The organism is Microbacterium sp. zg.B48, assembly GCF_024623505.1.
Taxonomy (GTDB): domain Bacteria; phylum Actinomycetota; class Actinomycetes; order Actinomycetales; family Microbacteriaceae; genus Microbacterium.
In genome coordinates, this window is the sequence record NZ_JANJFE010000019.1 from 1 (window position 1) to 57,671 (window position 57,671).

49 protein-coding genes, 3 tRNA genes and 1 pseudogene (1 of these 53 running past the window's edge) are annotated in these 57,671 nt (G+C 70.5%); 27 read left to right on the forward strand and 26 right to left on the reverse strand.

Annotation, left to right across the window (positions count from 1 at the left end; all coding sequences use genetic code 11):
* Positions 1-18: 18 nt before the first annotated feature.
* From NQ152_RS15375 to NQ152_RS15385, 3 genes are all read right to left on the reverse strand, one after another.
* A complete protein-coding gene (locus tag NQ152_RS15375; protein WP_374113602.1) occupies positions 19-870 on the reverse strand; it encodes an energy-coupling factor transporter transmembrane component T in 852 nt (283 codons plus the stop codon).
* Positions 867-2,684 carry an energy-coupling factor transporter ATPase gene (locus tag NQ152_RS15380; RefSeq protein WP_306816048.1) on the reverse strand — a complete coding sequence of 606 codons (1,818 nt, stop codon included), beginning with the start codon at positions 2,682-2,684 and terminating at the stop codon, positions 867-869. The genes NQ152_RS15375 and NQ152_RS15380 overlap by 4 nt, the downstream gene beginning before the upstream one ends.
* A gap of 167 nt (positions 2,685-2,851) precedes the next feature.
* Positions 2,852-3,403, reverse strand: a complete 552-nt coding sequence (locus NQ152_RS15385; protein WP_257524613.1) for an ECF transporter S component — start codon at positions 3,401-3,403, stop codon at positions 2,852-2,854.
* 126 nt (positions 3,404-3,529) lie between these two features.
* On the opposite strand from NQ152_RS15385, the gene NQ152_RS15390 reads away from it, so the two are divergent.
* A complete protein-coding gene (locus tag NQ152_RS15390) occupies positions 3,530-7,180 on the forward strand; it encodes a S8 family serine peptidase (protein ID WP_257524614.1) in 3,651 nt (1,216 codons plus the stop codon).
* A gap of 31 nt (positions 7,181-7,211) precedes the next feature.
* Here the strand turns inward: NQ152_RS15390 and NQ152_RS15395 are convergent, their stop codons facing one another.
* Complete coding sequence (locus tag NQ152_RS15395) at positions 7,212-7,568, reverse strand: GNAT family N-acetyltransferase (protein WP_257500845.1); 357 nt, start codon at positions 7,566-7,568, stop codon at positions 7,212-7,214.
* Between the two features lie 100 nt (positions 7,569-7,668).
* Between NQ152_RS15395 and NQ152_RS15400 the strand changes: the two genes are divergently transcribed.
* The 9 genes from NQ152_RS15400 to NQ152_RS15440 all read left to right on the forward strand — a co-directional run bounded on the left by NQ152_RS15400 (position 7,669) and on the right by NQ152_RS15440 (position 23,065).
* Complete coding sequence (locus NQ152_RS15400; protein WP_257524615.1) at positions 7,669-10,182, forward strand: RNA helicase; 2,514 nt, start codon at positions 7,669-7,671, stop codon at positions 10,180-10,182.
* A 75-nt stretch (positions 10,183-10,257) separates the two neighbouring features.
* Complete coding sequence (gene recQ, locus NQ152_RS15405; protein ID WP_257524616.1) at positions 10,258-12,282, forward strand: DNA helicase RecQ; 2,025 nt, start codon at positions 10,258-10,260, stop codon at positions 12,280-12,282.
* A 67-nt stretch (positions 12,283-12,349) separates the two neighbouring features.
* On the forward strand, positions 12,350-14,023 hold the full coding sequence (locus tag NQ152_RS15410) for a formate--tetrahydrofolate ligase (protein ID WP_257524617.1): 1,674 nt from the start codon (positions 12,350-12,352) through the stop codon (positions 14,021-14,023).
* A gap of 185 nt (positions 14,024-14,208) precedes the next feature.
* Positions 14,209-16,314 (forward strand): acyl-CoA dehydrogenase, encoded by a 2,106-nt coding sequence (locus NQ152_RS15415; protein WP_257500837.1) that lies wholly within the window; start codon positions 14,209-14,211, stop codon positions 16,312-16,314.
* A 41-nt stretch (positions 16,315-16,355) separates the two neighbouring features.
* On the forward strand, positions 16,356-16,946 hold the full coding sequence (locus tag NQ152_RS15420) for a DNA-3-methyladenine glycosylase I (RefSeq protein WP_257500836.1): 591 nt from the start codon (positions 16,356-16,358) through the stop codon (positions 16,944-16,946).
* Positions 16,947-17,012: 66 nt separating this feature from the next.
* Entirely contained in the window at positions 17,013-17,936 is a 924-nt protein-coding gene (locus NQ152_RS15425) for an LLM class flavin-dependent oxidoreductase (protein WP_308209164.1), read from the forward strand.
* Between the two features lie 298 nt (positions 17,937-18,234).
* Positions 18,235-18,705, forward strand: a complete 471-nt coding sequence (locus NQ152_RS15430) for a DUF6220 domain-containing protein (RefSeq protein ID WP_257500835.1) — start codon at positions 18,235-18,237, stop codon at positions 18,703-18,705.
* Positions 18,702-20,606, forward strand: coding sequence for a multicopper oxidase family protein (locus tag NQ152_RS15435; RefSeq protein ID WP_257524618.1), 1,905 nt, complete (start codon positions 18,702-18,704; stop codon positions 20,604-20,606). Before NQ152_RS15430 ends, NQ152_RS15435 begins: the two co-directional genes overlap by 4 nt.
* Before the next feature lie 104 nt (positions 20,607-20,710).
* Positions 20,711-23,065 carry an excinuclease ABC subunit UvrA gene (locus tag NQ152_RS15440; RefSeq protein WP_257524619.1) on the forward strand — a complete coding sequence of 785 codons (2,355 nt, stop codon included), beginning with the start codon at positions 20,711-20,713 and terminating at the stop codon, positions 23,063-23,065.
* Positions 23,066-23,104: 39 nt separating this feature from the next.
* Here the strand turns inward: NQ152_RS15440 and NQ152_RS15445 are convergent, their stop codons facing one another.
* The 3 genes from NQ152_RS15445 to NQ152_RS15455 form a co-directional block, all read right to left on the reverse strand.
* The gene (locus tag NQ152_RS15445) at positions 23,105-23,578 is read right to left on the reverse strand and encodes a recombinase family protein (RefSeq protein WP_374113606.1); all 474 of its coding nucleotides are present in this window, start codon (positions 23,576-23,578) and stop codon (positions 23,105-23,107) included.
* A 73-nt stretch (positions 23,579-23,651) separates the two neighbouring features.
* The gene (locus NQ152_RS15450; protein ID WP_257524620.1) at positions 23,652-25,385 is read right to left on the reverse strand and encodes a sodium:proton antiporter; all 1,734 of its coding nucleotides are present in this window, start codon (positions 25,383-25,385) and stop codon (positions 23,652-23,654) included.
* Positions 25,386-25,390: 5 nt separating this feature from the next.
* Positions 25,391-26,395 carry a malate dehydrogenase gene (locus NQ152_RS15455; protein WP_257524621.1) on the reverse strand — a complete coding sequence of 335 codons (1,005 nt, stop codon included), beginning with the start codon at positions 26,393-26,395 and terminating at the stop codon, positions 25,391-25,393.
* 96 nt (positions 26,396-26,491) lie between these two features.
* Here NQ152_RS15455 and NQ152_RS15460 point away from each other — a divergent pair, with 96 nt between their 5' ends.
* Together NQ152_RS15460 and pip are read left to right on the forward strand one after the other, a co-directional pair.
* Positions 26,492-27,364, forward strand: coding sequence for a neutral zinc metallopeptidase (locus NQ152_RS15460; protein WP_257524622.1), 873 nt, complete (start codon positions 26,492-26,494; stop codon positions 27,362-27,364).
* 56 nt (positions 27,365-27,420) lie between these two features.
* On the forward strand, positions 27,421-28,338 hold the full coding sequence (gene pip / locus NQ152_RS15465) for a prolyl aminopeptidase (RefSeq protein WP_374113607.1): 918 nt from the start codon (positions 27,421-27,423) through the stop codon (positions 28,336-28,338).
* A 41-nt stretch (positions 28,339-28,379) separates the two neighbouring features.
* Here the strand turns inward: pip and NQ152_RS15470 are convergent, their stop codons facing one another.
* From NQ152_RS15470 to NQ152_RS15500, 7 genes are all read right to left on the reverse strand, one after another.
* The gene (locus NQ152_RS15470) at positions 28,380-30,017 is read right to left on the reverse strand and encodes a GMC family oxidoreductase (protein ID WP_257524624.1); all 1,638 of its coding nucleotides are present in this window, start codon (positions 30,015-30,017) and stop codon (positions 28,380-28,382) included.
* Positions 30,014-31,822 carry an aldehyde dehydrogenase family protein gene (locus NQ152_RS15475; RefSeq protein WP_257524625.1) on the reverse strand — a complete coding sequence of 603 codons (1,809 nt, stop codon included), beginning with the start codon at positions 31,820-31,822 and terminating at the stop codon, positions 30,014-30,016. Before NQ152_RS15475 ends, NQ152_RS15470 begins: the two co-directional genes overlap by 4 nt.
* A 70-nt stretch (positions 31,823-31,892) precedes the next feature.
* Entirely contained in the window at positions 31,893-33,356 is a 1,464-nt protein-coding gene (locus NQ152_RS15480; protein WP_257524626.1) for an MFS transporter, read from the reverse strand.
* Positions 33,357-33,420: 64 nt separating this feature from the next.
* Positions 33,421-34,710, reverse strand: a complete 1,290-nt coding sequence (locus NQ152_RS15485; RefSeq protein ID WP_257524627.1) for a kynureninase — start codon at positions 34,708-34,710, stop codon at positions 33,421-33,423.
* Positions 34,697-35,674 (reverse strand): hypothetical protein, encoded by a 978-nt coding sequence (locus tag NQ152_RS15490; RefSeq protein WP_257524628.1) that lies wholly within the window; start codon positions 35,672-35,674, stop codon positions 34,697-34,699. Before NQ152_RS15490 ends, NQ152_RS15485 begins: the two co-directional genes overlap by 14 nt.
* Positions 35,675-35,712: 38 nt before the next feature.
* Positions 35,713-36,573: a tryptophan 2,3-dioxygenase gene (gene kynA / locus NQ152_RS15495; protein WP_257524629.1), complete on the reverse strand. Its 861-nt coding sequence runs from the start codon at positions 36,571-36,573 to the stop codon at positions 35,713-35,715.
* A 37-nt stretch (positions 36,574-36,610) separates the two neighbouring features.
* Positions 36,611-36,871: a glutaredoxin family protein gene (locus NQ152_RS15500; RefSeq protein WP_257500821.1), complete on the reverse strand. Its 261-nt coding sequence runs from the start codon at positions 36,869-36,871 to the stop codon at positions 36,611-36,613.
* A gap of 76 nt (positions 36,872-36,947) precedes the next feature.
* Here NQ152_RS15500 and NQ152_RS15505 point away from each other — a divergent pair, with 76 nt between their 5' ends.
* Entirely contained in the window at positions 36,948-38,090 is a 1,143-nt protein-coding gene (locus tag NQ152_RS15505) for a glycosyltransferase (RefSeq protein WP_257524630.1), read from the forward strand.
* Between the two features lie 13 nt (positions 38,091-38,103).
* Here the strand turns inward: NQ152_RS15505 and NQ152_RS15510 are convergent, their stop codons facing one another.
* Positions 38,104-39,273, reverse strand: coding sequence for a xylanase (locus NQ152_RS15510; protein ID WP_257524631.1), 1,170 nt, complete (start codon positions 39,271-39,273; stop codon positions 38,104-38,106).
* A 152-nt stretch (positions 39,274-39,425) separates the two neighbouring features.
* On the opposite strand from NQ152_RS15510, the gene NQ152_RS15515 reads away from it, so the two are divergent.
* Both NQ152_RS15515 and NQ152_RS15520 read left to right on the forward strand, forming a co-directional pair.
* On the forward strand, positions 39,426-39,941 hold the full coding sequence (locus tag NQ152_RS15515; RefSeq protein WP_257524632.1) for a glycine cleavage system protein R: 516 nt from the start codon (positions 39,426-39,428) through the stop codon (positions 39,939-39,941).
* Between the two features lie 80 nt (positions 39,942-40,021).
* Positions 40,022-41,038: a hypothetical protein gene (locus NQ152_RS15520; protein WP_257524633.1), complete on the forward strand. Its 1,017-nt coding sequence runs from the start codon at positions 40,022-40,024 to the stop codon at positions 41,036-41,038.
* Between the two features lie 49 nt (positions 41,039-41,087).
* Here the strand turns inward: NQ152_RS15520 and NQ152_RS15525 are convergent, their stop codons facing one another.
* From NQ152_RS15525 to NQ152_RS15535, 3 genes and pseudogenes are all read right to left on the reverse strand, one after another.
* The gene (locus NQ152_RS15525) at positions 41,088-42,671 is read right to left on the reverse strand and encodes an aspartate:alanine exchanger family transporter (protein WP_257500816.1); all 1,584 of its coding nucleotides are present in this window, start codon (positions 42,669-42,671) and stop codon (positions 41,088-41,090) included.
* 64 nt (positions 42,672-42,735) lie between these two features.
* Positions 42,736-42,909, reverse strand: a pseudogene (locus tag NQ152_RS15530) (WYL domain-containing protein); the annotation flags it as partial.
* Positions 42,910-43,234: 325 nt separating this feature from the next.
* A complete protein-coding gene (locus tag NQ152_RS15535; RefSeq protein ID WP_257500815.1) occupies positions 43,235-43,735 on the reverse strand; it encodes an SRPBCC domain-containing protein in 501 nt (166 codons plus the stop codon).
* Between the two features lie 66 nt (positions 43,736-43,801).
* On the opposite strand from NQ152_RS15535, the gene NQ152_RS15540 reads away from it, so the two are divergent.
* On the forward strand, positions 43,802-44,317 hold the full coding sequence (locus tag NQ152_RS15540) for a helix-turn-helix domain-containing protein (RefSeq protein ID WP_257500814.1): 516 nt from the start codon (positions 43,802-43,804) through the stop codon (positions 44,315-44,317).
* Between the two features lie 302 nt (positions 44,318-44,619).
* Here the strand turns inward: NQ152_RS15540 and NQ152_RS15545 are convergent, their stop codons facing one another.
* The 7 genes from NQ152_RS15545 to NQ152_RS15575 form a co-directional block, all read right to left on the reverse strand.
* On the reverse strand, positions 44,620-44,835 hold the full coding sequence (locus NQ152_RS15545; protein ID WP_257524634.1) for a hypothetical protein: 216 nt from the start codon (positions 44,833-44,835) through the stop codon (positions 44,620-44,622).
* Positions 44,836-45,022: 187 nt separating this feature from the next.
* Complete coding sequence (locus NQ152_RS15550) at positions 45,023-45,253, reverse strand: helix-turn-helix transcriptional regulator (RefSeq protein ID WP_257500813.1); 231 nt, start codon at positions 45,251-45,253, stop codon at positions 45,023-45,025.
* Entirely contained in the window at positions 45,253-45,585 is a 333-nt protein-coding gene (locus tag NQ152_RS15555) for a hypothetical protein (protein WP_257524635.1), read from the reverse strand. The genes NQ152_RS15550 and NQ152_RS15555 overlap by 1 nt, the downstream gene beginning before the upstream one ends.
* A 255-nt stretch (positions 45,586-45,840) precedes the next feature.
* On the reverse strand, positions 45,841-46,101 hold the full coding sequence (locus NQ152_RS15560; protein ID WP_257524636.1) for a hypothetical protein: 261 nt from the start codon (positions 46,099-46,101) through the stop codon (positions 45,841-45,843).
* A 170-nt stretch (positions 46,102-46,271) separates the two neighbouring features.
* Positions 46,272-46,344: transfer RNA gene (locus NQ152_RS15565), tRNA-Phe, on the reverse strand.
* A 70-nt stretch (positions 46,345-46,414) separates the two neighbouring features.
* Positions 46,415-46,488, reverse strand: a tRNA-Asp gene (locus NQ152_RS15570).
* 26 nt (positions 46,489-46,514) lie between these two features.
* Positions 46,515-46,587, reverse strand: a tRNA-Glu gene (locus NQ152_RS15575).
* Positions 46,588-46,895: 308 nt separating this feature from the next.
* Between NQ152_RS15575 and NQ152_RS15580 the strand changes: the two genes are divergently transcribed.
* On the forward strand, positions 46,896-48,272 hold the full coding sequence (locus NQ152_RS15580; RefSeq protein ID WP_257524637.1) for a M23 family metallopeptidase: 1,377 nt from the start codon (positions 46,896-46,898) through the stop codon (positions 48,270-48,272).
* A gap of 116 nt (positions 48,273-48,388) precedes the next feature.
* Here NQ152_RS15580 and ppa read toward each other — a convergent pair whose 3' ends face one another.
* A complete protein-coding gene (ppa, locus tag NQ152_RS15585) occupies positions 48,389-48,922 on the reverse strand; it encodes an inorganic diphosphatase (RefSeq protein ID WP_257500809.1) in 534 nt (177 codons plus the stop codon).
* A 162-nt stretch (positions 48,923-49,084) separates the two neighbouring features.
* Here ppa and tilS point away from each other — a divergent pair, with 162 nt between their 5' ends.
* The 10 genes from tilS to NQ152_RS15635 form a co-directional block, all read left to right on the forward strand.
* The gene (gene tilS / locus NQ152_RS15590; protein ID WP_257524638.1) at positions 49,085-50,080 is read left to right on the forward strand and encodes a tRNA lysidine(34) synthetase TilS; all 996 of its coding nucleotides are present in this window, start codon (positions 49,085-49,087) and stop codon (positions 50,078-50,080) included.
* 58 nt (positions 50,081-50,138) lie between these two features.
* The gene (gene hpt, locus NQ152_RS15595) at positions 50,139-50,690 is read left to right on the forward strand and encodes a hypoxanthine phosphoribosyltransferase (protein WP_257500807.1); all 552 of its coding nucleotides are present in this window, start codon (positions 50,139-50,141) and stop codon (positions 50,688-50,690) included.
* 383 nt (positions 50,691-51,073) lie between these two features.
* Positions 51,074-53,080 carry an ATP-dependent zinc metalloprotease FtsH gene (gene ftsH, locus NQ152_RS15600; protein WP_257500806.1) on the forward strand — a complete coding sequence of 669 codons (2,007 nt, stop codon included), beginning with the start codon at positions 51,074-51,076 and terminating at the stop codon, positions 53,078-53,080.
* Positions 53,081-53,090: 10 nt separating this feature from the next.
* Positions 53,091-53,681 (forward strand): GTP cyclohydrolase I, encoded by a 591-nt coding sequence (gene folE, locus NQ152_RS15605; RefSeq protein ID WP_257500805.1) that lies wholly within the window; start codon positions 53,091-53,093, stop codon positions 53,679-53,681.
* Positions 53,678-54,502, forward strand: a complete 825-nt coding sequence (gene folP, locus NQ152_RS15610) for a dihydropteroate synthase (RefSeq protein ID WP_257524639.1) — start codon at positions 53,678-53,680, stop codon at positions 54,500-54,502. Before folE ends, folP begins: the two co-directional genes overlap by 4 nt.
* Before the next feature lie 11 nt (positions 54,503-54,513).
* Positions 54,514-54,894, forward strand: coding sequence for a dihydroneopterin aldolase (folB, locus tag NQ152_RS15615; RefSeq protein WP_257524640.1), 381 nt, complete (start codon positions 54,514-54,516; stop codon positions 54,892-54,894).
* The gene (gene folK / locus NQ152_RS15620) at positions 54,891-55,424 is read left to right on the forward strand and encodes a 2-amino-4-hydroxy-6-hydroxymethyldihydropteridine diphosphokinase (RefSeq protein ID WP_257524641.1); all 534 of its coding nucleotides are present in this window, start codon (positions 54,891-54,893) and stop codon (positions 55,422-55,424) included. The genes folB and folK overlap by 4 nt, the downstream gene beginning before the upstream one ends.
* Positions 55,421-55,903 (forward strand): DUF3180 domain-containing protein, encoded by a 483-nt coding sequence (locus NQ152_RS15625; RefSeq protein WP_257524642.1) that lies wholly within the window; start codon positions 55,421-55,423, stop codon positions 55,901-55,903. The genes folK and NQ152_RS15625 overlap by 4 nt, the downstream gene beginning before the upstream one ends.
* 73 nt (positions 55,904-55,976) lie before the next feature.
* Positions 55,977-56,510 carry a PH domain-containing protein gene (locus tag NQ152_RS15630; protein ID WP_374113608.1) on the forward strand — a complete coding sequence of 178 codons (534 nt, stop codon included), beginning with the start codon at positions 55,977-55,979 and terminating at the stop codon, positions 56,508-56,510.
* Positions 56,511-56,588: 78 nt separating this feature from the next.
* Positions 56,589-57,671: the 5' portion of a PH domain-containing protein gene (locus tag NQ152_RS15635; protein WP_257500799.1), read on the forward strand. It continues 489 nt past the right edge of the window; only the first 1,083 of its 1,572 coding nucleotides appear in the window; it begins with the start codon at positions 56,589-56,591; its stop codon lies off the right edge, out of view.

The window sequence follows — 57,671 nt, forward strand, 5'->3', positions numbered from 1 at the left end:
GGGGCGGAGGGGGTGGGGCTACCGGCCGGGGGGCGGCAGGAAGATCCAGGCGATCGCCGCCGAGGCCGCCAGGAACAGCACGATGAACACGACGTCGCGCGCGCGGAACGGGACGAGGTGGCGTTCGGTGCGGTCGGGGTAGGCGCCGAAGGCTCGCGCGTCCATGGCCAGCGCCACGCGCTCGGCATGGCGGATGGCGCCGGCCAGCAGGGGCACGAGGTAGCCGCTCCAGCGCGCGATCCCGGCGAGCGGTCCTCGGCCGCGGTGCGCGCCGCGCACCCGGTGCGCCTGGCGGATGACATCCAGCTCGTGGCCGAACCGCGGCACGAAACGGAATGCGGCCAATGCCGTATACCCGATGCGGTAGGGAACCCGCAGTTGCTGGACGCAGGCACGCACGAGGTCCGGTCCGGTCGTGCTGAGCCCGGCGATCAGGGTCAGGGCGACGATCGCCGCGATGCGCAGCGCGGTGGCCATGCCGATCAGCAGCGCGCCGCCGTACAGCTTCCAGGACCCGAGCTGCCAGAGGACCACGCTGTGATCCACGTGCGCGGGGTCCGTCCACAGCGCGAAGCCGAAGCCGATCGCGACCGCGCCGAGCGGCAGGGCGAGCAGGAGCAGGACGACGAGCCGCGGGGTGAACCTCACCCCGACCAGCAGCAGCGCGTACGAGACCACGAGGAATGCCAACGGGATCGCGGCATCACGTACGAAGACGAGCAGGACCATCGCCGGTACCGGCGCCAGGAGCTTGGCCAGTGGGTTCAGCCGGTACAGGAACCGCACCGGTGCGGCGGTGACGGCATCCGCATACGGGTCGAGCGTCGCGTGCGGCGCCTGCGCCGCGACGAGGGGGCCCGTCGCCGTCACGCGATGCCCCCGGTGTCCACGCCGCCGGGCAGATCGGACAGCCGTGCGATGCCGTTGAGCTCGGGATGCCCGGTCAGGCCTTGCAGCGCGCGCCCGAGCGGCGGGAGCCGCAGTCCCGCGCGGTCGATCAGCTCGGCGTCGGCGAACACCTCGGCGGTGGGGCCGTGCGCGAGCACGCGCCCGCCGGAGAGCACGATCATGCGGTCGGCGTACTCCGCGACCAGTTGCATGTCGTGAGTGACCACGAGGATCGTCGTGCCGTCGCGGTTCAATTCCCGCAAGAGGCCGAGCAGCTCGTCGGCGCGCGCGCGGTCCTGACCGAACGTCGGCTCGTCCAGGGCGAGGACGGGAGCGCCGGCGACGAGCGCCGTGCCGACCGAGAGACGTCGCTTCTGGCCGCCGGAGAGGAGGAACGGGTGCGTCTGCGCCTTCGCGGTCAGACCGAATCGAGCCAGAAGAGCATCGGTGCGCATGCGGACCTCGTCCTCGGGCAGATGGCGCAGGCGCAGGCCGTGGGCGATCTCGTCGAACACGGTGTTCGCGATGAACTGGTGCTCGGGATTCTGGAACACGAAACCCACGCGTGCGGACAGGGTGCGGGCGTCGGCCCGGCCGATGTCGATCCCGTCGACGTGCACGGTCCCGCGCGGGGGCGGGATGACGCCGGCAAGCGCCTGGATGAGGCTGGTCTTTCCGGCGCCGTTCGCCCCGACCACCGCGACGAACTCGCCCGCAGCGATCTCCAGGTCCACCCCGGAGAGCACGTCGCTGCGACCGCGCCGGACAGTCAGCCCGCGGACGGAGATCAGCGGCGCCGCCGGCCCGGTGCGGGTGTTCGACTCCGCATCCTCGGGATGCTCGGATGCCGGAGCCGGCGCGTCGACGCGCGGGTCGGTCGCGCGCGGCTCGACCACGGTCGCGTCACGCTCGGCGACGGTCGCGCGCGGTGCGGGGTCGTCCCCGGCGGGCCGCACCGGCTCCGCCTCCAGGGCGGCGTGCAGCTCTCCCGGAGTCAGCGGCAACGGATCCAGGACGTAGCCCGCGCGACGCAGCCGCAGGGCCGCCAGCGCCGATGTGGGCAGCCACACCCCCATCCCGTGCAGTTCCTCGGCGCGCTCGCGCAGCACGGCATCGATCGTCCCGTCCGCGACGAGTCTTCCCTCCTGGTCGAGCACCACTGCGCGGTCGACGAAGCCGACCACCGCGTCGAGGTTGTGCTCAACGAGGAGGATCGCGTGGTCCCCCGCCGCGATCAGCTCGGCCAGCGCTTCGTAGACCTCTTCGATGCCCCTCGGGTCCAGGTTGGCGGTGGGTTCGTCCAGCACCAGCAGCGGCGATCCCATCGCCAGGGCGCAGGCGATGGCCAGCCGCTGGCGTCCGCCGCCGGAGAGGCGATCGGGGTTGTCCGCCCGGCGCGCCCACAGCCCCACCCGCCGCAGCGCCGCCTCGGTGCGGGCGAGCACGTCGGGCACCGGCATCCGGAGGTTCTCCGGTCCGAACGCGACCTCGTCCAGCACGGTGCCGGTCACCAGCTGCGCGTCGGGGTCCTGGAACACCATGCCGACGTGCGTGCTGAGCTCGGCAACGCTCGTGGCGGATGCCGCCAGACCGGCGACCTCCAGCGTGCCGCGTACGTCCGCGGGGAGGGCGTGCGGGATCAGGCCGTTCAGGGCCAGCGTGAGCGTGGACTTTCCGGAGCCGCTCGGCCCGAGGAGGAGCACGACCTCGCCCGGGGCGATGTCGAAGCTCACCGATGCCGGCGTGGGGGTCTGTTCTCCCACGTGGGTGATGCCGAGATCGCGCACTCTGAGCAGCGGAACGGACGGGTCTGCCCCGGCGGAACGCGCGGGAGCGGTGCTGCCGCCGGGACGTGATGCCTGCGCCGCGGCGGAAGATTCTCGCTCGGTTGCGGTCACGGGTCTTCCCAGGAGAGGTAGCTGAGTGCTTCCTAACTTAGCCGACCCTTACCAGCGCGTGACCGTCAGCGGCGAGTGGAGCGCGAGACGCCGGCGCGTCGCAGCGCCGCCCCGATCGCCAGCCCGACGGCAGTCCACAGGACGGGGCCGAGCAGGAAGAGCGCGATGTAGAGGATCTGCCCCCACAGCACGAACCGCGAGGCATCCGCCGCGAACCAGATCGGCACGGCGATGAGCACACCCACGATGACGGCGGAGAGGAAGAATCGCCAGGACTCCCACCGCCGGTACCGCCCGAGGGCGGCGATGCCCTCCTGCAGCAGGCCGATGAGCAGAGCCGTGCCCACGTAGCGCCCGATCCACAGCGGAACGACCGCACTGGCGACCAGAGCGGCGATCATGTGCGTGATGAGGGCGACCCACGGCCGGCGCAGCAGTTCCTGCGCCACCACGCCCGGCAGGACGTGGATGGCCAGGACCAGGCCGTACAGGATCGGCGCACCGGCGGAGACGAATCCGCTGATCGCACCGGCGCCCGCGGACAGCACGCCGGTGGCCACGCCGATCGCGGCGCAGGTGAGCAGGACGCTCGTCGAGATTCGGGATGCCGGGGTCACACGCTCAGCGTAGTGCGGGCCGCTCCGCTCGCTCACGTCGCCCCTTTCCCCACGCATGCCCTGGGGTTAGGTTGTCCCCAGTTGCAGCGATGCGCCGCAACTGAGCCTCAGTCGAGGGGGTTCGCCATGGTTCGGTGGGCGACGTGCGCAACGGTGTGCGTCGTGGTCGGGACCCTGCTGGCAGGCCCGCCCGCGTTCGGTGCCGCGCCGGTGGACGAACCGATCGCCCCCGTCCGGATCGATTCTCCGACCGGCTCGTACATCGTCGTCCTCGACGAGGCGCCGGTCGCCACCTACGAAGGCGGCGAGCCTGGTCTGGCGGCGACCATGCCCCGCGACGGCGAAAAGCTGGATCCGCACTCGGCCGAGGTGCGCAGGTATGCCGCGTTCCTGGCCGAGAGGCAAGCCGCCGTCGCGAGCGAGGCGGGGGTGCAGGCTGCCGCGACGTACATGATCACGCTGAACGGGTTCAGCGTGATCATGTCACCCGCCCGGGCCGCGCGGGTCGCGGTCACCGAGGGCGTCCTGGCGGTGTACCCAGACGAGATCCTGCGCCCGGACGCGACGACAGCCACCGACGCTCCGCGTCAGCCGGCACCGGACGACGACCCGGACTCGCCCGACCCGGACTCGCCCGACCCGGACTCGCCCGACCCGGACTCGCCCGACGCCGATTCGCCCGACCCCGGCGATGCGGCGGGAGCCGGCGTCGTCGTCGGCGTCATCGACACCGGGATCGCGCCGGAGAATCCCGCGTTCGCGGGCGACCGGCTGCGGAGTGGCAAAGGGGCGGAGCCCCATCTCGTCGGCGACACGGTGGTCTTCGCGAAGGCCGACGGGCGCGAGTTCCGCAGCGAACGCTCCAGCGCCGCGGGATGGACGGACTCCGACTACTCGACCAAGCTGATCGGCGCACGGCATTTCTCCGCCGGTGCGCTCGCCGCCGGATTCTCCTTCGACCACGACACCCTCTCGCCGCGTGACGTGGAGGGTCACGGCTCCCACGTCGCCGGTATCGCCGCCGGCAACGCGGCGGTGCAGGCGTCGGCGGGGGACATCGACCTGGGCGTGCTGTCGGGAATGGCCCCGGCAGCGAAGATCGCCGCCTACAAGGCCTGCTTCACGGGCGGGGATCCGCTGGCGGCAGCCGATGACGTCTGCGTCGGCAGCGATGTGGTCTCGGCCGTCGAGCAGGCGGTCGCCGACGGTGTCGATGTCATCGCCTATGCCGTCGGCGGTCGGGCCGAGCCCGGCCGGGCCGAGGCTGGCCCGGCCGAGGGCGGCCGGGCCGAGGGCGGCTGGGGCGTCGAGGACATCGCCCTCTACAACGCGGCGGTCGCCGGCGTCTTCGTCGCGGCCAGCGCGGGCAACGCCGGCCCGGGCGCAGCCACCACCGCGGGGCGCGGTGCGCCGTGGTACACCACGGTCGCGGCATCCACCACCTCGACGTTCGAGGCGACCGTGCAGCTGTCCACCGGGTTCCAGGCCCTCGGCGTGTCGATGTCCCTGCCTGCCGGTGCGGAGGTCACCGGCCTTGTCCGGTACGCGGGCGATGCCGCGCTCGCGAACGCGGCCGACGCGAACCTCTGCTATCCGGGGACGCTGGACCCGGCCGTGGTGTCCGGGGCGATCGTGATCTGCGACCGGGGCACGAACCCGCGGACGGAGAAGTCGCAGGAGGTGGCCGATGCCGGGGGCATCGGAATGATCCTCGCCAACGTGACGCCGGACTCGCTGGACAGCGAGCCGCACGCGGTGCCGACCGTGCACATCGACGCCGGCGACCGTGCCGCGCTGCGGCAGGAGCTCGCAGGCGGCACCGACATCACCGCGACGCTGATCGGCGCGAACGCGACGCAGATCGATGCCGGGACGCCGCAGATCGCGGGGTTCTCCAGCCGGGGGCCGTCGGCCACGGACCACGACGTGCTCACCCCGGATGCCGCGGCGCCCGGCGCGGGAATCCTGGGGGCGGCCGCCGACAGTGCCAACGGGGACCCCACGTGGAGCATCGCATCCGGCACCTCGATGGCGGCGGGGTACACGGCGGGGGCGGCGGCCCGGTATCTGGGCGCCTTTCCCCGCGCCACTCCCGATGAGATCAAGTCCGCGATCATGACCTCCGCCGGCGACACCGCGCATGCGGACGGATCCGCGCACACTGACCCGTTCGCGCAGGGCGCGGGGCAGGTCGACGCCATCGGTCTGCTCGATCCCGCGCTGCTCTACCGGAGTGGACCTGCCCAGTGGGCGGGCTACCTGAAGGGGCGGGGTCTGGTCCGCTCCGACCTGCCCGCGCGGGCGGGCCGGGACATCAACCTGCCGTCGATCACCCTCGGCGGCCTGGCCGGCGAGCAGACGGTCACCCGCGCACTGACCGCCACGCGTCCAGGCACCTACCGGGCCGCGGCGAGCATCCCGGGCGTCGACGTCACGGTGCAGCCTGCGGCGCTGAGCTTCGCGCGGGCGGGCGAGACGAAGGAGTTCGCCGTCACCATCGCCAATGTGCTCGCCCCCGCCGAGGTGTGGGCGACCGGGTTCCTGACGTGGAGCGGCGAGGACGGCACCTCGGTGCGCTCGCCGCTGGCCGTCCGACCGGCAGCCGTGGATGCCGAGCCCGTCGTCTCGGCGGAGGGCATCGCCGGGAGCATCGAGGTGACCGTGCAAGCGCAGGCCGACGGCGTGATCCCCCTCGACGTGGTCGGCCTCGCGCCGGTGGAGCTGCTCACGGACGGATCGGTCCCCGGTCATTCCGGGGACCAGGACTCCGGTGACGAGAACGGGAACGCGGGGTGGGTCGTCCAGGTGCCGGAGGGGTCGTCGCTCGCGCGCTTCGCGCTCCGCGGATCGGATGACAGCGACCTGCACCTGAGCGTGTACCGGCTCGTCGGCCCCGCCGACGCGCGCTATCACGAGCGCTGGACGCCGGCCGTGGGGGCAGCGGACGAGGTCACGCTCCCCCACCCGGCCGCCGGCTCCTACCTGGTCGTGGCGAACGTGCGCGAGGCTGCAGGGGCGATGACGTGGGACCTGACCGCGGCGGTCGTCCGCCCGGATGGCGCGCGCTCGCTGACCGCTGCGCAGGACGAGCTGTCCGGCTGGGCCGCTCGCACCGCCCGCTACGCACTGTCCTGGCAGGGGCTGCTCCCCGGCACCCGGTATCTCGGAGCCGTGACCTACGGCGACACCGATGCGCAGACCGTGGTCGAGATCGACGCAGGAATGCCCCCGCCGCAGACGCGCACGGCGCCCGCGATCGTGGGCAATCCCCGCGTCGGGGATACGCTCACCGTGTCGCCGGGCGCGTGGGAACCGGACGCGGTCGATCTCGCCCACCGGTGGCTGCGCAACGGGCAGCCGATCCCCGACGCGGACGGCGCCCGGTACCGGGTCACCGCGGCCGATGTCGGCGCCGCGCTGTCCGTCCAGGAGACCGCCTCCCGGCCCAGCAACGTCAATGCCGGCACGGCCGTGAGCGACGAGGTGATCGTGAAGGCCGGCTCCTCGGTCGAGGTCACCATGCGCCCGTACCGCGGCACGACCGCGGAAGGGTACGCCGTGACCGTGGACGTGACGACCGCGCTCGGCGCGCGGGCGGAGGGCTCCATGGTCGTCCGGGTCGATGCGACCGAGTACACCGGCACGCTCGCCGAGGGCCGCGTCACCTTCACCCTTCCGGCGCAGCGCACCGGCATCCACGTCGTCGTGGCCGAATACGCCGGCAATGCTCAGGTGGAGGGGGCGACCGGCGTCTCCGGGTTCGTCGTGGTGCGCTGAGCGGGGGACACCCGGAGGGCGCCCCGCCGCATCACTGCGCTGCGCCGCGCGCTTCCGGCCAGTCCACCTGCAGCCCCGGGACGTCGTTGCCTCGCAGGTAGCGCATCACGAAGGGGCAGCGCGGAACGACCGTCTCGCCGCGACCGGCGACATCGGTCATCGCCTCTCCGACCAGCAATCCCCCGAGCCCCCGCCCCTCCAGGGAGGGATCGACCTCGGTGTGCAGGAACTCCATCCGGCCGCGGGAATCGGGCGCGAACTCCGCGAATCCTCCGAGCACGTCGCCGAGCCAGATCTCGTACCGGCTGTCCTGGTCATTGCGCTGGACGCGCGGCTCCGCATCCGCGGTGGGGGTCGTCTCGGCGCCAGTGGCGGGATTCGTGGTCATGTCCGTCCCTTCGTCCTGCATCGGTGTGTCCGTGGGTGCAACGCACGGCTCGGCAGGGCATTCCGGCGGATCGCACGCCGCGGCCTGTCAGACTCGAGGGATGCCGGCTTCCCTGCGCGACAGCATCCCGGTCGGGGCCGACCCCGACGCGGTGTACGAGGCGTTCGTCGGATGGGCCGCCGCCCAGGGGCTGGCGCTGTACCCGGCGCAGGACGAGGCGGCGATCGAGATCGTCTCCGGGGCCAACGTCATCCTGTCCACGCCGACCGGCACCGGCAAGTCCCTCGTCGCGGTGGCCGCCCACGCCGCCTGCCTGGCACGCGGCGGGCGCACCTACTACACCGCGCCGATCAAGGCGCTCGTCAGTGAGAAGTTCTTCGCGCTGGTGGACATCTTCGGTGCCGAGAGCGTCGGCATGGTCACCGGGGACTCGTCGGTCAACGCCGACGCGCCCATCATCTGCTGCACGGCCGAGATCCTCGCGAACCTCGCGCTGCGCCAGGGCGCGGACGCGAACGTCGACCAGGTCGTGATGGACGAGTTCCACTACTACGGCGACCCGGACCGCGGCTGGGCGTGGCAGGTGCCCCTGCTGCTGCTTCCGCGCGCGCAGTTCGTGTTGATGTCGGCGACCCTGGGCGATGTGACCGGCATCGCCGACGACCTGACCCGACGCACGCGTCGCGAGACCGCCGTCATCACCGGCGTCGAGCGGCCGGTGCCGCTGCACTTCTCCTACGCGCGGACCCCCGTGCACGAGACGGTGGAGGAACTGCTCGAGACCGGCCAGGCTCCGATCTACATCGTCCACTTCTCGCAGGCCGCGGCGATGGAGCGCGCCCAGGCGCTCTCCAGCGTGCGCATCGTCAGCCGCGAGCAGCGGGACGCCATCGCGGAGGCGATCGGCGGCTTCCGCTTCACGACCGCCTTCGGACGCACGCTGTCCCGCTACGTCCGGGCGGGCATCGGGGTCCATCACGCGGGCATGCTGCCGCGTTACCGGCGACTGGTCGAGACGCTCGCGCAACGCGGGCTGCTGCGCGTCATCTGCGGCACCGACACCCTCGGCGTCGGCATCAACGTGCCGATCCGCACGGTGCTGATCACCGCGCTCGCGAAGTTCGACGGGCAGCGGATGCGGCAGCTCAGCGCCCGCGAGTTCCATCAGATCGCCGGCCGGGCCGGTCGCGCCGGATACGACACGGCCGGGACGGTCGTGGTGATGGCACCCGAGCACGAGATCGAGAACTCCACCGCGGTCGCCAAAGCGGGGGATGACCCGAAGAAGGTCCGCAAGATCGTGCGCAAGAAGGCGCCGCAGGGATTCGTGAACTGGGGCGAGGCCTCGTTCGAGAGACTCGTCGCCGCGGAGCCGGAGCCGCTGGAGCCGCACCTTCAGCTCACCGCCGCCATGCTCATCAACGTGATCGCGCGCGGCGGCGACGTGTTCGCCAACGTGCGCTCCCTGGTGTTCGACAATCACGAGCCCCGGGTGCGCAAGTACGAACTGGCGCGCCGCGCGCTGGGGATCTTCCGCACCCTGGTCGCCGCGCAGGTGGTCGTCGCCGACCCGGACGGCCGCATCCGACTCACCGTCGACCTGCAGCCGAACTTCGCACTCAACCAGCCGCTGTCCCCGTTCGCGCTCGCCGCCATCGGGCTGCTGGATCCGGGGGACGCGCCGGATGCCGCCGGCACCGGGCACTATGCGCTCGACGTGGTCAGCGTCATCGAGGCCACTCTGGATGACCCGCGGCCCGTCCTCTCGCAGCAGCAGTTCCTGGCGCGCGGCGAGGCGGTTGCGGCGATGAAGCGCGAGGGGATCGAGTACGACGAGCGGATGGAGCTGCTCGAGGAGATCACATATCCGAAGCCGCTCGAAGCGCTGCTCGCGCAGGCGTTCGAGGTGTTCGCCTCGAGCCAGCCCTGGGTGCGCGATTTCGAGCTGTCGCCCAAGTCGGTCGTGCGGGACATGTTCGAACGGGCACTGTCGTTCGCGGAGCTGATCCAGGTGTACTCGCTCGCCCGCAGCGAAGGGCTCGTGCTGCGCTACCTCAGCGATGCGTACCGGGCGATCCGCCAGACTGTTCCGACCGATGCGCAGACGCCGGAGCTGCTGGACATCATCGCGTGGCTCGGTGAGCTGGTCCGCCAGGTCGACTCGAGCCTGGTGGACGAGTGGGAGAGCCTGATCAACCCGGTGATGACCGACCCGACCGCGCCGGTCGTGCCGCCCGCCCCGCCGTCGGTGCTGACGAACCGCCGGGCGTTCCTCGTGCTGGTGCGCAACGAGCTGTTCCGCCGGGTGCGCCTGGCCGCCCTGCAGCGCGACGACGAGCTGGCCGAGCTGGATCCGGACGTGGACTGGTCGGCGGCCCTGGACGCGTACTTCGACGAGCACGACGAGATCCTCACCGGTGGAGCGGCGCGCGCGCCGCGACTGGTCACCGTCGATGAGACGGATGCCGCGGCATCCGGCGTCTGGAAGGTGGAGCAGACGATCGATGACCCGGCCGGGGACCACGACTGGCGCATCCGCGGCGAGGTGGACCTGGCCGCGTCCGAGGAACAGGGCGCCGCGGTCGTGCGCATCACCGAGGTGCTGCGCCTCTGACCGCGATCCCTCTGCCCGCGCCTCTGCCGGCGGAGGAGGTCGGGGCTGTCAGCTGCCCGGGCTACCCTTGAGCCGATGAGCACTCCGTCCGCCGACCCGTATGCCGATGCGGTGTGGGCGACCGACGACGAGGCGCCTCCCGAGGACTTCCCTGCCCCCGACGATTCCTGGGCCCCGCCCGCGGAGGACTCCTGGGCCCCGCCGCCGGACGACCGCCGGCTGTCCGGTGGGCGGGCCGGGGCATCCGCGCCGCCGTTGGTGCCCGCCGCCGCTCCGGCCCGCTACGCCACCGCGGCCGAAGCGCTGCACACGGTCTTCGGCTACGAGGCTTTCCGCGGCAATCAGGCTGCCGCGATCGACCAGATCGTGCAGGGTGGGGATGCTGTCGTCCTCATGCCCACGGGTGGCGGCAAGAGCCTGATCTACCAGATCCCCGCTCTCGTGCGGCCCGGCACCGGGCTCGTGGTGAGCCCGCTCATCGCCCTCATGCACGACCAGGTGGACGCGCTGGTCGCCAACGGCGTGCGCGCCGCGTACCTGAACAGCACCCAGGCGGCGCCGCAGCGCGCGGCGGTCGAGCGGGCCTACCTCGCCGGCGAGCTGGACCTGATCTACGTCGCCCCCGAGCGGCTCTCCAACGCATCGACCCGGTCGCTGCTGCAGCGCGGCACGCTCAGCGTCATCGCGATCGACGAGGCGCACTGCGTGTCGCAGTGGGGGCACGATTTCCGCCCGGACTACCTCACGCTCGGCGACCTCGGGGACCAGTTCCCCGGCGTGCCCCGCGTCGCGCTGACGGCGACCGCGACCGACGCGACACACCGCGAGATCACCCAGCGACTGCGCCTGAACGACGCGCAGCACTTCGTGGCGAGCTTCGACCGGCCCAACATCCAGTACCGCATCGACCCCAAGGTCGAGCCGCGCAAGCAGCTGCTGGCCTTCATCCGCTCCCAGCCGGAGCGCTCCGCCGGCATCGTGTACGCCCTGAGCCGCAAGAGCGTGGACCAGACCGCCGAGTACCTGCGCACGCAGGGCATCGACGCGCTGGCGTACCACGCGGGGCTGGACTCGTCGATCCGTGCCGCCCACCAGTCGCGGTTCCTGCGCGAGGACGGCGTCGTGATGGTCGCCACGATCGCCTTCGGCATGGGCATCGACAAGCCCGACGTGCGCTTCGTCGCGCACATCGATCTGCCCAAATCCGTCGAGGGCTACTACCAGGAGACCGGTCGCGCCGGTCGCGACGGCGAGCCCGCGGTCGCCTGGATGGCGTACGGCCTGGGCGACGTGGTCCAGCAGCGGCGGATGATCGACCAGTCGCCGGGGGAGCGCTCGTACAAGATGCGCCTCGGGCAGCACCTGGATGCGATGCTCGCGCTGTGCGAGACGGTGGGATGCCGTCGGCAGAACCTTCTGGGCTACTTCGGCGAGGCATCCGGGGCCTGCGGCAACTGCGACACCTGCCTGGAGGCACCAGACACGTGGGACGGGCTCGTGCCCGCGCAGAAGCTGCTGTCCACGATCGTGCGACTGCAGCGCGAACGCGGCCAGGCCTTCGGTGCGGGGCACCTCGTGGACATCCTGCGGGGGGCCGCGACCGACCGCATCCGCCAGCAGGGCCACGACGCGCTCTCCACCTACGGGCTCGGCGCCGATCTCACCGATCAGGACTGGCGCAGCGTGATCCGCCAGCTTCTGGCCGGCGGCATCCTCGTCCCGAAGGGCGAGTACGGCACCCTCGCGCTGGGCGAACCGGCCGGGTCGGTGCTGCGTGGGGAGACCCCGGTGCCGCTGCGCCGCGATGTGCTCGGCCGCACCGGCGGCGGTGCGCCGCGGGCGCGCAAGGCCGCGGCCGCGGACGCGCTGGAGGCCGGGGACCGACCGCTGTTCGAGTCGCTGCGCGAGTGGCGGGCCGGGGTCGCGAAGGAACAGGGGATGCCGGCATACACCGTCTTCGGCGACGCCACGCTGCGTGCCCTGGCCGAGCAGCGTCCGGCCACACTCTCGGATCTGGATGGCATCACCGGCATCGGCGCGAAGAAGCGCGAGGCATACGGCAGCGCGGTCCTCGCGGTGATCGCGGGCGTCGCACCGTAGGCTGACCGCGAGGACCGACGAAGGTCCGCGGTCTCGGGCCGGCACGGCCCCTGGGGGAGGTTCGACGATGAGCCTGAGCAACATCGACATCGCGCAAGCGGCGCGCATGATTCCGATCGGTGAGGTCGCCGCGCGGCTGGGCATCCCGGATGAGAGTCTGGAGCCCTACGGCCGCTACAAGGCCAAGGTGGCGCTGGAGTATCTCGCCGCGATCCGCGAGCGCCCGCAGGGCAAGCTCGTGCTGGTCACCGCGGTCTCGCCCACGCCCGCAGGCGAAGGCAAGACGACCACGACCGTCGGACTGGGCGACGCGCTGACCCGGATCGGCGAGCGCGCCATGATCTGCCTGCGCGAGCCCGCGCTCGGGCCGGTCTTCGGCATGAAAGGCGGTGCGGCGGGCGGCGGATACGCCCAGGTGGTGCCGATGGAGGACATCAATCTGCACTTCACCGGCGACTTCTCCGCGATCGCGGTGGCGACCAACCTGCTGGCGGCGATGATCGACAACCACATCCACCACGGCAACGCCCTGGACATCGACGTGCGCCGGGTCACCTGGCGGCGTGTCCTGGACATCAGCGACCGCGCGCTGCGCGACGTGGTCATCGGACTGGGCGGGCCGGGCAACGGCTACCCCCGCGAGTCCGGCTTCGACATCGTCGTGGCCTCCGAGGTGATGGCGATCTTCTGCCTCGCGACCGACCTGCGAGACCTCCGCGAACGACTCGGGGACATCGTGGTCGGCTACACGCGCGATCGTCGAGCGGTGCATGCCCGCGAACTGGGCGCGCACGGCGCGATGACCGCGGTGCTGCGCGACGCGCTCGCCCCCAATCTGGTCCAGACCCTGGAGAACACCCCCGCCTTCGTCCACGGTGGCCCGTTCGCCAACATCGCGCACGGCTGCAACTCGTACCTGGCGACCAGCTCTGCCCTGCATCTGGCCGACTACGTGGTCACCGAGGCGGGGTTCGGCGCGGACCTCGGGGCCGAGAAGTTCGTCGACATCCTGTGCCGCACGAGCGGGCTGCGCCCGGCAGCGGCCGTGATCGTCGCGACTGTCAGGGCGATGAAGTTCCACGGCGGGGTGGAGGTCGCAGATCTGGCGACCGAGGACGTCGCGGCGCTCGAGCGGGGCACCGTGAACCTCGCCCGGCACCTGCAGACCGTCCGGGAGACGTTCGGTCTGCCCGCCGTGGTGGCCATCAATCATCGCGCCGAGGACACGAATGCCGAGGTCGATGCGCTGGTGGCGGCCGTCGAACGGCTGGGGGCGGTGGCCGTCGTGGCCACGCACTTCGCCGAGGGCGGCGCGGGCGCCGAACAGCTGGCCCGGGAGGTCGTCCGCCTGTGCGCCGAACCGTCGGAGCTGGGTTTCACCTACCCCGACGACGCGTCGCTGTGGGAGAAGATGCAGGCCATCGCCACGCGGATCTACGGAGCCTCGGAGATCACCGCCAGCACCGCGGTGCGGGCGCAGATCCGGCGCCTCGAAGAGGACGGGTACGGCCGGTACCCGGTGTGCGTCGCCAAGACGCAGTACTCGTTCTCCACCGACGCGAAGCTGCGCGGCGCGCCCACCGGGCACGCGGTCGACGTGCGCGAGGTGCGGCTGGCGGCGGGCGCACGCTTCGTGGTGATGGTCTGCGGAGACATCATGACGATGCCGGGGCTGCCGACGGTCCCCGCCGCGATGACCATCGACGTCGATGAGGACGGACGGATCGTCGGACTGTTCTGACGCGGTGATACCGGCGGGACCCGCACCCGCCGCGTCGGACCCGGTGCGCCGCCGCTGTCGGGAGGGCACAATGACCCGGGTCGGCCACCGCCCCCGGGCTTGTGCAGATGGTCCAACGGAGTTTGCTGCGACTTGGAGGAGTCCTACGGTCGGGACGACTCCCGATCACACCGAAAGGTGACGCAATGGCCGACGCCGCCGTCCGTTCCCGCAAGCCCGCCACGAACATGCGCACCCCCGCGGGCGGGGCGCCCACCGCCGCGCACACGGCAGCCGAGGCATCCGAGGCCCGCATCGATGTCGCTCAGGTGACCGACATGCTCCTGGGTACGTGGGCTGAGACCCGCCGTGAGGCACGCGAGATGATCAAGGACCCGGCGTTCTGGCGCGTGGACGGGCTCACGATGGCCGAGCACCGCGAGCGGGTGCTGAGCCAGATGCACCTGCTCGTCGAGCACAAGGGCGTCCACCGCGCCTTCCCGAAGGAGTACGGCGGCGCGGAGAACAACGGCGCGAACATCGCCGGCTTCGCGGAACTGGTCGCGGCCGACCCCAGCCTGCAGATCAAGTCCGGCGTCCAGTGGGGGCTGTTCGGCTCGGCCGTGCTCCAGCTGGGCACCAAGGAGCATCACGACAAGTGGCTGCCGGGCATCATGAACATGGACATCCCCGGCGCGTTCGCGATGACCGAGACCGGTCACGGCTCGGATGTCGCATCCGTCGGCACCACCGCCACCTACGACCCGGACTCCGAGGAGTTCGTGCTCCACACCCCGTTCCGGGGCGCGTGGAAGGACTACCTCGGCAACGCGGCCCTGCACGGCGTGGCGGCCACCGTCTTCGCGCAGCTGATCACCGGCGGCGTCAATCACGGCGTGCACTGCTTCTACGTTCCGCTCCGCGACGAGAACGGCGACTTCCTGCCGGGGATCGGCGGCGAGGACGACGGGCTGAAGGGCGGGCTGAACGGGATCGACAACGGACGCCTGCACTTCGACCAGGTCCGCGTGCCCCGCACCAACCTGCTGAACAAGTACGGCGACGTGGCAGCCGACGGCACGTACACGAGCCACATCTCCAGCCCCGGTCGCCGGTTCTTCACGATGCTCGGAACCCTGGTGCAGGGTCGGGTGTCGCTGGACGGTTCGGCGGCGTGGGCCTCGGCGATCGCGCTGGACATCGCGGTCACCTACGCCAATCAGCGCCGGCAGTTCGATTCCGGAACCGGCACCGACGAGGTCGTCCTCCTGGACTACGGCAAGCACCAGCGCCGCCTGCTGCCCCGCCTGGCGACGACGTACGCGTCGATCTTCGTGCACGACGAGTTCCTGCAGAAGTTCGACTCGGTCATGGGCGGAGCGACCGACACGGACGCCGATCGCCAGGACCTCGAGACCCTGGCGGCGGCCTTGAAGCCGCTGTCAACCTGGCACGCCCTGGACACGCTGCAGGAGGCCCGCGAGGCGTGCGGCGGCGCCGGGTACCTGTTCGAGAACCGGCTCACCGGCCTGCGCGCCGACCTGGACATCTACGCCACGTTCGAGGGCGACAACAACGTGCTGCTGCAACTGGTGGGCAAGCGGCTGCTGAGCGACTTCGGCAAGCAGTTCAAGGGCAAGGACGCCAAGGCGCTCGCCGCGTATGCGGTCGGCCAGACCGCCGGCAAGCTGTTCCACGGCGCCGGTCTGCGCCAGCTGGGCCAGACCGTGAGCGACTTCGGCTCCACCGCGCGCTCCATCGAGCACGGCCTGCGCGCCGATCAGCAGCACGAGCTGCTGGCCGGTCGTGTCCAGCGCATGGTCACGGATGTCGCGACGCGCCTGCGTCCGGCATCCAGCCTGCCCCCGGCCGAAGCGGCCGCGCTGTTCAACGCGAACCAGTCCGAGCTGATCGAGGCCGCCCGCGCCCATGCCGAGCTGCTGCAGTGGGAGGCGTTCACGGATGCTGTGGACCGGGTCGACGATGAGGGCACGCGGCGGGTCCTGGTGTGGCTGCGGGACCTGTTCGGGCTCGGACTGATCGAGAAGCACCTGGCGTGGTACCTGATCAACGGGCGCCTGTCCTCGCAGCGTGCCGGTGCGGTGGCGCAGTACATCGACCGACTGTGCCTGCGGCTGCGTCCGCACGCGCAGGACCTGGTCGACGCGTTCGGATACGAGCCCGAGCACCTGCGCGCCCCGATCGCATCGGGTGCCGAGCAGGACCGCCAGGACGAGGCACGGGCGTACTACCGCGACCTCGCCGCGTCCGGCCGAGCCCCGATCTCGGAGAAGCTCGCGAACAAGAAGTAGCCGCACGCACCGTGCCGGTGACGGCGGCCTATCCTGACGGGATGAGCAGCGGCATCCCGAGCCCGGACATCCGGATCGGCCAGGACGGCGTGTCCCGCTGCGCCTGGGCCGGGGACGACGGCGAATACCGCCGGTACCACGACCAGGAGTGGGGCGTTCCGCTGCACGGCGACCGAGCGCTCTTCGAGAAGATGAGTCTGGAGGGCTTCCAGGCGGGCCTGTCGTGGATCACGATCCTGCGCAAGCGCCCCCGCTTCCGCGATGTGTTCGCCGGATTCGAGCCGGCGGCCGTCGCGGCGTTCGACGACGCCGACATCGCGCGGCTCATGGCAGACCCGGGCATCATCCGGAATCGAGCGAAGATCGAAGCGACGATCGCCAACGCCCGTCTCGTGCGGGAGATGAGCGGCGGTGAGCTGGATGCGCTGCTGTGGTCGTTCGCGCCCCCGCCCGGTCGTGCCCGGCCCCGGGCCTTCGCCGAGGTGCCGGCGGTCACGCCGGAGTCGACCGCGATGAGCAAGGCGCTGCGCGCGCGCGGCTTCCGGTTCGTCGGGCCCACGACGATGTACGCGCTGATGCAATCGGCGGGGATGGTCGATGACCACGTGGAGGGCTGCTGGCGCGCGACCTGAGCGGATCGCGGTGCATGCGCTGGAATAGGCGTCGATTGATGCCGGTTCTCCACAGCGGAGGCTGACGTGGACTACGGACACCCGCTCGAGTTCGGAGCGTTCATCACCCCGGCGGCGGCGAACCCCGAGACGCCGGTGGCCTTGGCCCGGGTCGCCGAATCCGCGGGACTGGATCTTGCGACGTTCCAGGACCACCCGTATCAGCCGGCATTCCTGGACACCTGGACGCTGCTGACGTTCGTGGCCGCGCGGACTGAGCGCATCCGGATCGCGCCGAACGTCCTGAACGTCCCGCTGCGGCTCCCGGCCGTCATCGCGCGCTCCGCGGCGAGCCTCGATCTCCTCTCGGCCGGCCGTTTCGATCTGGCGCTCGGTGCCGGCGGCTTCTGGGACGCGATCGTCGCCATGGGTGGCACGCGGCTCACCCCGGGGCAGGCAGTGACCGCTCTGGAGGAGGCGATCGACGTCATCCGGCTGCTCTGGGACACCGACCAGAAGCGGGGCGCCTTCTCGGACGGCCGGTATCACCGGGTCACCGGGGCCAAGCGCGGTCCGCGCCCCGCACACGACATCCCCATCTGGATCGGCGCGTACAAGCGGAGGATGCTGGCGCTGACGGGCCGGAAGGGGGACGGATGGGTTCCCTCCCTCGGGTATCTCAAGCCCGGCGGCCTCGGCCGCGGCAATGCGGCGATCGATGCGGCCGCAGAATCCGCGGGCCGCGACCCGCGGGCGATCCGGCGGCTGCTGAACGTCGGAACCGGACCCGCCGAGCCCGCCGCGTGGGCCGAGCAGCTCGCCGGCCTGGCGCTGGAGGACGGCATCGGCACCTTCATCGCCGCCGGGGACGATCCCCGCACGCTCCAGGTGCTCGGGCACGACGTCGCCCCCCTCGTCCGCGAGCTCGTGGCCCGCGAGCGCGCGGCGCGCGGCATCGCCGAAGCCCCGGCGCTGCCCGCGGCACACGACGGGCCGGCGATGTCTGCCTGACACCGCACGCGCAACGGTCGCTGCGCACGATTGATCCGCTGACCGGGGGTCTTGTCAAATCGGGTGATCGGCTGGCACACTGTCGCCGACAGCACGGACGCGTCGTACTCCGTCCTGCTTGACGCCTGGGGGGGCCATGGGGAATCTCTCGGGAGCACGGTCGTCGTGCTCCCGCCGCTCCGGGACGGCCGCCGCACACCGCGGCGACCGCGATGTATCAGGGGGCGGCGTGCCGCGCTCCTGAATCCGTCGGCGCGTTCGCGCCGTCGTCCTGATCACGGATCCAAGGGGGTCTCCTGTGCGCAAGGTGTTCTCGATCGTCAGCATCCTCACGGTCGCCGCCGTCGTCCTGCAGTTCTACTTCGCCGGCATGGGGGTCTTCAGCGTCCCCGACGAGGGCCTGTTCGGCATCCACGGCACCACCGGCCGCATCGTCCTGCCGGTGCTGTTCATCCTCTCGCTGCTCACGGCGGCGCTTGCCCGCGCGGGCAAGCGGACGATCTGGCTTACGGTGATCGCCATCCTGCTGCTGGCACTGCAGACCATCATCTTCATCATCACCGGGGCCATCTTCAACGTCGGTCCGGAGTCCGCGGAGATCCCGCTGGCCGCGACCCTCACGGTGAGCCTGCACGCGCTCAACGGCGTCGCGATCCTGGCCGTGACCGGCATCATCGCCCGGCGTGCGTGGGTCCTCGCGTGGCGCTCCGCACCCGCCGCGGCCACGGATGCCGACCGCCCGGACGCCGCCACCGCGAACCTGACGTGACCGCAACCGCGACCCAGCTCATCGCGCTGGCACTCGGCCTGGCCGGCGCGGTGGGCTGGGGCGCGGTTGCCACCTCCGCTGCGCCGGTGCGCCGCGTGTCGTGGTGGGGTGTGGTCGCGCTGGCCGCCGTCGCGACGCTGGCCGCTTCCGCGATGGTGGGCCTGCTGTGGGCTCGGCACTGGGAGTTCGCCGCGGACCGCGTGCTGACCTCGGCTCCGCTGTCCGTGGCCGCGCTGGTGTGGTTCGGGGTCAGCGCCGCCCAGGATCTGCGGGCCGGGCGTCCGGCTTCCACCTCGACCCGCGTGGCCGCATGGGCGGGTGTCTTCGCGGCCGCCGCCGGCGTGTTCGTCCCCTTCGTCCTCGGTGCACCCCTGTCGGTGTGGAGCGTCGCCGCGGTCCTCGTCGCGGTCGTCGGCGCCACCGCCATCGCGGCGCTCGTCCTCGCGAAGACGCGCGCCCGGCGCCCGCTCGGAACGGTCGCTGCGGTCGCGGGGGCCGTCGTCGTGATCGCGACCGGCCTGGCCCTGGCCGCGGACGCTGCGCCGGGTCCGCTCTCGGCCGCGCACGGGCATGACAGCGGGGTCGCACAGGGCATCCCCGGGGGCGGGCCGACCGTCTCGGTCATGGAACTGCGCGAAGGATCGGCCCGCGAACCCGACGTGGCCGTCACCCTGCAAGCTCAGCAGAGCCGGATCCACCTGCCGTCCGGGGCGGAGCTGACCGCCTGGACGTACGGCGATCTGGGCGGCCCCGCGCTCGAGGCCACCGTCGGCGACCTGGTCGAGGTGACGCTGGAGAACCGCGACATCGCCGAGGGCGTCACCGTCCACTGGCACGGCTACCCCGTCGCCAACGGGGAGGACGGCGTCGCCGGGGTCACGCAGGACTCCGTCGCCCCCGGGGACAGCTTCACCTACCGCTTCACGGCGACGCAGCCGGGCACCTACTGGTACCACACGCATCAGAAATCCTCGGTGGGGGTGGTGCGCGGTCTGTACGGCACGCTGGTGGTCCATCCCGCCGGAGCGGAGCGGTCCGGCGTGGACGTGACGATCCCGCTGCACACCTTCGCGGGGCGGCTGGTGATAGGACAGACCGACCAGCGGATGCTGCGCACCGTGGCGCCGGGCACCGACGTGCGGCTGCGCCTGATCAACACCGACCAGCTCACGCACGTCGTCACCGTGACGGGCACGCCGCTGCGGGTGCTGGCGATCGACGGGACGGACCTGTCCGAACCCGGGGACCTCGACGACGTCACGCTCCGGATCCCCGCCGGCGGCCGGTACGACGTGGGCTTCTCGATGCCGGACACCGGGGTGCGGGTCACGGATGCCGCTTCGCGCTCCGCCGCGGTCGCGCTGGTGTCTCGGGCGGGACAGGATCCTCCGGAGGCCGCCGCGGCCGGACCCGCCTTCGACCCGGTGGCGTACGGTCGCGGCGAGCTGCCCGCCTGGGCGGCGGAGCCGTTCGATGTGCGCCGGACCATGGTGCTGGACCGGCTGCCGCGCGTCACGATGGACGGACCGGCCTACGCGTACACCGTCGACGGGCGGGTCTACCCGCACATCGCACCGACCGTCGTGAGTGAGGGCGACACCGTCGAGGTGACCATCGTGAACCGCGGGCTCGAAGTTCATCCCATGCACCCGCATGGGCACCGCGTGCTCGTTCTGGAGGTCGATGGACGCGCGCCCGCGGCGCCGCTGTGGCTGGATTCGTTCGATGTCGGCCCCGGTCAGGTGTGGCGGGTGGCGCTGGTCGCCGACAACCCGGGCATCTGGATGGACCACTGCCACAACCTGGAGCACGCGGCGCTGGGGATGGTGACCCATCTCGCCTACCGGGGCGTCGTGTCGCCCTTCGAGCACGGCGGCACGCCCGGCAACGACGCGGAGTGAGGGACAGGATCGGCGGGCGGGCTTCGGGGAGCGAGCAGAATCGAGGAAGCGGGCTGTCCTCGGTGACCGGCAGAATGAGGCGTGCCCTGAGCGAGAGGACTCCCATGACTCCGGCAACCGCGCCCCACGTCGCCGATTCCCACGAGATGATCCGAGTGGTCGGAGCTCGGGAGAACAACCTGAAGAACGTCGACGTCGAGATTCCGAAGCGCCGCCTGACCGTGTTCACCGGGGTCAGCGGGTCGGGCAAGTCCTCGCTCGTCTTCGCCACGATCGCGAACGAGTCGCAGCGGCTCATCAACGAGACCTACCCCACGTTCGTCCAGCAGTTCATGCCGCAGCTCGGCCGGCCCGAGGTCGACGCGCTGGAGAACGTCAGCCCGGCGATCATCGTGGACCAGGAGCGGATGGGAGCGAACTCCCGCTCCACCGTCGGGACCGCCACGGATGCGCAGGCGATGCTGCGGATCCTCTTCAGCCGCCTCGGGCAGCCCCATGTCGGGTCGCCGCAGGCGTTCTCGTTCAACATCCCCTCGGTCTCCGGCGCGGGTGCGGTCACGTTCGAGAAGGGCGGCAAGAAGGTCAAGGAGCGCCGCTCGTTCGAGATCACGGGCGGGATGTGCCCGCGCTGCGAGGGACTCGGCGAGGCCAGCGACATCGACCTGGACGAGCTGTTCGACAGCTCCAGATCGCTGGCCGGGGGAGCCATCACGATCCCCGGGTACAACGTCGACGGATGGATGGTGCGCGGCTTCACCGAGTCCGGGTTCTTCGATCCGGACAAGCCGATCAAGGACTACACCGCCCAGGAGCGTGAGGACTTCCTGTACAAGGAGCCCACCAAGGTCAAGATCCAGAACATCAACATGACCTACGAGGGGCTGATCCCCAAGCTCACGAAGTCGGTGCTGCAGAAGGACCGCGACTCGCTTCAGCCGCACATCCGCGTCTTCGTCGACCGGGCCGTCAAGTTCACCGCCTGCCCGGACTGCGGAGGGTCCAGGCTGAACGAGGGCGCCCGTTCGTCCAAGATCCGTGGTGTCAACATCGCGGATGCCGCGGCCATGCAGATCACGGATCTCGCCACCTGGCTCGCCACGATCGACGACCCCGAGGTCGCCCCGCTGATGACGAGCCTCCGCGCGACGATCGACTCCTTCGTGGACATCGGTCTGGGATACCTCTCCCTGGATCGATCCTCGGGCACGCTGTCGGGCGGTGAGGCGCAGCGCACGAAGATGATCCGCCACCTCGGGTCGGCGCTGACCGACATGAGCTACGTCTTCGACGAGCCGACGGCAGGCCTTCATCCGCACGACATCCAGCGGATGAACGCACTGCTGAAGCTGCTGCGCGACAAGGGGAACACCGTTCTGGTCGTCGAGCACAAACCCGAGGTGATCGAGCTCGCCGACCACGTGGTCGATCTCGGACCGGGGGCGGGCCGCGCCGGCGGGGAGATCCAGTACACCGGGGATGTCGCGGGTCTGCGCGCATCGGGCACCATCACCGGGCGGCACCTGGACGACCGCGCCCAGCTCAAGGAGAGCACCCGCAGCCCCACGGGTTTCCTGGAGATCCGGGGTGCGAGCCAGCACAACCTCAAGGGTGTGGACGTGGACGTCCCGCTCGGCGTCCTCACCGTCGTGACCGGGGTCGCCGGCTCCGGCAAGTCCTCACTGATCCACGGCAACGTTCCCGCGTTCGACGATGTGATCGTGGTGGATCAGGCGCCCATCAAGGGCAATCGCCGCAGCAGCCCGGCGACGTACACCGGCATCTTGGATACCGTCCGCACCGCGTTCGCGAAGGCGAACGGCGTCAAGCCCGCCCTCTTCAGCGCCAACTCGGAGGGGGCATGTCCGGCGTGCCGTGGGCTCGGGGTGATCATCACGACGCTGGGCTTCACCCAGACCGTCGAGACGCTGTGCGAGTTGTGCGAGGGGTCCGGCTTCAGCGACGAGGTGCTCGAGTACCGGCTGGACGGCAAGAACATCGCGGAGGTCCTCGCCATGTCCGCGGCCGAAGCGGCAGAGTTCATGACGAAGGGACCGGCGCAGACGACGCTGGCGCGGCTCATCGACGTCGGGCTGGGCTATCTCACGCTGGGCCAAGCACTGAACACGCTCTCCGGCGGCGAGCGCCAGCGGCTCAAGCTGGCGATCAGCATGGCCAAGAAAGGCGCCGTCTACGTTCTGGACGAGCCGACCACCGGCCTGCACCTCGCGGACGTCGACAACATGCTGGCCATGCTCGATCGGCTGGTCGCCGCGGGCAACAGCGTCATCGTCATCGAGCATCACCAGGCGGTGATGGCCCACGCCGACTGGATCATCGATCTCGGGCCGGGCGCCGGCCACGACGGGGGCGAGATCGTCTTCGAGGGCACGCCGGCCGATCTCGTCGCGACCGCGGACACGCTGACCGCGCATCACCTGAAGCAGTACGTCGCCGGCTGAAGGTGCCCGCGGACACGGATCGGGATGCGTGCAGACCGGTCAGCGGCCGGCGTCGTACAGATGCCGGCCGCCGTGGCTGAGGACCTTCACGACCACGCCGCGTCGGTGCAGCTCGGCCACTGTGCGCGTCTCCTCGTCGATGTCCCGACCGAGGGCGTGCACCGTCGCGACGACGAGCACATCACCGGTCCGCAGTGTCCCGAAGAGGCGGACCAGACGCTCCTCCCACGACTCGAGCGTTTCCGGCGAGGGGTGGCGGAACCCGGCGATCGGCACGCCGAAGCGCGTGAGCTCGTCGCGCTGCTCCTTGACGCTGGGCATGTCGTCGCGGGAGATCACCAGGCCGACCAGTCGTGAGCCGGCCGGACGGGCGAGCCACCAGTCGTGATCGCGCTGCAGTTCGGTGAAGCACTTCGGGCACTGCGCGGCCTGGTGGGGCAGGTGCAACGGGCTGGTCTCCCCGTGCGGGTCGTCGGCGAGCGCCGCAGAACGCCTCACCGCGGCATCCGTCATCTCGCTCATGGTGTCCATTCTCACCCCGACGGCCTCTTCGCGGGTACTCCCGCGGCTCCGTGGCCGGTGCCGGTCAGGACCCGTCGTAGAGGCGCAGCTCCACGCTGAGCTGATCGGCATCCAACTCGGCGAGGGCGTGCCGCAGGGCGGCGGTGCTGAAGGCCCCGTCCCGTGACAGCGCGTTCAGGCGCTGCCTCATCGTCCCGATCAGGGCGAGCCGCAGCTCCAGCACGTCGCGGGTCCAGGCCGAGGTGTCGTCGTCGGGCGGCCGGGTCAAGCGTGATCCGACGCGCTGGAGGAGGTCCGGCGCGAAGGCGGATCCGTCGCGTCGCGTGAGCGCATCCGAGTCGAGAGCGGATGCCGCGGCCGCCCGCATCTCGTCAGCGAGGCGCCGCTGCTCCTCCGCAGACGGCCCGGTCCCCCCGGACCCCTCGAGCCGGAGCAGGCGGACCAGCCAGGGCAGGGTGAAGCCCTGCAGCATGAGGCCCCCGACGGCGACGAGGAACGCGACGAAGACCAGCAGCGCCCGACCGGGTGTGTCTCGGGGCAGTGTCTGCGCGGCCGCCAGCGTGACGACGCCCCGCATGCCGGCCCAGACGATGACGGTGCCGTGCTTCCAGCCCAGGGGCGATGCCTGGTAGTAGTCGACGTCCGCGAGCAGCCGCGCGATCCGATCGCGCATCCCCTGCAGCCGGCGTTCGCGCCACTCCGGGGAGGGCGTCCGGCCACGCCCACGCGGACCGGGCGGTCCGAGTGCCGCGACCCGGTCCACGCGCGTGCGGAACCGCTCGATCTGCTCGCGACTCAGGCGACGGGCGCGTCTGCCCTGCGTGGCCACCAGCACCGCGACGTAGCCGCCGCGCACGACCAGGATGATCCCCAGGGCGGTCAGCGCCAGCCACACCGCATGACCGAGGCCCTCATCAGCCTCCAGGTTCTGCTCGACGATCTCCTTGAGCTCCAGACCCATCACGAGGAAGACCGCCCCCTCGAGCATGAGCTCGACGGTGCGCCAGTTCAGTTCATCGGACAGGCGCTGTTCCGGGGTGAACCAGCGGGCCGCGCCCTGGCCCGTCACGATCCCGGCCACGACGGCGGCGACCAGCCCGGAACCGCCCAGCTGCTCGGTCGGCAGGTACGCCACGAACGGGACGACGAAGCTGAGCGCGGTGTTGGCCGCCGAATGAGCGACCCAGGTGCGCACCCGCAGCGCGAGCAGGCCGACCAGGCCGCCGAGGATCGCGGCGACCAGCACACCCCAGACGAAGGACCACAGGGCGGTGCCCACCGGCATGCTGCCGACGGCGATGGCGGCCACTGCGGTGCGCAGCAGCACCAGCGAGGTGGCGTCATTGAGCAGGCTCTCGCCTTCGAGCATCGTCACGACGCGTGGCGAGATTCCTAGTCGCTTCACGATGGAGGTGGCCACCGCGTCCGTCGGGCTCAGGATGGCACCGAAGGCGATGGCCAGGTACAGGTCGATGCCGGGGATCACGAGCGTGAAGAAGTACGCCAGCGCGCCCGTGCTGAACAGCACCAGCACGATCGACAGACCCGCGATCGGGCCGAAGTCCCGGCGGAACTCGATCGCCGGCAGGGACACTGCCGACGAGTACAGCAGCGGCGGCAGCACGCCGACCAGGATGATCTCCGGGTCGATGTCCTGCGGCGGGACGAACGGCAGCAGGGTCACGCCCAGTCCGATCGCCACCAGCGCCAGTGGGCCGGCGATTCCCACCCGCGGTGCGAGTGCGGTCGCCAGCGCGACCACGACGACCCCGATCACCGCGATGACGAGGATCTCCATGGCGGCTAGAGGATCCCGAGACCCCGGACGGCGTCGCGTTCGGCGACGAGCTCGGCGACGGAGAGGTCGATGCGCGCGCGAGCGTGATCGTCGATCGGCAGGCCTTCGATGACACGGTATCCGGTCCCGTCGGACGAGACCGGATAGGAGCACACGAGTCCCTCGGGCACGCCGTACTCGCCGTGCGAGACCACGGCGGCGGAGGTCCACGATGTGCCGGCCTGCTCATCGCGGACGTGGCCGATTGCGGCGTTCGCGGCGGATGCGACCGACGAGGATCCGCGCACTTCGATGATCTCCGCGCCGCGTCGGGCGACCCGCGGCACGAACACGTCCGCGAGCCAGCTCTCCGCCGCGGCGCGGCCGCCGAGGCGCGCGGCCAGGACATCGACCACGGGCCGGTCCGCCACCCGCGCATGCGACACATCGGGGAACTGCGTGGCGGAGTGATTGCCCCAGATGGCGAGCCGCTCGATCCGGTCGGGCGGAACATCGAGCGTCGCGCTGAGCTGCCCGAGCGCGCGGTTGTGGTCCAGCCGCGTCAGGGCGGTGAAGCGCTCACTCGGGATGTCGGGGGCGGATGCCGCCGCGATGAACGCGTTCGTGTTCGCCGGGTTGCCCACCACGACCACCCGCACGTCCTCCGCCGCGCCGGCATTGAGCGCGGCTCCCTGGGGTCCGAAGATGCTCGCGTTGGCCGCCAGCAGGTCGGCGCGCTCCATGCTGGGCCCGCGCGGGCGGGCGCCGACCAGAAGCGCGATCTGGCAGCCGTCGAAGGCGGCAGCGGGATCATCGGTCACCTCGACGTCGCGCAGCAGAGGGAACGCGCAGTCCTGCAGTTCCAGGGCGGCGCCCTCGGCGCTGCGCACACCCTGGGGGATCTCCAGCAGCCGCAGCCGCACCGGACGATCGGCTCCCAGCATCTCACCGGCGGCGATGCGGAACAGGAGCGCGTAACCGATCTGCCCGCCGGCGCCCGTGATGGTCACGGTGGTCGGTTCGGGAGACATGAGCAGAGCCTATTCCCCTCGTTCCGGCCGGTGACGAACCTGCCGCTGCCCGCGGGGCTCGTCGTGGGCGCCCACCCGGGCCGGTACGTTTGCCCCATGACCTTCAACGACAACGCGAGCGTCGGCGGCAACACCGCGCGCCGTCGCGGCGCTGGCATTGCAGTCGCCGGTGGCGGTGTCGCGGGGCTCGGGGCGATCGCCGTCCTGCTGTTCCAGCTGTTCACGGGCACCGACATCTCGGGTGTGATCGGCGGCGGCGCAGTCCCCCAGGGAACCGACAGCGGCAGCGAGATCGCGCAGTGCGAAACCGGCGCCGACGCGAACGCCCGCGATGACTGCCGGCTGGCGGCGGCTTCGCTCTCGATCAACCAGTTCTGGGCCGACACGGTCCAGGGTTACCGCGAACCCCAGCTGATCATCGTCGACGGCTCGACCGGGACCGCCTGCGGGACGGCCTCGAACGCGACCGGTCCCTTCTACTGTCCACCCGAGGAGTCGATCTACGTCGATCCGACGTTCTTCGCGCTGCTGCGCGAGCAGTTCGATGCGACCGCCGGACCTCTCGCCCAGCTCTACGTGCTCGCGCACGAGTACGGTCACCACATCCAGCAGATCACCGGCATCATGCAGCAGAACCCGGACAACGGAACCGGTGAGGACAGCAACGGGGTGCGCACCGAGCTGCAGGCCGACTGCTTCGCGGGCGCCTGGGTGGCCGGCGCGGCGAACGAACTCGACGAGAACGGCGTGCCCTACCTGCGATCTCCGACGCCGCAGCAGATCAACGACGCGCTGAACGCGGCCGAAACCGTCGGCGACGATCACATCCAGCAGCAGTCCGGCGGGGTCGTCAACCCGGAGAGCTGGACCCACGGCTCCAGCGAGCAGCGTGCGCGCTGGTTCACCACCGGGTTCGAACAGGGAGTCGGCGCGTGCGACACGTTCTCGGTACCGGGGCGCGAGCTGTGAGCGCCGCAGACGACCTCGACTGCCTCTACCCGCCGATCGAGCCGTACGAGTCCGGCATGCTCCTGGTCGGAGACGGCAACCGGGTCTACTGGGAGCAGAGCGGCAACCCCGAGGGCAAACCGGTCGTGTTCCTGCACGGTGGTCCGGGAGCGGGAACCTCGGCCTGGCACCGCCGCTTCTTCGACCCCGACAAGTACCGCATCGTGCTGTTCGACCAGCGCGGCTGCGGGCGCAGCACACCGCATGCCAGCGAACCGGACGCAGATCTCCGGCACAACACGACGTGGCATCTCGTCGCGGACATCGAGCTGCTGCGCCGCAACCTCGGCATCGAGCGGTGGCAGGTCTTCGGCGGGTCGTGGGGCAGCGCGCTCGCGCTCGCGTACGCCGAGAGCCATCCCGAGACCGTCACCGAACTGGTGCTGCGCGGGATCTTCACGCTGCGCCGCCACGAGCTGGAGTGGTTCTATGAGGGGGGAGCGTCAGCGATCCTCCCCGATCTGTGGGAGGAGTTCATCGCCTGCATCCCGGTCCTGGAGCGCTCGCGCCTGATCGAGGCGTACCATCGCCGGCTCAGCGACCCCGATCCGGCCGTGCACGTGCCCGCCGCCGTCCGCTGGTCGGGGTGGGAGGCTGCGGCCCTCACGCTGCGGCCCGATCCGGAGCTGGTGGCCCAGATGACCGAGCCCATCGCCGCGACCGCGTTCGCGCGCATCGAGAACCACTTCTTCCTGAACGGCGGATGGTTCCGCGAGCAGCAGCTGATCGACGATGCGCCCGCGCTGCGGGACATCCCGTCGGTGATCGTGCAGGGTCGGTACGACGTCTGCACGCCGATCATGACCGCCTGGGACCTGCACCGCGCCTGGCCCGAGGCCGAGCTGGTCGTGGTCGAGGACGCGGGTCACTCCGCCAGCGAACCGGGGATCGCGGCGGCGCTGGTGGCAGCGACCGACCGGTTCGCGGCATCCTGACGGCAACCCTCGCCGCAGGACGTTCGCGCGCTGCTGAGCGGTCAGCGGCCGCTGATCAGATCGGCCGCGACTTCGCCGATCACGATGGCGGGGGCGTTGGTGTGTCCGCGGATCAGCGACGGCATGATCGAGGCGTCCGCCACCCGCAGCCCCTGCACGCCGCGCACCCGCAGCTCGGGATCGACGACCGACGCGGCATCCGTCCCCATCCGCGCCGTGCCGACGGGGTGGTAGAGCGTGTGCGAGTAGTGGCGCAGGGAGACCCGCGCCCGTTCCTCGGGTGTCATGTCCTGGCCACCGGCGGGCTGGATCCAGCTGCCATCCGTCACGGCGCGCAGCGCATCGGTATCCAGCAGGCGCTCGCATTCGCCGAGTCCGGCCAGCAGCGTCGCCTGATCGACGCCGTCCGGGTCGCTCAGGTAGCGGGGATCGATCACGGGCTTGTCCGCAGGATCGGCGGACGCGAGCCGGATGGTCCCGCGGCTGCGCGGCCGCAGCAGGATGGCTCCGACCGTCAGGCCCTCGCCGGGCAGGGGAACCAGGCCTTCGCCGACGTACGGCGCGGAGGCGAAGATGATCTCGATGTCCGGCAGCGCACCGGTCATCCCGGTGCGCTCGGCGACACCGGTGCGGACGAACCCGTACGCCTCCGCCACGTTCGAGGTGAGCATCCCGCGGCGCGCGATGAGGTAGCGCACGAGCTGGCCGATCCGCTCGGCGCCGTACAGCGTGCCGCCCTTCGCACCCGGCGCGAGGCCGGCGACGAGGTGGTCCTGCAGATTCGCACCCACCTCGCGGCTGTCGACCACGACGGGGATGCCGTGCTCCGCGAGGTGCTCGGCCGGACCGACTCCCGACAGCATGAGCAGCTGCGGGGTGTTGATCGTGCCGCCGGCGAGGATCACCTCGCGGCCGGCCGGCGCGTGGCGGGTCACCCCGCCGATCTCGACGTACACGCCGGTCGCACGCGGCTGCGGACCCGGGCTGAACGTGACGCGCCGCACGAGCGCGCCGGTGACCACGCGCAGGTTGCGCCTGCGCCGCGCGGGCCGCAGGTACGCGTCGGCCGTCGAGGCGCGGGCGCCGCGGCGCTGCGAGACCATCGTCTGCGCGAACCCCTGCGCCTCCGGCAGGTTCGGCGACGTGACGGCATGCCCTGCCTCCACTGCGGCAGCCAGGAACGCCGCGGTCTGCGGGCGGGGATCGCGCTGGTGCTGAACGTGCTGCGCACCGTCCGATCCGTGCGTCGGGTCGAGGGGGTCCTGCGTGCGCTCCACGCGCAGGAAATACGGCACCAACGCAGCCCATGACCAGCGCTGCCCGGCGGCATCCGCCCAGTCGTCGTAGTCGGCGGCGAATCCGCGGATCCACATCATCGCGTTCAGCGACGATGAGCCGCCCAGCGTCTTGCCGCGCGGCCAGTAGATCGTGCGGTCGTCGAGGGCGGCCTGCGCGACGGTGTCGTAATTCCAGTCGTACGCGCCGCGGAAGAGGGTCTTGAACGCGGCGGGCACATGCAGCTGCAGTGCCTTGTCCGCTCCGCCGGCCTCCAGCAGCAGCACCGAGACGGCGGGGTCCTCGCTCAGACGCGCGGCCAGCGCTGCGCCGGCGGACCCGGCGCCCACGACGATGTAATCGGCGGCCGGTTGCCCCGCCGCGCGACGAGGTGCGGCCCTCATGCGCGGAAGGCCTGGAGAAGCGGGCTCGCCAGGCGGGCGAGGTTGCCGTCCATCCGGTACCGCGTGAAGCCCTCGCTGACGACAGCGCCGGTGCGCGCGTCGACGAACCACGGCGGCTTGGGCAGGATCGAGCCCTTAGACAGGCTCCTGGTCCTCAGGATCCGCCCGATCGAGCGGGGGAACGGGCGGAACGGCCCGCGTGTGACCGAGCGCTCCACCCGATCCAGAAGTAGCGCGTTGTGGACCACGCCGATGCCGCTTCCGACGTCCTCGAGGGTCCCGCCCGGATATCCGCCCCATGTGAGCGTCGGCGTGAGGAAGGCGAACGCCGTCCACGAGTTGATCGAGATGGCGCCGTAGCGCAGGTCGGCGATGGCGCGTTCGAAGCCGTCGCCCAAAGCGGCCTGCGTCCGCGGATCGATCAGCACGTTCGCACCGAGCGTGCCGGCAAGCCTCTGGTTGGCGTGGGCGACCGCGGTGTCCAGGAACTCCTGTCCGTTCCCCGGCAACGAGATCACGCCGAGCACGGGGGCGAAATACTCCGTCGCCTCCAGCGCGGTCGCATCCTCGCCCGGGGCGATCTCCACCAGCAGCCGGGTGCCGTCACCGTGCCGCGTCGCTCCCGGGTACTGGGATGCCGCGGCACCCAGTTTCTCGTCGCTGCGCGGATACCAGACCGAACGGGCGGGCGCGTGCGCATATGCGGTGCGCAGGGCGGCCAGGAAGGCATCGCGCTGGGGCCAGTCCGCGGCGAGCAGGACCACCTGTCCGGCGATGCAGTTGTGGCCGCTGTTCTGCAGACGCATCGTCACGATGTGCTCCGCCTGGAAGCGCAGGTCCGCCGCGCTCCATTCGCCGGGCACGACGATCACCGGGGACACGCCGCCCAGCTCCGCGGTGATCGGCTTCGTCAGCTGCGGGCGGCCGTCGCGTCGTCGTCGTGCCGCGTCCGGCCCGGTCCCCCACACGATCGCGTCGAACGTGGGCGCGGCGCCGGTGATGTGGACGTGGGCGATGCCGTCGTGGCCGGTCAGGTACGCACCCGCGGGGCCGCCGCCGCGGACGATCCGCAGGAACCCGGGTTCGATCAGCGGCGCGAGCGCGCGCTCGTACACCGGCACCAGCGCGTCCTGCGTCGGGTTCACCTTCAGCAGCACCACGCGGTTATGCGCGATCAGCTCGTACAGCACGTCCAGCACCGGGATGGAGGTGACGTTGCCGGCGCCCAGCACCAGCCCGACCCCGCCGCTGCGCTCCGGCTCCCGCTGCGCGAGACCGGCGGTCGAGCGGGCGTCGGCGACGGTGACGTCGGGCTGGAACCACACCTCGCCGGTGTAGCCGGACAGCAGCAGGGAGTCCATCGTATTCAGCGGGAAGACGTGCGCGCGGAGACGCCCGCCGGGTGCGGCATCCGTGCGGATGCGCTCGAGCGGGCTGACCCCCTGCGCCAGCGCCCGCAGCGTGTCGCGGTAGGCGTCCAGAGCGACCAGGGTCGCGTACGGACCCGAGAGCCACTCCTCACCGCGCAGCGGATGCTCCGGCCCGAGCCCCTTCGACACCGCGGCGACATCGGCCCATTCCTCCGCGGCGGCGGCGGTGGTGGCATGCAGGCGCTCGAACAGGCGGCCCCGCTGGGCGAGAGTCAGGTGCGCCCAGGTCCGCGCTCCGATGTGCACGTCTCCGATCGCCGCATCGAGCTTCTCGCGCTCGGCCGATGCCAGATCGGGGGCTGCGCCGACCGTCGCCGAGGCGGCGGTGTCCGCGGCGCCGGACACGGCCGGGGTGGGCTTGCCGGCAGGCGTCACAGCGGTCTCCTTCGACGGGATCTCCAGCCTACGTGGCGGGACGCGGTCTCAGCCCGGGCCGGCCTGGGTCTCACGGCGCGGTCTCGATGTCGGCGCGGCGCAGCCGGTAGCGGGCCAGGGTGAGCAGGCTGAGGGCGATCAGGACGGCCGGCACGATGCTGAAGCTGATCACGATGCCGGCGGTCGCGGCATCCGGCTGGGTCACCGACTGCCCGGCGGTGGACGAGACGTATCCGGTCACCGCGAGGATCACCGTGAGCGTGGTCGCACCGAGCGCGAACCCGATCGTCTCGCCGGCGGTCCACACCCCGCTGAACGCCCCGGCCCGGCCCGGACCGTTCGCCAGCTCGTCGTGGGAGATGACGTCGGGCAGCATCGCCATCGGCAGCGACTGCATGCCGGCGTAGGCGATGCCTGCCACCGCCACGGAGGCGTAGATCCAGGCGCCGGGAGCCCATAGCGCCGCCACGATGGTCACTGCCGCCACCGTGAACACGACACTGGCGATGGTGAAGGTGCGCTCCTTGCCGAGGCGCCGCGCTACCACGCCCCAGCCGGGGGCGGCGATCAGGGCCGGGGCGATCAGCGCGATGAACAGCAGCTGGACGGCATCCTCGGAGCGCATCACCCACGTCGCGACGTACTGTGCGCCGGCCAGCATCAGCCCGGTCGCGAGGGCCTGCAGGACGAACGTGGACAGCAGCGCCCGGAACGGGGCGCTGCGGCGCAGCGATCGGATGCCGGCGAGGTAGTGCTCGCGCAGCGGGACGCGCGCGGCCGGTGCGAGGGCGGCCGGGTGCACCGGCGCTCCGCCTGCGCCGACCGGGCGGCGAGCGACCGTCGTGGCCACCAGCATCCCGCCGGCGATCGCCAGGCCGGCCACGACGCCCATGACCAGGTAGCCGGTGCTCGGGTCGGCGGTCGCTCCGCGCAGAGCCGGACCCCCGGCTCCGAACAGGAGGATGGCCACGGTCAGCACCACGACCCGCCAGGTGAGCAGGCGGGTGCGCTCGTCGTATCCGGGTGTCAGCTCCGCGGGCAGGGCGATGTAGGGCACCTGGAACAGGCTGAACGCGGTCGCGGCGAGCAGGAAGGCGATAAGCACCCAGATGGCGCCGAGGACCGGGCCCAGCGACGGCGGGACGGCGAAGGTGAGCGCGAACAGCACCGCGATGGAGCACGCCCCGACGAGCATGAGCCGGCGACGCGTTCCGTGGCGGGCGAGGTCGCGGTCGGTGAGGGCTCCGATGACCGGGTCGATCACGACGTCCCAGATCTTGGCGGCCGTGATGACCGCACCGGCGGCGAGGGCGGCCACCCCGAGCGAGTCGGTCAGATAGTAGGCCAGCACCAGCCCGGGAAGGGTCGCAAATCCGCCGGTGCCGACCGACCCGGCCGCGTAGCGGGCGACGGTCCCGGCGGACAGCCTGCCCGGCAAGGTCGGGCGCGGCGTGTAGGCGCTCGCGACGGCGTTGCGGGGCGGGTCAGCGGGTGCAGAAGCCGATGCGCGGGCGTCGGGAGCGTCGGTGCTCATCGCGCCAGTGTAGAGCGACGTGTCCCGCCGGGCCGCGCAACCTGCGACGGAGCGCTCGAACCGCTCAGGAGGGGCGGACGGCGCTCTCCGCGTCGACGGCGTCGCGGACGGCCAGCATGCCCCGGAGGGTCTCGGTGAAGCTCGTGGACAGGGGGGACAGGCCGATGCGCAGCCCGCCCGGATCCCGGTAGTCGGGGATCACGTCATGCTGCCACAGCCGGGCGGTGACGGCTCGCATGGATGGATGCTGGAGCGTGATGTGCCCGCCGCGCTGTTCGGTCGCGCGGGGGGAGGCCAGCGTCACCCCGAAGGGGCCGAGCAGGTCGTCCGCGGCGCGGATGGCGAACTCGGTGAGGGCGGTGGACTTGGCGCGGATCGCGTCGATCCCGACCTCCTCGAGGATGGCCACGGTGTCCTGCAGCGCCAGCATCCCGACGATGGGCGGTGTGCCCGAGACGAACCGGCGCATGCCCTCCGCCGGGACATACTCCGGCCCCATCGCGAAGACGTCCGCGGCGCCCATCCAGCCCTGGATGGGCTGGGCCAGCGCCGCCTGGTGCCGCGCGGCGACGTACGCGAACGCCGGCGAGCCGGGTCCTCCGTTGAGGTACTTGTAGGTGCAGCCGACGGCCAGGTCGAACTCCCAGTCGTCCGCCCGCACCGGCGCGGATCCGGCGGAGTGGCACAGGTCCCAGAGGATGAGGGCACCCGCGTCGTGCGCGATGCGGGTGAGGGCTGCCGCATCGGCGAGGTACCCCGACCGGTACGCGACATGGCTGAGCACCACGACGGCGGTGCCCGGGCCGACGGCGCCGCGCACGTGCTCCGCCGTCACGCCCGAGGAGCGGTCGACATCGATCCAGCGCACTCGGCCACCGCGCTCGGCGGCGATCCCCTCGACCAGATACCGGTCGGTGGGGAAGTTGTCGGTGTCCACGACGATCTCCACCCGGGCCGGATCAGCGGTCCGCTGTGCATCGAATGCCGCCCGGATGAGCTTGTACAGGAGCACCGTGGTCGAATCGGCGACGACCGTCTGGCCGGCGGCCGCTCCGATGACCGCCCGACCCACCGCGTCGCCGATCTGGAACGGCAGCGCCATCCAGGACTCGTCCCATCCGCGGATCAGGCGCCCGCCCCACTGCTCCCGGATGAAAAGGTCCACGCGGGATGCGGTGCGCCGCAGCGGCCGGCCCAGGGAATTGCCGTCGAAGTACACCAGCGAGGTGTCCGCGCCGACGAACTCGGCGCGCACCGCTGCCAGCGGATCGGACGCATCCAGCGCGGCAGCCTCCGCGGTGAGCGGGACCGGCGTGCCGGGGTCGGGGGTGCGGGCACGATCAGCCGTGCTCATCGGCGATCAACTCCTCAGTGGGGACCACGATCGAGCCCGCCAGCCAGGCGGGGACGGCGGAGAGCGTCGCGGGCGGATCACCCGGGATGAACGTGGCGACCGCGTGCGAACGCTCACTCCCCGGCCACGGGTCCGAGAGGGCCCCCAGCAGCGCCCGGCCGCGCAGACCTGCGTCGTGCAGCGCGGCCAGCTCGCGCGGGTTCACCCCGACCGGGAGGTCGCCGTTGCCCAGGTCGGTGCCGTAGAGCACGGTGCCGCCCGCGGCGAGGAAAAGCTCCAGATTCCCCCGCGCACGATCGCGGTCCGCGGCACCGGAACGATGGATGTCCAGCGTCGAGATCCACCGCTGACCGAGAGCGGCCGCCGCCGTGACCAGGGCGGGCTCGAGCCGCTCGCTGAAGGGGGTGTGCGCGAGCGCGTCCACCCCGGCGTCGATGGCCAACCGGACCATGCCGGGGCCCTCCGCGTGAGCCACGACCGGCAGCGCCAGCGCGCGGGCCGTCGCGATGATCGTCGCCAGGGTCACGGCATCCATCACCGGGCCGGCCGCCGCGTTCAGCGAGACCTTGATGACGGATGCCCCGAACTGAGCCTGCTCGTCCACGGCGGTGGCCGCACCTCCCCCGACTCCGGGGTGGGCGGACGCATCGCGCACCTCGCGGACCGCGCCGGCGGGCGCCCAGGACCGCCCGACCGGGTATCCGCCGGGAGCGGTGAGGAAGGCACCGGCATATGCCACTCGGGGCATGAGATGCGCGGGGCGGCGGGCGAGTTGCACCGGATCGCCGCCCAGGTCGAGGACCCCCGCGATGCCGTGACGGCCGAGCCGCTGTTCGTCGATGAGATGAAGGTGGACGTGGTGGTCCATGAAGGGCGGCAGGAGGACGCCGGTCTCGCCGGTGATCGCCCGACGGCACAGGCCGACGTCCTCACCGAGGAGGCCGCGCCGTTCGTGGTTCGTCATCCGGCCGGTGCCGTTCCGAGAAGGCCGCCCGGCATCGGTCACTGCCCGATCTCGGTGCGCACGGCGAACAGCTCAGGAAAGAAGGTCAGCTCCAGCGCCTTCTGCAGGAACGGGACCCCGCTCGAGCCGCCGGTCCCCTTCTTGAAGCCGATGATCCGATCCACGGTCTTGAGGTGGCGGAACCGCCAGAGCTGGAAGTTGTCCTCCAGATCGACCAGCTCTTCGCACGTCTCGTACGCGGCCCAGTGCGCCTGCGGGTCGGCGTAGATCGACGCGAAGATCGGCACGAGCTCGGGCATGAACGTCCACGCCTGGGTGACATCGCGCTCCAGGACCGCGGCCGGGATCGGATAGCCGGACCGGGCCAGAAGGCGGAGGAACTCGTCGTACAGACTCGGCGCCTCGAGCGTCTCGCGCACCAGCTCGTGGGCGGTCGGGTCCGCGGAGAAGACGCGCAGCATCGCGGAGTTCTTGTTGCCGAGCGTGAACTCCACCGCGCGGTACTGCGCGGACTGGAACCCGCTCGCGTTGCCGAGCACGCCGCGGAACTGGGCATACTCGGCTGGGGTCAGCGTCGCCAGCACCGACCATTGCTCGGTCAGGGTCCGCTGGATGTGCTTGACACGGGCGATGCACTTCAGCGCCGGCGCGAGCCGGTCATCGCGCAGGAAACGGCATGCGCCGGACAGCTCGTGCAGCACCAGCTTGAGCCAGAGCTCGGTGGTCTGGTGCTGGATGATGAACAGCAGCTCGTCGTGGTGCTCCGGAGAGCTCAGCGGATGCTGTGCGGCCAGGAGGGTGTCCAGTTCGAGGTACCCGCCGTAGCTCATCCGGTCGGAGAAGTCGGTGACCACCGATCCTTCGATCGCGCGCGTGTTCGCTTCGACGCCTTCGCTCACACCACGAGCCTACTCAGCGCCGCCCGGCCGGGCCGTGTCAGATGATCGCGAGCTCGCGCAGCTTCGCTTCGACGTCGGCGTTGGACGGTTCGACGTGGTGCGAGGCGTCCGGGTAGACCACGACCGGGATGCTGGTGCGACCCGAGATCTCGCGCGCGACGTCGGCGGCCGGGGGGTCGGCGACCAGGTCGACATACGTGAAGCTGACGCCGAGCGCATCGAGCTGGGACTTGGTGCGGATGCAGTCACGGCACCAGTCAGCGCCGTACACCGTGACGGTCGAGGAGGGAGAAGTCATACATCCATTCTCCCGTATGAATGCTGGGTGCCGGCCGGGTGCGCAGGGTGCGCGCCCATGGGACGATTGAACCCGCATGGAACTGTCGATCATCGTGCCCACATACAACGAGGCTCCCAACGTGGCGGAGCTGGTCCGTCGTGTCACCGCGGAGACCGCGGGCATCGATGCGGAGATCATCTTCGTGGACGACAGCACCGACGCCACCCCGGACGTCGTCCGCGAGGTCGCGGCATCCGCTGCCCTCCCCGTGCGGCTGATCCACCGCGAGCGGCGGACCGGTGGCCTGGGCGGCGCCGTCATGGCGGGGCTGGCGGCCGCCGAGGCCGATGCATGCCTGGTGATGGACGGCGACCTGCAGCACCCGCCGGAGGAGATCGGCGCGATTCATGACCGGTTCCTGCGCGGCGACGTCGATGTCGTCGTGGCCTCCCGCTACGCCGGCGACGGCACCAGCGCGGGTCTTGCCGATCGCACCCGGGTGCTGGTGTCCAAGACGGCGACCGCATTGACGCGCGCGATGTTCCCCATCCGCCTCCGCGGCGTGTCCGACCCGATGACCGGGTTCTTCCTCATCGACCGCAGGGCGGTGGATGCCGAGGCCCTGCGGCCGCGCGGGTTCAAGATCCTGCTGGAGGTCCTGGCCCGCCAGAACCTCCGGGTGGCGGAGGTGCCGTTCGATTTCGCCGGAAGGCATGCGGGCGAGTCGAAGGCGTCGATGCGTCAGGGGATGCACTTCCTCACGCAGCTGACGGCGCTGCGGTTCGGCAAGATGTCACTGTTCGCCGTCATCGGCGGGCTCGGGGCGATCGTGAACGTCGCGATCGTCTGGGCGCTGACCCAGCTGGGGGTCAACTACATCGTCGCGGCGATCGTCGCGTCTGAGTTGACGATCGTCGGCAACTTCCTGCTGCAGGAGCGGTTCGTCTTCCAGGACATGAAGGGCGAGGCATCCGGCGTCTGGTCGCGTTTCGTCAAGTCCTTCACGTTCAACAACACCGAGCTGCTGATCCGCATCCCGATCGTCGCGCTGATGGTCAGCGGCGGGCACATCTCCGCGGTGATCGCCACCGCCATCACGCTGTTCGTGGCATTCATCGTGCGGTTCGTCTTCCATTCGCTGGTCGTCTACGCACCGCGCAGAGCGGGTGCCGCCAGCCGTGGGCGGCTGCTGGTGGACGAGCTGGATGCGCAGGCGATGTCCCCGGGCGAGCTGTGACCGACCGGGTCGGTCAGCCGATCAGGCCGATCAGCGCGTTCAGCCCCATGCCGTAGTTGATGCGGATGGTCGGCAGCGCCAGCTTGTCGGTGCCGATCGTGACGTAACCGGGCTCGATCGTCCGGGCCATCTCGTACCCCGCCTGGCGCAGCCCCTCTTTGGAGGTCTCGTTGTGGTGTCCGAACGGGTACGCCATGACCTGTTTGACGCCGAGCACGCCCGCGGAGGTCTCCATGTCGGCGGCGATCTCGGCGGCCGACCAGTTGACCATGCGGCCCTGCCCGTCCGCGCCTGCGGTGTGCATGTTGTGGGTGTGCGAGCGCTGCTGGACGTACATCGACGGCGACGGTCCGGTCCCGTCGATCGTGATGCAGAAGGCCGTCGAGAGCACCTGTTTGGCGACGACGACCGGCACTCCCATCTCCAGCCAGGTGATGTCGCAGTCATCGTCGGTGACGATCACCGAGTGCGTGGGCAGCCAGAGGCGGCCGTCGATGAAGGCGCTGAGCTCGTCCCACGTGGGCAGATAGAACCCGGTTGTGGCGATGTGGTTCATGTGGGCGTCGAATTCGCCGATGTACGCGTAGTTGCCGCGCAGCCAGTTGTCCTCGCCCTCCGGTTTGGAGGTGAACTGGTGGTACATCAGGATCGGTATCCGAGCGTTCTCCGCCGCGTTCTCGTCCGGCGTCTTCCACGACCCGTACAGGGTCCTCTCCTGCTCCGTGCAGACGACCGGTTCCGAGCCGTTCACCCGGCCGGGGATCGCGAAGGCGGCCGCATCCTCCGGGGTCGCGTACCACCCGCCGAACACCAGGCCGTCGCGTTGCGGGATCGGCAGGCCGGCGTACAGCACGCCCTGGGTCTGGAGCATCGGCTCGGCGGTGACTCCGTCGCCCACGAAGCTGACCGCGCACGCATTCGGATCGCCCGATGCGGCCAGCAGCTCCTGTGTCGCCGTCATCGGCGGGGCGGTCGCGCTCGCATCCGGCTGCGCCGGCGTCGCGCCGCCGGACGGCGCGCCGACCGGTTCCTGGTTGCCTCGAGTCAGTGCGAGCACCGACACGGCGATCACCACGGCGGCGATCAGGACGAGCGCGGCCAGAAAGGTCGCGAGCCGCCGACGGCGGCGGACGCGCGCGGACACACCCCGTGTGCGCGCGGCGTTACGTGTCGAATCGGTCACAGCCCTCAACCCCAGCGGATCAGCGCCCCGACCATCGGCATGCGCTCATCGCACATCGTACGGCCCGGACCCCGGCGCGCCAGGCAGCGCCGGCACACCGATTGCGAAGCCGGATCGACCGTGCCGCGGCGCGGATCGCTACGCTGTGCGTCATGACAACGCTCGTCCTCACCGTCGTCGGAGATGATCGCCAGGGGCTCGTCGCCGCCGTGGCGGATGTCGTCACCGCGCACGGCGGCAACTGGGAGAACAGCCAGCTGGCCGAGCTGTCCGGTGCCTTCGCGGGCATCATCCAGGTCTCGGTGGGCGACGAGCGGGTCGAGGAGCTGCGCGCCGCCCTGGTCGAACTCGACGGACTGCTCACGGTGACCACGCACACCGGCGATGCGGAGACCGGGGATGCTGCGCCGCCTCGTCGGTTCTCGATCCGGGTGCTCGGCAACGACCATCCGGGCATCGTCCGCGAGGTCTCCTCGACCCTCAGCGACCACGGTCTGAGCATCGAGCGGATGACAACCGAGACACGCGACGCCGCGATGGCCGGTGGCCGGCTGTTCGAGGCGACCATCGCCGCCCACGTTCCGGCATCCGTCGATGTCGACGCCGTGCAGACTGCGCTGGAGCGCCTCGCCGCCGAGATCCAGGTGGACGTCACGCTGCAGACGTGACCGCGAATGGAGATCCGGATGGCCCGGTGCAAGACGTTGCTCTCCGACGGAGCAATGTCGGGCGCGCGAGGGCATGGCTGATGGCTGAGATGAGCGTCGACGCCCCTCGGGCTCTGCACTGGCGCCCACTGGCGGTCATCGCGCTGACCATCCCGCTGATGCTCCTGGTCGATTACGCGGTGTCGTATGCGACGGTCGTGGCGATGTTCTCGGGATCCGTGCCCCTCCTCGTGGTCGCCGTCGTCGTCGCCTTCGTCCTGCTCGTCGGGGCGATCGTCGCCGTGAGCAGGGCGTTCACGGGAAAGCTCACCATCCTCGGTGCGGCGGCCGCCGCCGGCCTTCTCGCGTGGGCGGGCGCGTTCGGCTTGGTCAACGGGATCCTCCGTCCGCTCGCGCTCCACGAGGACGTCCTGCTGCATGTCGCGGTGTGTGTCATGTCCGCACTGGCCCTGGGTATGTTCCTCGGCCCGTTGCCGCTGCGGATCGCGGGTGCGGCATCCATCGTCGGGCTGATCGCGCTCCTCGTGCTCCCTCCGACGCCCACCGAGGTGGCGGAGGTCGAGCACGCGCGGACCGAAGCCGCGCAGGTGGACGCGGCTCGGTCCACGTGGATGGATTCTGGAAGGTTCCCTCTCGTCACGGACCTTCCGGGCTGGTCCAACGTCGAGCTCAGGGCCACGGGGGCAGACGCAAGCACCTGGGTGCGCAGCGACACCGGCGCGGTCGCGCGCATCATCGCCCAGTGGGACACGCCCCCGCCCGACCCGCTCGCACCGTGCAACTTCATCGGCGGGCCCGGACTGGAGTGGGATCGCGGCTTCGACCAGTCGCCCTCCTGGTGCATTCGGTCGGGCAATCAGTGGTCGCGGTCAGATGGAAGCGCCGTCTACGTTTTCGACGCGGGCACCACCACCTGGATCACCGCATTCGGCGGATACGACGCCGAGCGGGTCGGTGGATCAACGGCTGCCGCCCCGCAGGACATCGCCGCCCTGCTCCCCTCGCTTCGGACCATGAGCCGCGAAGAAGCGGCGCGATACCTGCTCCCGACATTCGACGGCATGAACAGTCCCGAGGTGCAGACCCCCGGCTTCTGAGATGAGGTGCACCGCGTCTCAGTCCGGTGCGGAAGCTTCGCCGCCTCGGTCAGAAGGCCACGACCAGGATCTGTGCGATGAGGATCTTCACCACCATCGCCGCGGGGTACACCAGCGTGTAACCCACCGTGACGCGCATGTCGTAGCCGGTGCGGGTGTTCGCGAAGCCCAGCAGCGCCGGATTCGTGAAGGTGCCCGCCATCACCCCGCCCAGGCGCGTGCCCTCGGTGCGCAGCGCGAGACGCGCGACGGCGTACGTGCCCGCGGCGAGGAGCGTCGTCATCGCGGCGCCCAGCACCAGGAGGCCGACGATCTCGCCCGATGTGATCGCCGAGCCGATCAGCGACCCTGCTTTCGTGCCCGCGTAGGCGAGGAAGAGCACCAGCCCCAGCTCTGCCAGCACGTTCGCGGCCGTGGTGGGCAGCGTCGTCACGATGGGGCCGACGCGGCGCACGCGGCCGAACACGAGACCGGCGATGAGCGCACCCGCCGCCGGGCCGAGGGCGAACCCGCCGCCACCGGGCAACGGCACGGTGACGGCGCCGAGCGCGAGCCCGAGAGCGATCCCGACGCCGAGCGCGACGGGATTGATGTCGGTCATGCCCCGCTCGGAATCGCCGATGAGCGTCGTCAGCGCGGGTATCTCGTCCCGGGGGGCGACGACCTGCAGCCGATCGCCCTGCTGCAGGACCACATCGTCCGCACCGAGCATGTCGGCATCACCGCGTCGCACCCGCGGCACCGTGGCCCCGAAGCGTTCACGCAGCCCGAGGCTCCCGAGCGGACGGCCGGCGAGCTCGGGGTTGGAGAGGATGAGGCGGCGGTACTCCAGCCGCGACCGGTCCTGGACGATGTCCAGGGATGAGGTGTGCCCGAGTTCGGCTGCCACCGCCTCGACCGCCTCGCGCGGGCCGACGACGTTGACCACTCCGCCCGGCGGGAGCTCGGTGTCCGGGCCGACGACGACGTAGTCGCCGCCGCCTTTCGAGCGCAGCCGCGAGAACGTGATGCGCCCTCCGTAGCGACGGCTGAGCGCCCCCGCCGTCGGGCGATCGGCGGTGTCGATGCGCACCGCCTTGTTCTCCAGCTGCGTGGCGGCGTGGTCCTCGGACGCCCGATGACGAAGTGCCAGACTGACGGCCGCGATGGGGGCTATCACGCCGAAGACGTAGGCGCTCGCGTACCCCACCGTCGCCTCCGGGCTCCCACCGCTCGCCGCGAGTGCCGGCGTGTTCGTCACGGCGCCCGCGAACGTGCCGGCGATCGTCACCGTCGAGAAACCCAGAGCGCGACCGAGCAGCAGACCGGTTGCCGCCGTGGCCAGCAGGACGGCGGTCACCACGAGGAGCAGCGGGTAGGCCGTGCGGAGGGTGTGTCCGAAGCTCGGTCCGGCGATCAGACCCACACAGAAGGCGAACACCACCAGACCGGTATCGCCGATGAGCGCCGGCAGCTCGATGGTCACGCCGGTGGCCACGCCCCACGCAGTGAGGCCCATCGCGGCGAAGAGGACGCCGATCGCACCCAGCGACACCCCGCCGACGCGCACACGCCCGAGCGCGGAGCCCAGCCCCACCAGCAGGAACGCGGTGAGCACTGGCTGCGCGGCCAGGAAATCGAACACCGGTCGCATGCCCCCGAGTATGCTGCCGGGCGCCGCGCGAGGATAGGTCCCGGTCTGTGCACGCTCCAGCGATTCAGTCGCCCCGACCGTGCACCGGTCTGGCGTTCGCCGGCGGTTCTCCGACCTCGTGGATGGTGTGGCCGCCGCAGGGCGTCTCGGTCACGCTGGCTCGCTCGATGCGCGACACGGTGAACCATCGCATCGCGTTGCGCAGCCTGCACCACCCGACGAGGTACCACCGGCCGTTCGGGGTTCGGGGACGCCTCGCGGGGTCGCGAGGGTGGAGTCGGTCACCCTCGGGCGAATCGACGGATTCCGGTGATCAGGAGACCGACGGCGAGCGCTCCGACGCCGCCGAGCAGAACGGGAAGCCCGACGCTTCCACCGGTCTGTACCAGATCAGTGCGATCAGCGAGGTGACGTAGCGTGCGAGCGCGAAGAACGCAACGGCAACGACCCGCTGAGTTCCGTTCTCCGCGCACTCCGGATCCGTGAAGGACGACCTGAAGCAGCTCGTTCGGCGCGGGGTGAGGCGTGTGTCGGCGTCGCGGTAGGACGCGCGGCGCCCGGTCTCATCGCTCCATACCCTCCACATGCGCCGCCATCTTGTCCAAGCACTGCTGGAGCCCGCTCGCGGACAGATCTCTCGCCTCCGCGGTCGTGTAGCCGGACTCAGTCATCCGCAACCGGGTGCCCCCGTCCGGTGTCGGGGTGAGCTCCACCATGTGCTGACCTTCATCCGGCACGCCCGGCGGGATGCCCGCCTCTGCGGGGGTGATGTGGTTCCCGCCCGCGTCCGTAAACGTGAACACGTAGCGCAGCAACCGTGGCGGATGAAGCTCCGTGATCGTCCAGGTGCTGTGCTGTTGGAACCCGCCCCACGCCGCTGGGGCTTGCATCGTGACCCGGATGCGCCCGCCGACGCGGATGTCGGCCTCCGCGCGGGGACACGTGAAGCCTTCCGGGCCCCACCACATCCGAAGATCCGCGGGGTCGGTCCACGCGCGCCACACGTGCTCTATGGGCGCACCGAAGCTACGTTCCACCTCGACATCGAATGTTGATCCAGGCATGACATCCCAATCAGTAGTAAAATGCAACTGAAAGGTATCGACCGGGATGAAAGGTGTCAAGACCCGATGAAGCACACTGTCGCCCGTCGTTCCGAGTGCCCGATCAACTTCACTCTGGAGTTACTGGGAGACCCGTGGTCGTTGCTGGTGGTCCGCGACATCGTGTACTTCGGCAAGCGAACATTCGGCGAATTCCTGAGCAGCACGGAGGGGATGGCGCGGAACATCCTCAGCGCACGCCTGACGCGTTTGCAGGAGCGCGGGATCCTGCAAAGCGCGGTGCATCCGACCGACGGGCGCAAAGAGGTGTATACGCTCACCGAAACTGGCGTCGGTCTCGTGCCGCTGCTCCTGGCTGCAGCGGACTGGGGCGCCGAGCATGCGCCATCCACCGACGCCCCGCCCTGGTGGATCGAGCTCGTGCGCGAGCGGCGAGATGAGCTCACCCAGCTGATCAGCGAAGCGGTGCGCGAGGGGCGCTCCGTCTTCGTTGGCGGCGACAGCGTCGTCGCGGAACTCGCCGGCAGAACCCCCACCCGACCGAGTCGAGAGAGCGGGCAGCACACCGTCGGCCCGGAGTGATCGAACCGGGACGCCATCGGCGTCAGGCCGCCAGGCCCGGGCGGCTCCGCGCAGCCGTCGAACGTTCCCGACGTCTGGCACACCCTCGAAGACGATGAGCCACGCCATCGCGATCAGCATCCCGTCCAGTTCAGCTCCAAGGCAGGCGACGGAGTCAGCGTGGTCGTCCATCCACTGTTGAGGCGCTCATCCCGGGACGTCCATGCTCGCGAGAGCGGTAGTGCGATCGAGTATGAGACGCCCGGTACCGGCGACGTCGTCCGCGCTCCATGCCAGTGCGCCGTCGCGGATCGTCGCCTCGTTCATGGCGGCGCCCGATCATCCGTCCACCAGCCATGCAGCCAACGATCGCCGGAGGCGACGCGATGCTCCTCCACAGCGGCCTCGAGCGCGGCTGCGGGCAACTCGCTGGACACCCAGAACTCGCTGATGTGCGGGGGATCGGGCGTGATGTGCAACTCGGGAAGGCGCCGGAAGCCCTCCGCGACGATCTCCGCGTGTCGATGCCAGGTGCCCATGCAGTCGAGCCGGGTCTCAAGTCCGTCCAGCGCGTCGATGATCGCCGGAACTGACGAAACACATTCCTGCCGTACCGCACTCGCCACACTCGCGCCTCGCGACCGAAGGCCTCGTCCCCCGCCAGCACGGCCCCCGACATCCCGCCGAGGCCCTTGTGCATCGACACGTACACCGATGCGACCGGCTCTACGATTTCGTGCAGTCCGCGTCCGAAGCCGTGTCGCCTTCGTCGAAGACGAACAAGTCCTCGATGCTGCATTGGAACGTCGCTGCGAGCCTGAACGCAACGGGTAGCGACGGGTCGTAACGGCCTTTCTCAATCGAAATGATCGTCTGGCGTGACACTCCGAGTTCGTCGGCTAGTCGTTGTTGAGACCAGCCCAGGTCTTGGCGGCGCTGCGGAAGCGTGTTCTTCATCAGGTGGCGGACTTCTTCAGCCACAGGTAACGCGCTGCGACATCGAGCATGGTGAAAAGCAGCACTCCAGCAAGCACCAGACCGACGGATGCCTCGATCTGTAGCAGCGAGAATCCGGCTGCGCCCAGCCCGCCGATGATCAGCAGGTCATGGAACGCACCGCTCGCCGCCTTGTGGTACCAGAAGGACTCGACGGAATCGTCGGGGTTCTCGAGTGCTTCCGAAAGGGTTGCGCGGTCGACGAACAGCACCCAGCCCAGTGCTGTCGCGACGGGGAAGGTCCCCACCATGACGAGCGCGAAAGCGAGTATCGGACGTTCGGTGGGGGTCACTGACACGAAGAGTCCGCCCGCGCCGGCGGAGACGAGCCCGCCCATTAGTAGTGACGCGCCCAACAATGTTGCGGAACCGCCGCCGAAGTGAGCGCGCCCCCAACGGCTCCGCATCGTTGTGCTCTCATCCATGTCGTCCGCCTTTCTCCGAGGCTGAGCGTCTCTTGCGCTAGTCCCCGATGTACAGGAAACTTTACAGACAAGGTTCCTTTACATCAAACGCGTGCGGTGAGCCGGCCGGCATCCGCGCGCCTGTCACGAATGGGTCCGTGAGGCGACCAATAGCGACAGGGGAGCGTGTTCAGCTCGCCGCCGGGCGGCGAAACGAACCCCGCGGGTCAGAAGCGGTCGGGGCAGGGGTTGCCGTAGCCGTAGCGGATGACGACGTCGGTGTGCCGTCTTGATGGAGTCGACCTTGATCGTGGTGAGGTCATGGAAGACCACACGCAGCACGTCGGTGGCAAAATCATTCCCAGCATCGAGCGTGACGACATCATTCTTGATCTCGATCATCATCTGCGATCGCACATACGGCCTGCTGAGCAGTCGAGCGAGGTTGGTGAACTTCCCCCCCCATCCCGAACGCTGCGCACATCGTTGACCAGCAACCCTGCCGGCAAAAGCGAAACCCCCGCCATGTAGAAGCTAGGCGAGGGTTTCTGGGGTGACTGTAACGGTCACCCGTGTGGCTCCGACGGGCGTCGATCCCGTGACCTCACGATTTTCAGTCGTGCGCTCTACCAACTGAGCTACAGAGCCGCGCGGCATCCGAAGATGTCACGTCCTAGACGAAAGGCCCTCTTCGAAAAAAGGGCCTGTCGCCGTGGAGCGACCCTGACGGGACTTGAACCCGCGACCTCCGCCGTGACAGGGCGGCACGCTAACCAACTGCGCTACAGGGCCATGCGTATTAAATTATGTGTCGGGCGTGACCCCAACGGGATTCGAACCCGTGCTACCGCCGTGAAAGGGCGGCGTCCTAGGCCGCTAAACGATGGGGCCGGATGAACCCGGGGGCTCACCGTTACCGACGCTCAAGCATACGCAATCCAACGCTGATCCGCCAATCGACCACGCGGACTGCGAAGAGCGCGGTAGCCCTCAGTCTAGGGGGTCACGGGCACCGCATTCGTTCAACCAGTCCGATTCCTCCGCTGCGGGCGCGCCAGCGGCTCCGATCGCCCGTCGGCAGGTGAAATGGGTGGAGCGAGCTGCCGGCAAGGAGCAGGATGGGAGCACGCGAAGGTTTTCGTTGCGCATGTGACTGATGTTGCTAGTGTGAGGGAAGTCAACCCGCGACGGGAGGATCCGTGGAGCCCGAAAAGACGCTGGACGAGTGCGGCTGCGGCCCATCGCCGTCCGAGCGGCGTGCGCTCTGGCCCGCCGTGAGCCGTCGTGGCGCCCTGGGGCTGGGACTGCTCGGCGTGGTCGCTCTGGGGGCGACCGGCGGTCCGGTGATCTCCTCCGCGTTCGCCGCGACGTATCCGTCGTGGGACGACGTGCAGGCGGCCAAGGCGAACGAGGCGGCCAAGGCCGCCGAGGTCACCAAGATCCAGGGGCTGATCCAGAGCCTCAACAACGAGGTGGCGCGCACCCAGGAAGCCGCGCGCCTGGCCTCCGACGTCTTCTACGAAGCACAGCAGGCGTTCTTCGCGCAGGCCCGGCGTGCCGACGAACTGCAGGCGCAGGCGGATCAGCAGGCCGCACAGGCCACGGACTCGGCGAACAAAGCCGGTCGCCTGGCAGCCCAGCTGTATCGCAACGGCGGCGATGACACCTCCCTGGAATTGTTCTTCGCCGGCTCCGCGGCATCCACCGATGACCTGCTGGCCCGGCTGGGCACGATGGACAAGCTCATCGAGCGCAACAGCGCGGTGTACTCGGACGCGGTCATGGCCCGCGACTCGGCGCAGAGCCTCAGCGATCAGGCCGTTGTCGCTCGTGCCGAGCGCGACCGCCTGCAGCGCGACGCCGAGCAGAAGATGGTCGTCGCGCAGGAGGCCGCCAACGCGGCACAGGCTGCTCTGGATGCCCAGACCGCCAACCTCGCGACGCTCCAGGCCCAGCTCGCCGCACTGCAGGACACCACGACCAAGACGGTTGCCGATTACCAGGCGGGCGTCGAGGCAGCCCGCATCGCCGAAGAGAAGCGTCAGGCGGAACTGCGCGCCGAAGCCGAGCGGCGGGCAGCTGAAGCCGCAGCGGCCGCACCGGCCGCAGGCGGCGGCGGCGGAGGCGGCGGAGGCGGCGGCGGTGGCGGCGGTGGTGGCTCAGGGTGGTCGCGACCCGGCGGCGGCGGCGTGTCCTCCGGCTACGGTCCCCGGTACGTACAGTGCGGCAGCGGCTACTGCTCCAGCGGCTACCACGAGGGCACCGACCTGGGTCAGGCGTGCTGGTCGGGCATCTACGCCGCGTACCAGGGCACCGTGGTCTACGCGGCATACAACGGCGGCTACGGCAACTACATCAAGATCGATCACGGCAGCGGCGTCGCCACCGGGTACGCGCACATCTCGGACGGCGGCTATTACGTCCGGCACGGCCAGTGGGTCAACTCCGGCGACCTCATCGCCGCGACCGGGCAGACCGGCAACTCGTTCGGCTGCCATCTGCACTTCGAGGTGTACCTGAACGGGCGCACCACCAATCCGGCCCCCTTCCTGGCGGACCGGGGCGTCTGGCTCTGACCCGCCGGTAGCCGGGCGCGGGCACGTGACGGGACCCTGCGGTAGCCGGGCACCGGCACCGGACGCAAAAGGCGGACGACGCGCTGGTGCGCGGCATCCGCCTTCTGGTCGGATCGTCAGACGGTCTTGGGAGCTACACCCTCACCCTGCGTCTTGGTCTCGCCTTCGTGCTCGGCGAAGCGCACGATCGCCTCGTCGAGGATGCGGTCGGCCTCGTCCTTGCCGCCCCACGCGTCGACCTTGACCCACTTGTTGGGCTCGAGGTCCTTGTAGTGCTCGAAGAAGTGCTCGATCTCCCGCTTGGTGAACTCGGGGATGTCGTCGAGGTCCTGGATGTGGCTCCAGCGGGGGTCCTTGGTCAGGACCGCGACGAGCTTGTCGTCGCCGCCGGCCTCGTCCTTCATCTTCAGCACGCCCACCGGGCGCACGTTGACCATCACGCCCGGGAACAGGGTGACATCCAGCAGCACCAGCACATCGAGCGGGTCGCCGTCTTCGCCGAGGGTGTTCTCGAAGAACCCGTAGTCGGCGGGGTAGCCCATCGGTGTGAACAGGACGCGGTCCAGGAAGACCCGCCCGGTGCCATGGTCGACCTCGTACTTGACGCGGCTGCCGCGGGGGATCTCGATGACGGCGTCGTGTGCGCCCATGCGTGTGCTCCTTGGATGACGGGTGTGGATGCCGCGGACCAGCCTACTCGCGAGCGTGTGCCGTCAAAAAGCGGGGAGAAATCGGGCGCGGCGCCGGTGGGCGGCGGGTCTACAGCGGTCACGCCCGCCGGTTTGACGTTCCCGCGGCGATACCGTGGGAGCGTGGACGCCCGCCCCAGCCTGGATCCTGCCGTCGCCGAGGTGCGACTGGCGGTGCGGACGGCGCTGTCCGCGCTGCCGCCGGGCGAGACCGTGCTGGTCGCGCTGTCCGGTGGCGCCGATTCGCTCGCCCTCGCGGCGGCGACCGCCTTCGAGGCCCCCAAGCTCGGGCTGCGTGCGGCGTCGATCACGATCGATCACGGGCTGCAGCACGGCTCTGCGGATGCCGCGGCGCGGGCGGCCGGTCAGGCGCGGTCCCTCGGGCTCGACGCGCGCATCGTGCCCGTCGAGGTGGGTGCCGACGGTGGCCCCGAGGCGGCCGCGCGGACCGCGCGCTACGCGGCGCTGGCCCGCGAAGCGTCCGCGATGGGTGCGCGCGCGGTGCTGGCCGGGCACACCCTCGACGACCAGGCGGAGACCGTGCTGCTGGGGCTCGCGCGCGGGTCCGGGGCGACCAGCCTGCAGGGCATGGCGCCCGCCGCCGAGCTGGGCGCGGGAGTCGCGCTGCTGCGGCCCCTCCTCGGCGTGCGCCGGGCGACCACCCGCGCCGCCTGCCGGGCCGCGGACCTGGAGCCGTGGGAGGACCCGCACAACGCCGACCGTCGCTTCGCCCGCGTGCGCGTGCGCGAGGCCGTCCTTCCGGTGCTCGAGGCCGAACTGGGCCCCGGGATCGCCGAAGCGCTGGCCCGCACGGCGGTGCAGCTGCGGGAGGATGCCGCGGCCTTCGAGGAGATGATCCAGGAGACCATCGAGGACATCGTCGAGCACGCCGAGGCGGGCATCTCGGTGTCGATCGCAGCGCTGGCCGCCAACCCGGCCGCCCTGCGCCACCGCATCATCCGGCATGTGGTCGCGGCCGAGTTCGGTTCGAGCCTGACGCGCACGCAGACGCTCGAGGTCGCCCGGCTGGTCACCGACTGGTCCGGACAGGGACCGATCGACCTGCCCGGATGCCGCGCCCGGCGCGTCGGCGGACGACTGGAGTTCACGGCATCCTGAGCGGCCCCGACGCGGGGCCGCGCTCGGCGTCGACCCGGCCCGACTCTAGACTCGGAGCATGCGAGCCTCGGACATCCAGAGCGAGATCACCGAAGTCCTCGTCACCGAGGAGCAGATCCTCACACGGCTCGACGAGGTCGCCGCACAGGTCGCGGTCGACTACGCCGGCAAGGATCTGCTGCTCGTGGGCGTGCTCAAGGGCGCGATCATGGTCATGGCGGACTTCTCCCGGGCGCTGCCGACCGTCGCTCCGATCGACTGGATGGCGGTGTCCTCCTACGGCGCCGGGACGAAGTCCAGCGGCGTCGTGCAGATCCGCAAGGACCTCGACGAGGACCTGCACGGTCGCCACGTCCTGATCGTCGAGGACATCATCGACTCCGGCCTGACCCTGAGCTGGCTGCTGGAGAACTTCGCCTCCCGGGGTGCGGCATCCGTCGAGGTGTTCGCCCTGCTGCGCAAGCCGGATGCAGCGAAGGTGCATGTCGACTGCAAATACGTCGGCTTCGACATCGCGAACGAGTTCGTCATCGGCTACGGGCTGGACTACGCCGAGAAGTACCGCAATCTGCGCGACGTGGCGATCCTCGCCCCCCACGTTTACAGTTGACGCGCCTCGACGCAATGCCGCGCAGCGGCGTTGCGCCGAGGCGGGTCAAGATCGAGTAGGCGGCGCAGCCGCCGTATCGAGATCTCTCCAGGCCGCGATGCCGCGCAGCCGCGAGCAGTCTCCAGGCCGCGATGCGGCCCAGCGGCGAGCAGTCTCCGTGCCCGGCAATGCCGCGCAGCCGCGAGCAGTCTCCAGGCCTCGATGCGGCGCAACGGCGAGCAGTCTTTTCCGCACACCACCGACCCGCGCCGGCTGATTACGCCCCGGGCGAATGCACAGTCTGGGCATAGGCAGCCCGCGATACCCTGATTTCACCGTCGCCGAGGCCCCGAGCCCTTGTGCGCACGGATCGTCGACGAAAGGGAACGGGCGCCGCCCGCACCATGGACCTGAAGAAGATCACCCGAAACCCGCTCTTCTACGTGCTGCTGATCGGGATCTTCCTGATCGTCGGGTTCTCGCTCATCTCCAGCCTTGGCGGAGCCAAGCAGATCTCCACCCAGGAGGGGCTCAAGCTCCTGGACGGTTCGACGGTCACCGAGGTCGTGAACACCGACGGTGATCAGCGTGTCGACATGAAGCTGTCCAAGCCCTACGAGGGCGCTTCCGACGTGCAGTTCTACTACGTCTCGGCACGCGCCGAAGAGGTCGTCGACGCGATCACCGCCGCCGACCCCGCCGACGGCTTCAACGACTCCGTGCCGCGTCCGAGCTGGTTCGACGGCATCCTCTCGCTCATGCTGCCGCTCCTGCTGCTCGGCGTGCTCTTCTGGTTCCTGCTCTCCAGCGCCCAGGGCGGCGGGAGCAAGGTCATGCAGTTCGGCAAGTCCAAGGCCAAGCTCGTCTCGAAGGAGTCACCCACGGTGACCTTCGACGATGTCGCCGGCGCCGATGAGGCCATCGAAGAGATGCAGGAGATCAAGGACTTCCTCAAGGACCCCTCCAAGTTCCAGGCCGTGGGGGCCCGCATCCCGAAGGGCGTGCTGCTGTACGGCCCTCCCGGAACCGGCAAGACCCTCCTCGCCCGGGCGGTCGCCGGTGAGGCCGGTGTGCCGTTCTACTCGATCTCGGGCTCGGACTTCGTCGAGATGTTCGTGGGCGTCGGTGCGAGCCGCGTCCGCGACCTGTTCAACCAGGCCAAGGAGAGCGCGCCGGCGATCATCTTCATCGACGAGATCGACGCGGTGGGCCGTCACCGCGGCGCCGGGATGGGCGGCGGTCACGACGAGCGCGAGCAGACGCTCAACCAGATGCTCGTGGAGATGGACGGCTTCGACCCGAAGGTCAACGTCATCGTCATCGCGGCGACGAACCGACCCGACATCCTGGACCCCGCACTGCTGCGCCCGGGTCGGTTCGACCGCCAGATCGGCGTGGACGCGCCGGACCTGAAGGGCCGCAAGCGGATCCTCGAAGTGCACGGCCGCGGCAAGCCCCTCGCGGAGGGCGTGGACCTCGAAGTCGTCGCCCGCAAGACGCCCGGGTTCACCGGCGCTGACCTGGCCAACGTGCTCAACGAGGCGGCGCTGCTGACCGCGCGCTCCAACGCGCAGCTGATCGACAACCGCGCACTGGATGAGGCCATCGACCGTGTCATCGCGGGACCGCAGCGCCGCACCCGCGTCATGCGCGACAAGGAGAAGCTGATCACCGCGTACCACGAAGGCGGTCACGCTCTCGCGGCAGCGGCGATGAACAACACCGACCCGGTGACGAAGGTCACCATCCTGCCCCGCGGCAAAGCGCTCGGGTACACGATGGTCCTCCCGCTGGATGACAAGTACTCCGTCACCCGCAACGAGCTGCAGGACCAGCTCACGTACGCGATGGGCGGTCGCGTGGCCGAGGAGATCGTCTTCCACGACCCCACCACCGGCGCCTCCAACGACATCGAGAAGGCCACCGGGATCGCCCGCAAGATGGTCACCGAGTACGGCATGACCAACGAGGTCGGACCCGTGAAGCTCGGCTCCGCCAGCGGCGAGGTGTTCATGGGGCGCGACATGGGCCACGGCCGGGAATTCAGTGAACGGCTCGCCGAGCGCATCGACCTGCAGGTCCGCGAGCTGATCGAACAGGCCCACAACGAGGCCTACCAGGTGCTCAACGACAACCGGGATGTCCTGGACCGGCTCGCGCTGGAGCTGCTGGAGAAGGAGACGCTCGACCACATCGAGCTCGCCGAGATCTTCAAGGACGTCAAGCGGCTTCCGCCGCGGCCGCAGTGGCTCTCCAGCAACGAGCGTCCGGTCTCGGTCCGGCCGCCCGTCGAGGTGCCGCGCCGAACGCACCCCGAAGGCATCGCCGCGGCCGTGGAGGCCGAGCAGGAGGCGCCCGAGAAAGCCACGAAGCGTCGTCCCAGCGGGCAGGCGCGTCCCGCGACCGCGTAGGCTCGGGCCTGTGGCCGTCGATCGTGAGCGCGTCGCTGCGCTCGTTCGCGAGCTGCTGGCGGCGATCGGTGAGGACCCCGAACGCCCCGGCCTGCATCTGACCCCGCAGCGGGTCGCAGACGCCTATGCGGAGTTCTTCTCCGGCGTGGGCGTGGATCCTGCCGCGCCCCTCGCGCACACGATCTCGATCGCACGCGGCCCCGCGCCTGACACGCTGCCCTCGGGTGCGGTCATGCTCCGCGACATCCGCTTCCGGTCGGTGTGCGAGCACCACCTGCTTCCGTTCCGCGGCCACGCGCACATCGCCTATCTGCCCGGGGAACAGGTCGTCGGACTGGGCGCACTGCCGAAGGTCGTGGACATCCTGGCGTCCCGTCCGCAGGTGCAGGAGCGCCTCGGCGAGCAGATCGCCGACACGATCGCCGATTCTCTGGACGCCCGCGGTGTGCTGGTCGTCCTCGACGCCAGCCACGAGTGCGTCACGATGCGCGGTGAGCGGCAGACCGAGGCCTCGACCGTCACCATCGCCGCCCGCGGGGAACTGTCCGAACCCGCCGCCCGGGCGGAGTTGATCGCGCTGCTCGGAGCGCCGCGCGGATGAGCACCCTCATCATGGGGATCGTCAACGTCACCCCGGACTCATTCAGCGACGGCGGCCGCTTCGTGGACCCGGATGCGGCGATCGCGCATGGTCTGCTGCTGCGTTCGCAGGGAGCGCACATCCTCGACGTGGGGGGCGAGTCCACCCGTCCGGGCGCGGAGCGAGTCGCCCCGCGGATCGAGCAGGAGCGTGTGCTGCCGGTCGTCCGAGCACTGGCCGACGCGGGCATCGCGGTGAGCATCGACACGATGAACGCCTCCACCGCCCTGGCTGCGGCGCAGGCCGGTGCTCGCATCGTGAACGACGTCTCGGGCGGACTTGCGGACCCGGATCTGCTCGCGGCGGTCGCCTCGACGGGCGCCGACCTCGTGATCGGCCACTGGCGCGGCCCGTCCACGGACATGTACGCGCGTGCCGAATACGCAGACGTCGTCGTGGAGGTGCTCAGGGAGCTGTCCGAGCGGGTGCAGGCGGCTGCCGTTGCCGGCATCCCCCCCGCACGGGTGATCGTGGACCCGGGGATCGGGTTCGGCAAGAAGGGCGCACAGAACTGGGACGTGCTCACAGCGCTGCCGCGCATCGCCGGCCTCGGGCACCGTGTGCTGGTGGGCACCAGCCGCAAGCGCTTCCTGGCCGAGGCGCTCAGCGCGGATGCCGCTGACGATGTCTCGGAGTCGCGCCGCGATCTTGCCACCGCGATCACGAGTGTTCTGTCGGCTCAGGCGGACGCGTGGGCGGTCCGAGTGCATGATGTGGTCGGGACGCGGGACGCACTGCGGATCGCCGATGAGTGGTGGCACCCTGCCGCACGCCGAGCCTGAGGGAGAATTCGATGGACGTCGCGGACGAGATCACGCTGACCGGCCTGCGGGTGTTCGGTCGGCACGGGGTGTACGAGAGTGAGCGCCGGGACGGCCAGTACTTCATCGTCGACGCGACGCTCCACGTCAGCACCACGACGGCGGCGGCCAGCGACGATGTCGTCGATACGGTGCACTACGGCGAGGCGGCCGAGCAGATCGCCGCCATCGTCGCCGGAGAGCCCGTCAACCTGCTCGAGACGCTCGCCGAGCGCATCGCCGACGCATTGCTCCGTTACGACGGGGTGCGCATGGTCGCGGTGACGGTGCACAAGCCTGAAGCGCCCATCCCGCTGCAGTTCGCCGACGTTTCGGTCACGATCCGCCGCAGCCGACCGGACTCCCGCCCGTGAGCCGCCGACTCGCCGAGGGAATCGACACCGACCCGCACCGGACCGATCCCGGGCCGGTGCGGGCGGTCGTCGCCCTCGGTGCCAACCTGGGCGACCGCGCGGCGACTCTCGAGGCGGCGATCCAGGACCTGCGGCGGCTGCCGCTGGTGGACGAGGTGCGCGCGTCCGCGCCGGTGGAGTCGGTGGCCGTCACGCCGGAGGGCCCGGATGCCGCGGCCCCGGCGTACCTGAACGCCGTCGCGCTGGTGACCACGCGGCTCGCGCCGTCCCTGCTGATGGCGTTCCTGCACCGGATCGAGACCCGCCACGGGCGTGAGCGGCACCAGCGGTGGGGGGATCGGACGCTGGATCTGGACCTCATCTCCTACGGCGCGGTGATCAGCGAAGACGTCTTGCTGACCCTGCCGCATCCACGGGCCGCTGAGCGCGACTTCGTGCTCCAACCGTGGCTGACGATCGATCCGGATGCGGAACTGCCCGGTCACGGCAGGGTGGACGCGGTCCTGGATCGGCTGCGGAGCGGCTCGTGAGACGAACCGGGGCCGGCATCCTGCTGATCGCGGCGGCCATCGGAGTCGCCCTCGGGTTCCTGTTGGACCAGGGGCTCACCGCCGCGGGCCGGGCGACCTTCATCCCCTCCATCACACTGCCGATCTTCCTGGTGCTGCTCGGCGGAATCGTCGTGGCGCTCGCGCTGCCCATCCGCCGTGCGACGCGGGGAGTGCACGGTCAGCCGGTCAACCCGTTCTGGGCGCTGCGCATCGCCATGCTGGCGAAGGCGTCGAGCATCGTCGGAGCCGCCGTCGGCGGCCTCGCCGGTGGTCTGGCGCTGTTCCTGCTGACCCGCCCGGTTTCTCCCTCGGTAGGCTCGTTGGGCGCCATCATCGCGACCCTCGTCTGCGGTGCACTGCTGGCGGCCGCAGGCTTGTATGCCGAGCATCTCTGCACGATCCGGAAGGACGACGATGACGAACAGCCCGGAGGCGACGACCCCGGACTCGCCACGTAGCGAGCCGCTCCCGGCGCAGCCCGGCTCCGCCGCGCACGCGGACCAGCCCGTCCCGCCGAAAGACGCCGCGTCGCTGGACGTCCTGGATTCCGGCACGTACTCGTCGATCCGCGAACCGCGCGCGGAGGGCCGGCTTCCGCTCGGCGACGGCACGTGGCATCAGCTGGCCCGTCAATACGTGTGGGTGCAGCTGATCTCCACGGGCGCGCTCGCTGTCCTGGTCCTGGCGGCCATGCTGCTGCTGACTCTGGTGTGGCACCAGTGGTGGGCGTGGATCCCGGGCGGGATCTTCCTGGTCATCCTCATCTGGACGATCGTGATCACGCCTCGTCAGGCGCGCGCCTACGGATATCAGCTGCGCCGCGACGACCTGGTGTTCCGTCGCGGCATCCTGTGGCAACGGGTGGTCGCCGTGCCGTATGGGCGGATGCAGCTCGTGGACATCACGCACGGCCCGCTGGACCGCGGTTTCGGCATCGCTCAGCTCAAGCTGGTGACCGCCGCGGCATCCACCGGCGTCGTCATCCCCGGGCTCAAGCAGGAGGCCGCGGAGCGCTTGCGCGACACGCTCGTGGACGTGGCCGAGACGCGTCGGACGGGTCTGTAGGTGCACGCGCAGCCTCCGCTTCCGCCGAGCGATCCGCCGTCGGCTCCGGCCGGCGTGCCCGGCCCCGCGGCTCCCTCGTTGACCGACGGCGAATGGCACCGCCTGCATCCGCTGACCCCGCTCTTCCGCGGCGGGCTGTTCCTGGTGGTCATCGCCGGTGTCGTGATCGCGAACCTGCGCGACCGCCTGGTCTTCATCTTCGTGCCCTGGCTCGACGACGACATCGACATCGAGGTGGAGGAGATGCAGGGTGGTGACCCCATCGATTTCATCGTCGCCAACAACCTCGTCCTCGTCGCCGGGCTTGCGCTACTGGCGATCCTGTTCGTGCTCATCGGCCTGTTCTACCTGTCGTGGCGATTCCACACGTTCCGCATCACCGGCGACGACGTCGAAGTGCGCAGCGGCGTGCTGTTCCGGACCCATCGGCGGGCACCGCTGGATCGCGTGCAGGGTGTCAACCTCACGCGTCCGATGTTCGCCCGGCTGGTCGGCATGGCGAAGCTCGAAGTGGTCGGCGCGGGTCTGGACTCGAACGTCAAGCTCGAATACCTGTCCACCCCGAACGCCGAGGCGGTGCGGGCAGACATCCTCCGGCTCGCATCCGGGCGCCGTCCGGCGGGCGCACCCGGCCCCGGCTCCGCTCCGCACGCATCGCGGGTCGCGAACGCGGCATCCGTGGTCAGCGCCGGAATCAGCGGCATCATCACGGGTGCGGAGGAGCCGGTCAGGGAACCCGAGTCGGTCGTGCACATCCCCGTCGGGCGCCTCATCGCCTCACGCCTGCTGAGCACCTCGACGCTGTGGCTGCTGGCCATCGTCGTCGCGATCATCGTGGGGTCCATCGCCGGCACCCCGTGGGTGCTGTTCAGCCTGGTGCCCGCGCTCCTCGGATTCGGGGCGTACTGGGTGCGCACCATCACGCGGTCGCTGCGCTATTCGATCGCCCCGACGCCCAGCGGAGTGCGCATCACGTTCGGCCTGTTCACCACCATCACCGAGATCCTCCCGCCCGGACGCGTGCACGCGGTCGAAGTGGACCAGTCGATCCTCTGGCGGCCGTTCGGGTGGTGGTCGATCACGGTCAACCGGCTCTCCGGGCGCGGCATCGCCGACGCCAACGCGGATCAGTTCACCACCGTCCTGCCGGTCGGCACCCGC

Bases quoted from the DNA above. Each gene is read 5' to 3' on its own strand.
- NQ152_RS15535 (WP_257500815.1), bottom strand. From the start codon at position 43,735: ATGCCTGGATCAACATTCGATGTCGAGGTGGAACGTAGCTTCGGTGCG.
- recQ (WP_257524616.1), top strand. From the start codon at position 10,258: ATGAGCACTCCGTCCGCCGACCCGTATGCCGATGCGGTGTGGGCGACC.
- NQ152_RS15515 (WP_257524632.1), top strand. From the start codon at position 39,426: ATGACAACGCTCGTCCTCACCGTCGTCGGAGATGATCGCCAGGGGCTC.
- NQ152_RS15520 (WP_257524633.1), top strand. From the start codon at position 40,022: ATGGCTGAGATGAGCGTCGACGCCCCTCGGGCTCTGCACTGGCGCCCA.
- folP (WP_257524639.1), top strand. From the start codon at position 53,678: ATGAGCACCCTCATCATGGGGATCGTCAACGTCACCCCGGACTCATTC.
- NQ152_RS15545 (WP_257524634.1), bottom strand. From the start codon at position 44,835: ATGGGCACCTGGCATCGACACGCGGAGATCGTCGCGGAGGGCTTCCGG.
- NQ152_RS15505 (WP_257524630.1), top strand. From the start codon at position 36,948: ATGGAACTGTCGATCATCGTGCCCACATACAACGAGGCTCCCAACGTG.
- NQ152_RS15445 (WP_374113606.1), bottom strand. From the start codon at position 23,578: ATGACGGATGCCGCGGTGAGGCGTTCTGCGGCGCTCGCCGACGACCCG.
- NQ152_RS15410 (WP_257524617.1), top strand. From the start codon at position 12,350: ATGAGCCTGAGCAACATCGACATCGCGCAAGCGGCGCGCATGATTCCG.
- NQ152_RS15550 (WP_257500813.1), bottom strand. From the start codon at position 45,253: ATGAAGAACACGCTTCCGCAGCGCCGCCAAGACCTGGGCTGGTCTCAA.
- NQ152_RS15450 (WP_257524620.1), bottom strand. From the start codon at position 25,385: ATGGAGATCCTCGTCATCGCGGTGATCGGGGTCGTCGTGGTCGCGCTG.
- ftsH (WP_257500806.1), top strand. From the start codon at position 51,074: ATGGACCTGAAGAAGATCACCCGAAACCCGCTCTTCTACGTGCTGCTG.
- NQ152_RS15470 (WP_257524624.1), bottom strand. From the start codon at position 30,017: ATGAGGGCCGCACCTCGTCGCGCGGCGGGGCAACCGGCCGCCGATTAC.
- NQ152_RS15395 (WP_257500845.1), bottom strand. From the start codon at position 7,568: ATGACCACGAATCCCGCCACTGGCGCCGAGACGACCCCCACCGCGGAT.
- NQ152_RS15485 (WP_257524627.1), bottom strand. From the start codon at position 34,710: ATGAGCACGGCTGATCGTGCCCGCACCCCCGACCCCGGCACGCCGGTC.
- NQ152_RS15540 (WP_257500814.1), top strand. From the start codon at position 43,802: ATGAAGCACACTGTCGCCCGTCGTTCCGAGTGCCCGATCAACTTCACT.
- pip (WP_374113607.1), top strand. From the start codon at position 27,421: ATGCTCCTGGTCGGAGACGGCAACCGGGTCTACTGGGAGCAGAGCGGC.
- NQ152_RS15500 (WP_257500821.1), bottom strand. From the start codon at position 36,871: ATGACTTCTCCCTCCTCGACCGTCACGGTGTACGGCGCTGACTGGTGC.
- folB (WP_257524640.1), top strand. From the start codon at position 54,514: ATGGACGTCGCGGACGAGATCACGCTGACCGGCCTGCGGGTGTTCGGT.
- hpt (WP_257500807.1), top strand. From the start codon at position 50,139: ATGCGAGCCTCGGACATCCAGAGCGAGATCACCGAAGTCCTCGTCACC.
- NQ152_RS15490 (WP_257524628.1), bottom strand. From the start codon at position 35,674: ATGACGAACCACGAACGGCGCGGCCTCCTCGGTGAGGACGTCGGCCTG.
- NQ152_RS15420 (WP_257500836.1), top strand. From the start codon at position 16,356: ATGAGCAGCGGCATCCCGAGCCCGGACATCCGGATCGGCCAGGACGGC.
- NQ152_RS15440 (WP_257524619.1), top strand. From the start codon at position 20,711: ATGACTCCGGCAACCGCGCCCCACGTCGCCGATTCCCACGAGATGATC.
- NQ152_RS15455 (WP_257524621.1), bottom strand. From the start codon at position 26,395: ATGTCTCCCGAACCGACCACCGTGACCATCACGGGCGCCGGCGGGCAG.
- NQ152_RS15560 (WP_257524636.1), bottom strand. From the start codon at position 46,101: ATGATGATCGAGATCAAGAATGATGTCGTCACGCTCGATGCTGGGAAT.
- NQ152_RS15415 (WP_257500837.1), top strand. From the start codon at position 14,209: ATGGCCGACGCCGCCGTCCGTTCCCGCAAGCCCGCCACGAACATGCGC.
- NQ152_RS15400 (WP_257524615.1), top strand. From the start codon at position 7,669: ATGCCGGCTTCCCTGCGCGACAGCATCCCGGTCGGGGCCGACCCCGAC.
- ppa (WP_257500809.1), bottom strand. From the start codon at position 48,922: ATGGGCGCACACGACGCCGTCATCGAGATCCCCCGCGGCAGCCGCGTC.
- NQ152_RS15480 (WP_257524626.1), bottom strand. From the start codon at position 33,356: ATGAGCACCGACGCTCCCGACGCCCGCGCATCGGCTTCTGCACCCGCT.
- NQ152_RS15525 (WP_257500816.1), bottom strand. From the start codon at position 42,671: ATGCGACCGGTGTTCGATTTCCTGGCCGCGCAGCCAGTGCTCACCGCG.
- NQ152_RS15390 (WP_257524614.1), top strand. From the start codon at position 3,530: ATGGTTCGGTGGGCGACGTGCGCAACGGTGTGCGTCGTGGTCGGGACC.
- NQ152_RS15460 (WP_257524622.1), top strand. From the start codon at position 26,492: ATGACCTTCAACGACAACGCGAGCGTCGGCGGCAACACCGCGCGCCGT.